Source organism: Polyangium sp. 15x6 (genome assembly GCF_029960785.1).
Lineage (GTDB): Bacteria > Myxococcota_A > Polyangia > Polyangiales > Polyangiaceae > Polyangium.
On the sequence record NZ_JASBQE010000080.1, the window covers coordinates 1 to 55203 of the forward strand.

A 55203-nucleotide genomic window follows, 5' to 3' on the forward strand; every position below is an offset into this window, starting at 1 on the left:
GATGAACTGCGCGATGCGCAGTTCATCGAACAGGCCGTGGCAAGACCACGAGCGACGTTGCCAGTTGAAACAGCAGCGCTGCCCTACCTGGTAGCAACGCTTTCCCTGTCGACAGCGCGCATCGCGCGCTGTCGCCCCGGGTCCAGCGCTTGCGCTGGTCCGGGTCCAGGGGTGGACAACCCCTGGTCGGGGTCCGGGGTGAAACCCCGGCGCCGCGCCGTGGCAGCCCGCGCTCAGGGCACCAGCATGTTGCCGGTGAAGTGTTCGACCGTGTCGGGTACGGATCGGGCGATCCATGCTCGCAACGCTTCGGGCTCGCGGGGTAGATCGTCTGGCCAGATGCGCACGGTGCCGTCGCGGCCTACGGAGACGGCCCAGCTCCCGTCGGGTGCGATGTCCACGTCTCGCACGACGCCTTCGTGTGTGCCGAGCACGCGTCCTTCGCCGATCGCGAGGTCCCAGAGCCGCACGGTCTTGTCGTCGCTCCCCGTCACCAGTGCTGCGCCGTTTGCCGCCAGCGCGAGTGTCCGGATTGGACCGTTGTGGCCGCGGAGCACGCTGCGGATCGTGCCTGTCGCGACGTCCCAGACGCGCACGGTCGCGTCCTCGCCCGAGCTGAGCAGCGTCTCGCCGTCTGGCGTGAACGACAAACCCACCACGCGATATCCGCTCGCGTCGTAGGTCCGCGGCGTGGCTGCGTCCTCGTCCCAGAGCCGCAGCTTGTGGTCCAGGCAGCCTGTGGCGAGCACCTTCCCGTCGGGCGAGAATGCGACCGACTCCACCGCCTCTTCATGACCCTCGAGCACGCGGCTCTTGCCCGTCGCGACGTTCCAGATGCGCGCCGTCTTGTCGTGGCTGCCTGTCGCCAGCCTCGATCCATCCGCGGAGAACCCGAGCGCGAGGACCGACGCTTCGTGCTGGCCGATCGTGCGCATCTCCCCGGAGTCGACGTCCCAGACCGCCACCTCGCCGGTCGTGTGACCGATCGCGATCGACGCTCCGTTCGGGGAAAACTCGATCACCGGCGCCCGCGCGCCCTCCGTGCGCGAGGCTCGGATCTCGTGCCCTTGCGTGTCCCAGAGCCGCACCGTTCCATCCTCGCCTGCTGTCGCGAAGACATCCCCGCTCGGCGAGATCTCCGCGTGGATCACCCGGCCCACGTGCCCTGCCAGCGTCACGGGCGGCCCGCCGCCGTCGCCTCGCGCCGGCCATAGCTGCGCCAGGCCGTCGGCCCCGGTGGACAGCACGCGCTCGCCGTCGGGTGAGATCTCCACCTCGAATGCGGACCCCTCGTGCTGACCGATCACGCGGCCTGGCGTCGTGTCGAGCGGGAAGACACGCGCCGTCCCGTCCACGCTCGCGACCACCAGGCGCGTCCCGTCGTCCGAGAACAGCACGTCCGACACGTTGTCGCGCATTCCGACGAACCGACGCCGCTCCCCGGTCGCGAAGTTGACGAGCCGCGCCGCGTGATCGTTTCCGCCGTACGCGAGCATGCGCCCGTCGAGGGAGAACGCCATCGCGAACACCGAGCCGTCGTACGTGGGCAGCGTCGTGGCCGCGCCTGTCACGAGATCCCAGATCCGGATCGTCCCGTCCAGCGCGGCGGTCGCGAGACGCTTGCTGTCGGGCGCGAAGGCGAGCCGCAGGATGGCCGAGGCTTGTCCTTCGAGCTTTCGCGGCACGTCCTTCTTCTGGGTGTCCCACAGCCACACCGTCCCGTCCGGACCGCCGGCCGCGAGCATTCGTGAATCCGGCGAGAACCCCATCGGGAACCGCGGCAGGAGCTGCGCCGTCGCGTCGTGCACGCGCATCTCGGGCAGCGTGAAGGACTCCCCCGTCGTCCGATCGAACAGCGTCAGGACCCCGCTGTCCCCTGCGGTCACGAAATGGCGCTCGTCCGGCGAAAAGGCACCTTTCCGCGTGATGTTCGGATTCGACGCGAGGACGCGGTGCGCGCCCGTCGCCACGTTCCAGACCCGCACGGTCCAGTCGTTTCCGTGGCTCACGACCTCCTTGCCGTCTCGCGACGGAAGGGCGAGCTCGATGGGGCGCGTGTGCCCGCGCAGCGTGGAGATTTCGGCGCCCGTGCTCGCGTCCCAGATACGAATCGTCCGGTCCTTGCCCGTCGTGAGCACCCGCTGCTCGTCCGGGAAAAACGCCACGACCCAGACCTCGTCCTCGTGCCCGCGGAGCTCGATCGACGTGCCCGTCGTGAGATCGTAAATGCGCGCCGTGTGATCGTCGCTCGCCACGGCGAGGCGCTTGCCGTCCTTCGAGATATCGACCCGATTGACCGCCCCTTTCTGATCCCGCAGCACCTGCGCTGGCCCGTGCACCCAGGCGTCCGCGGCCACGATGCGCGCCGAGCTCCACAGATCGAACGTCGGCGACAGCGTCTTCAGCCATGCGAGCGCCTCGTTCGGATCGCGCAGCACGGCCGCGCGGGCCTGCACCAGCGTGAGCACGTCGGCGTGCGCGACGGCCCTTTGCTCGGCCTCCACCGCTTTTTTGCGCGCCTCCTCCGCCATCGCGTGCTCCCGCGTGACGTGATCCCGCTCCTTCCAGACCTTCGTGAAAAAGAGCCCCGCGGCCGTGACGAGCACGCAAGCCGCCGCCGCCGCCACCGACAGGGCCGCGCGGTGCCTGCGCGCGAACCGCCACGCCTTCTCGCGGGTCGTGTACTCGTGCACGCCCACGAGCTGCCCCGCGAGAAACCGCCGCAGATCCTCCGCCAGCGCCTTCGCCGTCGGATACCGCGCGGCCGGATCCCGGGCCATCGCCTTGTCCACGATCGCCAGCAGATCCAGCGGGATCCCGCGCTGCATCCTGGGCAGCGGCGTCGGCGGACCTTCGAGCACCCGCTGCAGGATCTTCATCCCATTCACGCCGGCGTACGGCGCGCGCCCCGCGAGCAGGTGATACAGGATCGCCCCGAGCGCATACACGTCCGCGCGCTCGTCCACGGGCTCGGCGGCCGCTTGCTCGGGCGGCATGTACGCCGGGGTCCCCATCACCGAGCCCACCAGCGTGATCCCGTCGCCGAGCGTCGCCTCGGAGACGGGGCCCGCCTCGTCATCGCCCTCGGCGCCCGGGGTTTGCGTGACGTCCACCACGGGCTCCGAGAGATCTTTCCCGAGACCCCAGTCGATCACGAGCGTCTCGCCGTGCGCGCCGACGAGCACGTTCGCGGGCTTCAAATCACGGTGGATGATCCGTTTTTCGTGCGCGTACGCGACCGCGTCGGCCACCGCGAGCACGTGCGTGAGCAGCGGCAGACGCTCGTCGATCGTGCGGGCGCCGTCGATGATCTCGGACAGAGGGCGCCCGGAGACGAGCTTCATCGAATAAAATGGTTCGCCCGTCGGCCAGCGCCCGGCCTCGTAGACCGGAACGATCGACGGGTGCTGCAGCCGCGCCGTGAGCAACGCCTCGCGGACGAACCGGTCTTCGGCGGACGTGCCGGTGTCCATCAACTCTTTCAGCGCCACCCGCCGATCGAGCCTCTGATCACGCGCCGACAGCACCCGCCCGATCCCGCCCTGCGCGACCTCGCACTCCACCGTATAACTCGACCGGTCGACGAGCGGCAGCTGCGCCGCGCTCCACCGCCCCGACGACGGCACGTGCGTCGTGAGCCCCGACGGCGCCTGGCTCGTCGAGAGCGGGCCCGCCCCGGCGCCGAGCGTCCGGGGCGCGCTCGTCGCGGGCTGACCTCCCTCCGTCTCCCCCGCTCCTCGCGATGGCTCCCCGTTCATCGCCTGGTCCTCTCCGCGACGCACCCGCGAAATAGGGGCAACCATGCCACCATGCTAGCCCTCGCGCAGGGGGCTCACCATGACAATTGACGGCGCTCCGGACCCGCGTGAAGACACGAGGTGCCATGGGGGAGCAAAAAAGCCACGTCGTAGGAGAGCCACCCAACCGACGAGTTCCGCTCTACGTGCGCGTGCTCGCCGGTGTCGTCCTCGGCATCGTCCTCGGGCTCGTCTTCGGGGAGCGAAAGTACCTCTTCGGTCGCATCGGCAACGCCGAGCTCGGCCGCCTGGGGCTGCTCGTGGTCAAGCTCCTCAAGGCGCTCGCCGTCCCGCTCGTGTTTTTTGCGATCCTCGACGCATTCGTCAAGACGGACATTTCCCTCAAAAAGGGGGCGCGGCTCCTCGTCATTTGCGCGGTCAATGCGACGGTGGCGCTCGGCATCGGCCTCTCGATCATGAACGGCTTCACGCCGGGCCGGCACCTCTCGGGCACCGTCTCCGAGCTTTACCGGCTGGGCGCCGCGCCCTCGGACGCGGCCGCGCAGGAGCTCCTCGCGGCCTCGAAAAAGGGCAGCCTCGGCTTCCTCGACAACCTCTCGAGTTACGTCCCGCGGAGCCTCGTCGATCCATTCTCGGAAAACAGCGTCATCACCGTCGTCCTCCTCGGCCTGCTCGCGGGCCTCGCGCTCCGGCGCGCGCGGGCGCGGCGGACCGAGGGGACCGAGCAGGGCTTGACGGTGATCGAGCAGGGCATTGGCGGGGTGTATGCGATCCTCGTCGAGGCGCTCGATATCGTGGTGAGCATCGTGCCGATCGGGGTGCTCGGGGTCGTCGCGGACGTCGTGGGCAAGGCGGGGCTCCGGGTCTTCGAATCGATCTGGATCTTCCTCGTCACGGTGCTCGCGGCGATGGCGCTGCATTCCCTCGTGTATTACCCGCTCGTCGCCTGGCTCGTCGGAAAAAAGCCGCCGCGCGTGTACCTCGGGATCGGCGCGGACCCCATCTTGACGGGCCTCTCGACGAATTCGAGCCTGGCCACGGTGCCCGTCACGCTGAAGGCGCTCGATCGCATGGGCGTCTCGCCTGCGTCGGCGCGCCTCGCCGCGTGTATCGGGACGAACCTCAACAACGACGGCATTCTCCTCTACGAGGCGATGACGGCCGTCTTTTTGACGCAGGCGGTGGGGATGCCGCTCGGGCTCGGCGGCCAGGTCACGATCGGGCTCGCGTCGGTGATGGCGGCGGCCGGGATCGCGGGCATTCCGGAGGCGGGGCTCGTCGTGCTGCCGCTCGTGCTCGGCGCGGCGGGGCTGCCGGACGCCTTGATCGCCACGGCCATTCCGCTGGTCATGACGGTCGACTGGATCATCGCCCGCGTTCGCTCGGGCGTGAACGTGATGAGCGACATGCTCGTCGCCGTGCTGCTCGACGTGGGCGACGGTGAAAAAAAAAGCTCAGGCGCCGCGCCCGACGGCGGCGGGGAAGACGTCGCGGATCTCCTGGGGAATGCGGGTGGGTCTCTGGGTGGCGGTCGCGACGAAAGCCCATGAGGTGACGGCGCGGGCGACCTCGACGCCATCCGACGCGCGCACGAGGCGGGTCTTGCGCTCGCACGTGGCGGCGCCGAATTTCGCGATGTGGGTGCGGACCTCGATTCGATCGCCCTCGAACACGGACGCGAGGTAATCGATCTCGTGGCGCCGGACGACGAACACGGCGCCCGCGCGCAGATACGCCGCCCTGTCCCAGCCGACGGCCTCGGAATGGGCCTTGGCCGCGTCCTGCACCCAGCGCACGTAGACGACATTGGAGACGTGCCCGAGCTCGTCGATGTCGTCGGGAGCGGCGACGACGGGGAACACGTATTCTTCGGAGGAGGCGGCGCTCATGGAGAGCGAACCTTCCGCGAACGGCGACGAAAAGCAACCGCCATCGTCGGACACTCCGCTTTCCCCTGGATTTTCCGGCTCCCGTCTTTCACCTCGCGCCCGTGATGGCATTGCATCGACGGGTCCCGGGGTCATGATCGGATCGTGGACGCCCGAACGAGCCTACCCGAGCACGCCGAGAGACATCACGAAGGTTGCTGCGGAGGCCACCACCGAAAAGCGCGGGCCACGAAGCGCGGCCGCTCGTCGCTGCTCGGCGCGGCGCTCCCCGTGCTCGCGTGCGCCGTGTGCCCGACCTGCCTCGGCGCGTGGGCGCAGGCGCTCTCGGCGGTCGGCGTCGGATTCGTGGTGAGCGAGACGCAGCACCTCGTTTTGCTGGTCGCCGCGGTCGTGATCACGCTCGTGGTGAGTGTCCGTCGTTATGCCCGCTCGCGGCGCACGGGCCCGCTCGCGCTCTCGCTCGTCGGCTCGGCCGGGCTCGTCGCGAGCCACGCGCTCGGCGAGATTCAGGTCCTCGCGTGGACCTCGATTGCCGTGCTCGTGGCAGCGTCGATCTGGGCGGAGCGCGCGCGGCCGCGCACGTCGGACCATGGGAAGGAGCCCGAGGCGCGGGGCGCAATCCGAGGCGCCGAGGTCCCGGCCGGCGTGGACTGACACGCACGCTCGCGCGCCGCTGCCTCGACCCCCGAGGCACCGGCCTTCAACCTGCCCGACGCCGCCTCGGCCGCGAGGCGCGCCCCGCGCTCCCGCGCGCGAAGGCCTCTGCCGCCGAGCCCGTTCTCGCCGCGGCGTCCGTCCCTCCCTCAGGGAGCGAGCTCACATTTTCCGGGTTGCCGAGGTCGTCCTCGGCGGCCGAGGCGACGCTGATCCAAGTTGCACGGCGCTCCCTCGGCGCCGAGGGGGTCGTCGGCCATGCTGCGAGCATGGGACAGGGCCCGCGAGGGGCGTAATGTCCACGTGACGGCTGCTACCTGGGCGAACCAGGCTGCGCGCGCTCGTCCGACACGCCCTCGGCTCGATGCACCTCCGCGAGGTCATCGAAGATCTCAGGCATCATCACGACCTTGCCGAGCGGCTTCAGGATTCCTTCGACGATCGACTTCGTCGCCGAGTACCGCCGCAGCCATTTGACGCGAGCCGCCTCGGTCTCGGGCGTCGCCTCCCTGCGATCCACGCGCGCCTTGCGCACGCCTTCATTGAGGGCGCCGAGCGCGTCCCTCGTCGCCGCGACGTGCTGCGCCCAGTTCGCGTATTCCGGCAGGCTCGCCTTGTGCTTCTCGATCGCGGTGAACGCATGGTCGAGCGCCGCCGCGAGCTTGACGGGCCTGCGCCGGAGCACGGTGCTCATGTTCTCGTGCTGGAGGATGTCCGCCGCGATGGCCGCGCCATTCTCTCTCGACTCGGCGTACGCCACGAGCCGCCGGATCACGCCCTTGGCGTTGGCCACCACGTCCGGCTTCCCCTCGACCGGCTTGTACGTCACCGCGTCGAGCGCGCCGGCCTTCCTCAGCACGACTTCCATTGTGTCCGTCTCCACCGCGAGCCGGTCCGCGGTGAGCTTGACGAAGCTGTCCGCCTCGGTGTCGAGGCCGATGACGAGCGCGAGGATCTGCGCCACGGCAAACCGGCCATAAGCGAGGGTCTCATATTGATCAATATAGGGATCTGCCATGCGGGGGAGCATCGAGCGGGACGGGCTCGAAGGGCAAGGGTGTCGCGTAACAGTTCGGAAGGATACTGGAATGTGGAGGGCGGGAGTAGCGGGCGAGCGGATGGGGCCTTGTCAAGGGAAAAGAGAAGGCGTCCGTACGTGGCCGCTGCTCCCGCGCCCGCTTCAGGATGGAAGGGGCCTGCCCGCCGTCAGGGGTGGGCGCGGAGAGCACCGCGGGCGAGCAAGGGCGAGGTCACTCGCAGGTACCGTTCACGCACGAGTTGGAGCAGCAGTCGCTGTTGGTCCCGCAACCCATGTACTTGAGCGCGCAGCAGAAGCCGTCGCTGCGGCAGTCGTTCCCGCAGCAGTCCGCATCTTGCGTGCAATCCGCGCGTCCTGCTCCGACGCACTCATGGCACGCCCCGTTGATGCACGAGTTGGAGCAGCAATCGCTGTCCTGCGTGCAGGAGCCGCCCTCCTTGCACGTTGCGCAGAGGCCGTTGCGGATGCCCGTGGTGCAGCACCCCGATTCACCGATGGCCGGCATGCCCTCCGGGATGCAGCACTTGCCATTGGTGTTGCAAATGGTGCCGTCCACGTCCGCCGCGCAGCAGTCCGAGTCCTTGTCGCAGCCCCAGTCGCCAATGTAGATGCAATGGCAGGCACCCTGGTAGCAATAGCCAGTGGTTCCCACGCAGCAGTCATCGTCGGACCCACAGGCGCCACCGGGAGGCTGGCAGCATCCCCCCGAGCGGCAATCGCCTTGACAGCAGTCGTTGTCTCCGCCGCACGCGCTCTGCGTCAGCGCGCACGTCGCGCAGACACCGTCCCAGCACACGTGGCTGTTGCAGCTCTCGCTCTCGCCATCGCCATGGGTGCACGGCGCACCGTCCGGGAGGCGACACGTGCCAATGGTGGCCGGAGCGGTGATGTAACAGGCGCCACCGTTACAGCAATCCGCATCCTTGGTACACCCCCAGTCCGTCGTCGCCACGCACTGGCACGTGCCCCACCAGCACTGGTTCGTACAGCAGTCGGCGTCGATGCCGCACGAGTTCCCCACGTCGGTGCAGAGAAGCTGCTCGACGCTTGCCACGTTCTCATTGGCCTGCGGATCGGACACTGGCGCACTGTCGCAAGCGCTGATGATGGCAGCGCAAGACGCGAAGAGCGCCACGATTTTCAAAATAACGTTGCCTTTGGACACAAATTCCTCCATGCGACCTCGGTCGAGGACGCGGGGCCCCACATACACAAGTGAAACCCATTGGTCAAGATGTACTATGTGCTGAGTTACACGACCAAACTACACACCGGTGCACTGTCTCGAGAGGCGGAGGCCCGAACAGGCGCCGGAGTGGACGAGGATCCGCCGGTGAACGAGCGGGTCACGGGGCGGGCACGGGGCCGGGCGTATCGACGACGGGCTGCGGAGCCTGGAGCCCCGCGCTCTTGGCGCCGCAGCTTTCCGTAGGCGTCGGGCAGCCGCACTTGTTGTCGTGGCTGCCGTCGAAGGACCACGTATACCCCAGGGCATTCTCGCCGTTCAAGTCGAACGCGTGGCAGGCGAGCTCGCTCGAAACGAGCTGAATGGCGCTGCCGAAGTTTCCGACGCCGGCCCGGGCGTTGTGTTCGATGCGGCTCTTCGTGATCGCAACCGAGGACGGCAACGCTCCGAACTTCGAGACAGACGCCTCGTCCACGCTCGCCACGATGCCGTCACCGTATTCTTCGTACTGGTTGGGTTTGGTCCCGCGCACGAGAGCCGACGTGATGGTCACGTCCGAGTGCACCACGAAGATGCCCGCTTCGTGATTGCCCTCGATGACGGAATCGACGATGCCGACGTTCGAACGCGCCCCGGTATACGCGGCGGCCTGCACCTGGACGCCACGGCCATGTCCCCCCATGGCGTTCATCCGGGTGTCTCGCACGATCGTGCCCTCGATCTGGGCATCCGAGCCGATCACGAGCACACCTCCATTTTGGTTGTCGTGGAGCAAGGACGCGCGCACGACCCCCTTGGTTCGATTCGTCGGATCCACGCTGGATCCGAGGGAGATACCTGCGCCCTCCCCGGCGCCATTGTGACCGTTCTCGCGCACCACCGTCTGCTCGATCACGATGTCGGACTGCGTGGCGAAGACGCCGAACAGCTCATTCTGTTCAATCAGGGAGGCGCGCAAAGTCACGTTCGAACGGACGCCGGTAACGAGGTCGCTCTGCACCTGGATGCCATTGCCCAACCCCTCTCCGAGGGACTTGGTATCACGAAAGACCGACGTTTCGACGAGCGCGATCGCGTCCGCGATGAACAGGCCCATATCGGGGTTGCTCTCGATGCGCGAGGCGCGCATCGAGACGTTGGCGCCGTCCTGCACGACCATCCCCCAGCCTCGGTCTTTGCTGCCCGCGATCAGCGTCTCCCGTACCACCGTCGACTCCATCGTCAGGTCCGAATCGTTCACGAACGCGCTCACGTCTGCGTTTTGCTCGAGGAGCGACGCGCGCACCGTGACGTTCGACCGCTGCCCCGCTCCGGCGCTCTTCAGCACCTCGAATCCTCGGCGGTTGCCACGCATGACGACACCGTCGACGGTCGCATCGGATCCGACGATGTCGATACCGATGGCCTTGTTGCTGCTGACGACCGAGTCGCTCATCACGACGTTCGATCGATTCTCCGCGTCGCCGAGAACGACGACCCCGTGTCCGGGTGCGCCCAGGGTCTCCCGCACCCAGGTCCCCTGCATCGAGGCGTCCGAGCGTTGCACGAAGACGCCGTAGGTGTGGTTTTTTTGGACGATCGAACGGTTCACGTGTACGCTCGCGCGCTCGCCGTTGCTCGCGTCCAAGGCAAAGACGCCGAACCCGGCCTGCCCGTTCGCCAGAGGCTGCGTTCCTCGCACGGTCGTCGCGTCCACCGTGGCATCCGAGCCGATGACGACGATGCCGGCTTCGTGGTTGTCCTCCACGACCGAGCCGGTCAGCGTGGCGTGGGCCCGCGCCTGCGACGTGGAGCTCTGGGCCACGACTCCGACGCCCCGCGTCCCGCTCCCACTGGTCAGCGTCCCTCGGATCACCGTCCCCTCGACGAGCAAATCGGAGCTCCCGACGTAAACGCCGGCCTCACGATTGCCATCGAGGATCGACCGACGCAAGGTGACCTGGGACGGCGTCGCGCCGTCATCGTCGGCATTGACGCCCCGCCCGAAATTCCCACCGCCATTGGCCCTCGTCCCGCGCACCTCGGATTGCTCGACCGTCACGTTCGCCGCTTCCGCGGACACACCGATCATGGTGGCCCGCTCGACGAGCGATTGCACCAGACGAACCTCCGTCCCGGTCCGTGCTTCGACGCCGAAGTCGCCCGTATCGTGGATCCTGATCTGCTCCAGCACGACGTTGCGCGCGTCGTTGTACACCGCGACGCCTCGCAGCGGTCCCGTGAGCGAGACGCCGCGCACCCCGCTCGTATCGGCCGCGCTTCCGGAGATCACGACCGCCGCGGACTCGCCGAGGATCCCCTTGATCTCCACCAGCGCCGGGCACCGCCCCCAGACATTCACCGCTTTGCCCTGGATCGTCACGGGACCCGTATACGTCCCCGCCGCCACCGCCACGATCGCCCCCGTCGCGGCCGCCGTCACGCCCGCTTGAATCGTCTTCCACGGCTTCGCCTGCGTCCCGTCGCTATCGTTCCCCGGATAAGCCGCATTCACGAACTGCGTCGTCGCCTCGACCGGGATGTCTCCCCAATCCCCCGCGCCGCACGACGAAACCTCGCGGCACGCCGTATCCCCTGGCACGGCCATCATCCCATCGGGACAACCTTCGGGCGGCAAGATCGCCTCACACCCACGATTGCCATCCGGCACGAACCCCGGCGCGCACATCTCCGGCGGAATGCCCGCCGGCGCGCAGCCTCCCCCTTCCTTCTCCATCTCCCCCGGCGGACAGGCCCTATCGGGCGGCAACCCCGCCGGCGCGCATCCGCCTCCAGGCATCTCCCATTCTCCCGGCGGACACGCCATATCCAGGGGCGGCCCCGGCGACAGGCAGTGTCCGTCCTCGAGCAACGCCTCTCCCGCTGCGCAGCTCTTCGCCGGCGGCACGGGCGGAGCCTCCGGATCGTCCGAGCATCCCCCGAACGCGAGCAGCACGAACAAAACCGCGAGCACCAGGTGTCTCGAAGCAAGACGCGGCGAACAGAGCATCGCTTTTCTCCAGGAGCGCCTACGAGGAAACGGCCGCGACCGATCGTATCATGGCGCTCCTTTCGGAAGCATGACGGACGCACCCCTCGCCGCCGGGGAGCGCCATGGGTCGGTCGTCCCGCTCCACTCCCGCTTCCACCCCCTCGTGATCCCGATCTAGGATGCGCGCCCCACCCGATGACCCAGCCACGCCCCTCCGCGCCGAGCTCCTCGGCCCATCCGCTCAAGGTCGCGCTCTTGCTCTTCGGCTCGGGCCTCTCGGCGCTCGTCTACCAGACCGCCTGGCAGCGCGAGCTCCGCCTCGTGTTCGGGTCCTCGACGGCGGCGAGCGCCGCCGTGCTCGCCATTTTCATCGGCGGCGCGGGCGCGGGCAGCTTGCTCTTCGGCAAGCGCAGCGACGCCTCGCCGCGGCCGCTCCGCATGTATGGGCGGCTCGAGCTCGCCATTGCCGCGCTCGCGGCCGTGAGCCCGTTCGCGATCGATCTCGCGCGCGTCGTGTATCGCGCCGCCGGCGGCACCTTTTTGCTCGGAATGACGCTCGGCACGGCGCTGCGCCTCGCGCTCGCCGCCCTCGTGATCGGCGCGCCCACGGTCCTCATGGGCGGCACCTTGCCCGCCGCCGCGCGCTCGGCCGAGAGCCAGACCGATACACAAAGGCGCGCCGTCGGCTGGCTTTACGCGGCGAACACGCTCGGCGCGGTCGCGGGCGCCACGCTCTGCACGCTGCTCCTCCTGGAGACGCTCGGCACGCGCCGCGCGCTCTGGGTCGCCGCGCTGCTCAATGCGATCGTCGCGGGAATCGCGCTCCTCGTGGACAAGCGGCTCGCCCCCATGACCGAGGAGCCGGCCGTCACGACGAACGAAAAGGAGGGCGCGGCGGCCAGCCCCGCGAGCTTGCCGCCGCGGTTCGTGCTCGCATTCGCGGCGCTCTCGGGGTTCCTCTTCTTCTGGCTCGAGCTCGTCTGGTATCGCCTCCTCGGCCCGCTGCTCGGCGGCACGGTGTATACGTTCGGCGTCATCCTCGCCGTCGTGCTCCTCGGGATCGGGCTCGGGGGCCTCCTGTATCCGATTCTTTTCCGCAAGCGCGCTCCGTCGGCGCGGGGCCTCGCGCTCACGGCGGCGCTCGAAGCGCTCTTCGTGGCCATTCCTTTCGCGCTCGGCGACCGGCTCGCCGTGCTCGCGCTCGCGGTCCGGCCCGAAGTCGGCGCGGGCCTCTTCCATTACGTGCCCGGCTGGATCGCGCTCACGGCCATCATGGCGTTTCCCGCTGCGCTCGTGGCCGGCGTGCAATATCCGCTGCTCGTCGCGCTCCTCGGCGAGGGCCGCGCACGCGTGGGCTCGCACCTCGGCACCGTGGGCGCGCACAATACCCTCGGCGCCATGGTCGGCTCGCTCGCCGGCGGTTTTTTCCTGGTCCCCTGGCTCGGCGCCCTCGGATCCATGCGCGCCGTGGTCTTCGGGCTCCTCGCCATGGCCGCCGGCGCGGCCTTCTTCGCGTTCCGTGTCCCCGCATTGCGGCGCATGATCGCCGCCCCCGTCTCGGCCGTCCTCGCCTTCGCCGCCATTCTCTCGCCCGGCCCCTCGGCCGTCCTCCGGCACACGCCCATCGGCGCGGGTCGCGTCGATCGGGTCTTGCTCGACACCCCCGCCTTCACGCGCTCCTGGATCGAGGACGCCAAGCGCGCGATCCTCTGGCAAACCGAGGGCCGCGAGGGCAGCGTGGCCATCGACGGCACCGACGGCATCGCGATGGTCGTCAATGGCAAAATCGACGGCAACGCGCGCGGCGACGCCTCCACGCAGGTGATGGGTGGCCTGCTCGGCGCCTTGCTCCACCCCGATCCGAAGCACGCGATGGTGATCGGCTTCGGCACCGGGAGCTCCGCCGGATGGCTCGGCAAGGTGCCCGCGATCGAGCGCGTGGACGTCGCCGAGCTCGAGCCCTCCATGCTCGAAATCGGCCGCCGCTGCGCGCCGGTGAACGAGGACGTCCTTTCGAACCCCAAGGTTCGTGTCCTCCTCGGCGACGCGCGCGAGATCCTCCCGACCGTGCCGGCCCAGTACGACGTCGTCTTCTCCGAGCCCTCGAACCCCTACCGCGCGGGCGTCGCGAGCCTGTTCACGCAGGAGTATTACCGCGCCGTGCGCGGCCGACTGAAGCAGGGCGGGCTCTTCCTGCAATGGGTGCAGATCTACGAGATCGACGAAGGCACGCTGCGCACGATTTACGCGACGCTCGCCTCGGAATTTCCGGCGGTCGAGACGTGGTATCTCGGCTGGAGTGATCTCGTCCTCGTCGCATCCGAGGCGCCGCTCGTGCACGATCCGGATCTCCTCCGGACGAAGCTCGCCGCGGAGCCTTATCGGCGCGCGCTGTTGAATGCCTGGCGCACCGAGGGGATCGAGGGGCTCTTCGCGCATTACGTCGCCGGCCCTCCGTTCGCGCGGACCCTCGCCGACGTGCCCGGCGCGCTCTTCAACACGGACGACCGAAACCGCGTGGAGTTCGGCTTCGCGCGGGCCGTCGGCAATTTCGGCTCGGTGTCCACGTTCTTCGAGCCCGTCCGGCGCCGCAAGGAGGATCGCCCGACGCTGAAATCGGGCACGCTCGATTTCGTGCGGGTCGCGGAGGACCGCGCGGCCCAGGTCACGGGCGACGGCTCGGACCCGGCCATGCCCGAGCACCTCACGCCCGACGCCGAGGTGCGCGTGCAAGCGCTCGTCAATTACGCGGCCGGCAACCTCGAAGGCGCGCTCGCGAAATGGGCATTCCAGGAGCAAGCCCCGATCGGCCCGGTGGAGACGACGCTCGTCGCCGAGGGGCTCGCGTGGAAAGGCGACGACGCCGTCCTCCCGCTGCTCGATCGGCACGCCCGTGATTTCCCGATCGAGGCCGACGTGATCCGCGCCCGCTACGAATACGCGAAGGGCCGGCGCGCCGAGGCCGTGAAGCTGCTCGAAAGGGCATTCACGGCCTACCGGCACGATCCCTGGCCCTCGACGGTGGTCATGAACCGGGCCATGGACCTCGCGCGTGAGCTCGGCCAGAGCGCGCCAGCGGACGCGCGGCGCCTCTTCACGGCGCTCGATACGCCATTTTCGGTGCTGGTGCTCGAATCGACGCGGAGGAACGTGCGGGTCGATCTCTCCGAGGTGCTCCCCGAGGAAAACGCGTGCGTGGCGGCATTCGCGGCCCTCGAACCGCACCCGCCGTGGGACGAGCGAATGCTCGGTCTGCGGCGCGATTGTTATGCGCGCTTCATGCACCCGCTCGCAGCGGAGGCATCTCGCGCGACGGAGCGGCGTGCGGCGTGCGTGGGATGGCGCGGGTGGCTGACCTGTCTATGACCCGTTCGTCCGCGGAGGAAGCGCGGTTCGACGGGGTCGTGAAGATGCTCGGGCGCGCGATCGAAGGTCAGGCCAAGCCCTGAGTCCTTCCTCGCGCACAGCAGGGACATTCCGGCCCGTGTGACCCGCCGTGACATTGCTTTTTGTCTTGACGGGTCCACGCGGTTCCCGTCTACTCGGTTAGGACTACGCGCGCTGTCCCACGTTTCAGCGACTCATCCGCGGTGATGGAGAGTGTGCATGCCGGCGCGAAAGAAGATCCTGCTCATCGACGACTCGGAGATCACGCTCGGAGTCGAAGAAATCATCCTGCGGCGCAGCTACGACATCGTGATGGCCAAGGATGGCGAGGAAGGCGTCCGCAAAGCGCGCGCCGAGCGGCCGGACCTCATCCTCTGCGACGTCGTCATGCCATCGATCGATGGCTTCGAGACCTGCAGGCGGCTCCGTGCAGATCCCCTGACCGAAGCCGTGCCGATCATCCTGGTCACGAGCCAGTGCAGCGAGGGGATGATGGTGAACGGATTCGAAAGCGGCTGCTCCGATTACGTCACCAAGCCCATCCAGCCCGTCGAGCTCCTCGAGAAGGTCAAAAACTGCATCGGTGATTAGGATCCTGGAGCCCGGCATGTCAAAGCCGCCCCCCATACCCCCCGGAACCCCGCCGGGCTCCTCTCGTGCGCAAAAGTTCCTCCCTCCCGGCGATCTCTTCACATCCCCGGAGCCGACGATCGTGACGACCGTCGTCGGCTCCGGCGTGGCCATCTGCCTCTTTCACGCCGGCCGACGCACGGCAGGGCTTTGCCATTACACGCTGCCCCTCTGCCCCCAGAGAACCGCATCGTCCGCGCGATTCGGGAATTCGGCGTTTCGAGCGCTGATGGCGCAGCTCGAGGAGCTCGGATGCACGGCCGAAGGCATGGCCGCGCGGGTCTTCGGAGGCTCGAACATCAGCCTGCACGCCTCCCCCGTCCGATCCCTCGGCGATGAAAACGTCGCAGTCGCGCTGAAGCTGCTCGAGACCACCGGGATCGTCATCGTGGAGCAGAGCGTCGGCGGGAACAAGGGGCGGCACATTGCCTATTGCACCGACGACGGCACCGCCGCCATTCGAACGCTTTGAGCCTCCATCAGCCGCCTGAGCATTGGTCTCATCTCGAAGCGCTGCGCTGGGGCGTTGCCCCAGGCCCCACCAGGGGCTATCCGCCCCTGGACCCGGACCAGCGCAAGCGCTGGACCCGGGGTCGATGAACTGCGCTTCGCGCAGTTCATCGAACAGGCCGAGGAACGACCTCTGCCAAGCAAGACGGCCGCGCTGACCTTTTCATGGGCAACGCTGTCTCTGGTCTTGCCACCGGCCGTTGGAGGAACTGCGCGGAGCGCAGTTCTTCCACCCCGAGTCCAGGGCTTGCCCTGGTTCGGGTCGAGGGGCGAACAGCCCCCGCGGGGTCCGGGGCGGCGCCCCGGCGAAGCGCCTCCCGGATGAGACCAATGCTCAGCTCAGCCGCCGGGCTGCGCCCGTTCGCCCAGGGCCAATGCATGGCGGCAAATGTCCGGAATGCTCAAGACCAGGGCGACCCTTCCATCCCCCAGAATCGTCGAGCCGGAGACGCAAGGGACGTGGCCGAGGAAGGGCCCGAGAGGCTTGATGACCGCCTGCCGCTCGCCGAGGACGGCGTCCACGACGAGGCCGAGTGTCGTCTCCTCGTGCTGGACCACGACGACGTGCTCGCGCGCGGGCGCCGCGCCGGAAACCTCGAAGAGCGACCGCAATCGCAGGTAGGGCAATACGGTGCCGCGCACGTCGAGGAGGCCCACGGCGTCCGATTTGCTTCGTTCGGCCGCTGGGAAATCGAGGCACTCGCTGACGGCCTCGATCGGAAGGACGTACGTCGTCCCCTCGAGCGCGACACCGAACCCGTCGATGATCGCGACCGTGAGCGGGATGCGCAGGGTGACGGTGCAGCCGTCGCCCGCGCGGCTCTCGATCCGCAGCGTTCCCCGAACGGCCTCCACGTCCCGACGCACGACGTCCATTCCCACGCCCCGCCCCGAGGTCTGGGTGACGGCGCGCGCGGTGGAGAACCCGGGCGTCAAGACGAGACGAACCATCTCCTCGTCCGAGAGCTCGGGCCGCTGCGTGACGTGGCCCGAAGCGATCGCTCGTTCGAGGATCTTCGTACGGTCGAGACCGGCGCCGTCGTCGACGATCTGGACGACGACCGCGCCCATGTCGTGACGCGCGCGCATCACGATGCGCCCGCACGCGTCCTTCCCCTTGGCCACGCGCACGCGCGGGTGCTCGATGCCGTGATCGACGGCATTCGAGACGAGGTGAATGAGGGCGTCGCGAATATGATCGACGATCCGGGTATCGACCTCCGCTCCCTCGGCCTCGACGACGAGGTTCACGAGCTTGCCGCTCGCCCGCGCGAGGTCCCGAGCGATGCGCGCATACCGCCGGAACACCTCGTCGAGACGCACCATCCGGGCCCGCATGATGAGGCCCTGGAGCTCGCGATAAGGACGATCGGCCTGCTCGTGCGCCTCGCGCAGCTCGTACCCCGTGGCGGGCGTCTCGCCGTCGAGCAGCTCCGTGAGCCGGTTTCGTGCGACGGCGATCTCCCCGAGGAGCGTGAGCATCGTATCGAGTTTGTCGAGATCGATTCGGAGTGTACGTGGCCCCGATTCCGCGCCGCGGGCCGGCCCGACGACCCCGGAGCTCGAGCTCGGCCCCGTCGAAAGCCCCTCTTCGCCGCCTGGAGGCGGCGGCGCCGCGCCCTCGACGGCACGGCCGAGCCGCGCGCGCACGGAGAGAGATTGGACCGCGAGCGCTTCGCTGCGCGACGTCGGCGCCTCGACCATCTTCCGCAGGACGTCGACGCTCTCCAGAAGCAGCGTAATCGGTTCGTCCTTGGGCGAGAACGAGCGCGCGCGCATGCGCTCGAGCGCGGTCTCCATGGCGTGCGCGAGCTCGGCGACGTGAACGAAGCCGAGCGTCCCGGCGTCTCCCTTCAACGAGTGCACGGCCCGGAAGACCCTGTCGAGCACCGCGCCGTCGTCGGTGCTCACCTCGCGGCCGAGCAGATCGTCCTCGATTGCGTCGAGGCTCTCCTTCGACTGACCGAGGAATCGTTCCACGAGCGCTTCGAGTTCAGCGTCCATGCCGCGTCCAAGCCCGCGGGAGCATGCCTCGGGCGCGAATGTCTGTCAACGGACCGACGCCGATCGCGCGCACGTGGAACTTGACGGACGTGGCTATTTTCGCTTTGCTGACGGGATACGGAGGTCTCTCATGGGAGACGTCGAGCAGGCGGGCACCTCCCAGTACATCTCGTTCCACGTGGCGGGGGGCGAGTACGCGGTGAGTATCCTGGGGGCCCGGGAAATCATCGAATATACGGACATCACCCGCGTGCCCATGATGCCTCCGGCGATCCTGGGCGTCCTGAACCTGCGCGGGCACGTCGTGCCCGTGGTCGATCTCGCGGAGCGGTTTGGCATGCCAGCTTCGACCATCACCCGCCGGACGTGCATCCTCGTCGTGGAGACGCACATCGACGGGGCCCTCACGAGGGTGGGGATCTTGATCGACGCGGTCGGAGACGTCCTCGAGCTGCACGCGAGCGCAATCGAGAAGGCCCCGCCCTTCGGGACGAAAATGAGCCTGGATCATCTCCTCGGGCTGGGGAAGGTGGACGGGAAGCTGGTTCTCTTGCTCGACATCGATCACGTCCTCTCCCCGGACGAGCTCCTCGCCGCCCGTTCCCTCGAGCCAGCCGCCGCGAGCACGTGACGTGAATTCGTCACACGATGCGCCGCCGACGGGGCTGTTCCTTTCGATCCACGACGACGAATTCAAGCTGTTCCAGGAGCTCGTCCGCCGGCACTCCGGGATATCCCTCGGCCCCCACAAACGCCCGCTCTTGCTCTCCCGGCTCGCCCCCCGGCTGCGGGCGCTCGGGCTCCATTCCTTCGCCGAATACCACCGTCGTGTGACCGGCCCCGGGGGACAGGAGGAGCTCGAGCGAATGCTCGATTGCATCTGCACGAACGAGACCCGCTTTTTCCGGGAGCCCCGGCAGTTCGAGCTGATTCGCCGCACCCTGCTGCCGGAATGGACCTCACGCCTCGGGCAAGGACGGGCCGCAGGCACGGCGGCGACGGTCCCCGCGACCTACCGGCGGCTCCGGGTCTGGAGCGCGGCATGCTCGACCGGCGAAGAACCCTATTCCCTGGCCATGACGCTCCTCCATGGCCTCGCGCCGCTCCCTCCAGATCCACGACTCGCGATCGAAATCCTCGCCACGGATCTCTCGACCCGAGCGCTCGATCGAGCGCAGCGGGCGATCTATCCCATCGAGCGAGCCCCCGAGATCCCGCACGACTATTTGCTCGCCTACATGCTCCGCGGCCAGCGCTCGCACGCCGGGGAAATGAAGGCAGGCCCAGAGCTCCGAGCACTCGTCACATTCCGCCGGGAAAACCTCATCCAGGTCACGTCCCAGAAGCTCGGGCGTTTCGATCTCGTCCTCTGCCGCAACGTGCTCATCTATTTCGACGCGGCAACCAAGGCCCTGGTCCTCGACCGCATCGTCGATTGCCTCAACCCCGGCGGCCATCTCTTCCTGGGTTATGCCGAGAGCCTGAATGGCCAGGTGCGCGGAATGGTGAACGTCGCGCCCTCGGTCTACCGACGCGAAGCTCCCAGAGGGTGCTCTGTAGCGTAGCGCTGGGGCTTTGCCCCAGACCCCACCGGGGCTATCCGCCCCTGGACCCGGACCAGCGCAAGCGCTGGACCCGGGGTCGATGAACTGCGCAATGCGCAGTTCATCGAACAGGCCGAGGCAAGACTGGCAACGCCGCTCGTGGTCTTGCCACGGGCCCGTCGGATGAACCGCGCATCGCGCGGTTCATCCGCCTTCGGTCCAGGCCGTGCCTGGTCCGGGGTGCAGGGGGCGGACAGCCCCCTGCTGGGGTGCGGGGCAAAGCCCCGCGCACGCGCCCACTTTCTCAGAACCGCGTGAAGTCATCGTCGGAGCCTGACGCCGACCGAACGCTTCCGTTTCCTCTCGTGCCCGAGACGACCGGCCGCTTTTGCAATCGAGCTGCGGGCCCGCCACGGGGGGCGCTCCACTTCGCGTCGTACGCGCGCGGCGACTTGGGGAGGCGGACGTCCTCCAGACCCACGACGGTGAAGAATGCCACGAGCTCCGTCAGCATCTCGGCCTGCGTCGCCAGCTCCTCGGCGGTCGAGGCCAGCTCTTCCGACGATGAGGCATTTTGCTGGGTGATCTGGTCGACCTGGAACATTGCCTGGCTGACTTGCCCCACGCCGTCCGATTGTTCGCTCGACGCGTTGGCCACGGATTGCACGAGGTCCGCCGTCCTCCGGATCGCTGGCACGAGATCCGTGAGGAGCTGCCCGGAGCGCTCGGCAGCGCGTACGCTCGTGAGTGCGAGGCTGCTGATCTCCTTGGCCGAGGTCTGGCTTCGCTCGGCGAGCTTTCGGACTTCCATGGCGACCACAGCGAATCCCTTGCCGTGCTCCCCTGCCCTCGCGGCCTCGATCGCCGCATTGAGCGCGAGCAGGTTCGTCTGGTAGGAAATGTCCTCGATGATCGAGATCTTGTCCGCGATGACCTTCATCGCGTGAACCGTATCCGCGACGGCTCTCCCGCTCTCCTCCGCGTCCTGCACGCCCTTCAGCGCCATCTGCTCCATTTGCCGGCTGTTGTCGGCGTTTTGCTTGATCGACGCGCGAATCTGCTCGAGACGCGCCGTGGTCTCCTCCACGGCGACCGCCTGCTCGCTCGTCCCTTGGGAGAGCGTCTGCGACGTCGCGGAGACCTGCACGGCCGCGCCTGACGTCGCGGCCGCGCTCTCGCGGATTTCACCGATGATCCGCGAGAGCTTGTCGACCATCTTCCGGAAGGAGCTCCCGAGCACGTCCTTGTCCGACCAGGCTTTCACCTCCACGGTGAGATCACCGGACGCGATTCGCTCGGCGGACGTCGCCGTGTCCTTGAGCGAATCGACCATCGTCTTCATGGCGGAGATCATTCGCCCCGTCTCGTCCTGGCTCGTCGCTTGCTCGACCTCGGGGAGCTCGCCCTTGGCGATCTGGGATGCGGCGGCGACGGCGGACTCGATGGGCTTCGTGATGGCGCGGGTGAGCATGATACCGAGCGTCAGGGCGACGAGGAACGCGGCGACCACGATGCCGAGGACGAAGGACCTCGACTTTTCGTACACGCCCATGGCGTCTGCCGCTGCGCGGTCCATCTTCGCGAACGCTTCATTCGAGAGATTCTCGACGTGCTCGTCCACGTTCCCGGCGAGGGTGCGCGCCTCGTCGAGACGCTGGCTGGCCTCCTTCGCTTTGCCTTGCTGCGCGAGCTCGATGACCTGCGCTTCCACGCGCCGCAGATCCTCGACTTGCGTCTTGATGTCGGCGGCGCGGCTCTTGCCGTCGCTCGAGGCGTGATCCTGGTAGCTGTCGAATTCTCTGTCGAATGCGGCGCTGTACTTGGAGTAGCCGGAGGTCCACTTCGGGATGGCCCCCATGTTGCCGGTGGCGCTCTCGATGACGACGTTCCGGACCATTCGCGCTTCCTGCACGAGCTGGGTGTTCGCGCCTCGAAGGTGCGCCAGGCTCACCGCGTGCCGGTCGTGGAGATCGGTCAAGAGCTCGGCCATCGTGGCCATTCCGCGCAAGCCCTGGTAGCCGACCGCCGCGGCGAGGCCGGCGATCAACACGAAGCCGAACATCAGCTTTTTCGTGAGCGAAGCATCCCGAAACGCTGCGAGCATGGTTCACCCTCGCGCCGGGAGTGCGAGCCAGTGACGCACGGCCCCCTCCCCCCGGAGATTCCAATCATGGCAGATTACAAGCTTTCGATTCGGAGGGCAAGATCTCGCGAGGTCGAGGGTTGTTACACCCCCTTCCCGACGCCCGCGTCATGTCCTGGATCGCCGAACCCTGACGCTCACCCCCGCCCCCTTTCCTTCGCGATACGCCTTCCGATGCCACGCGAATGCGATACGCAAGTAATGGCGGGCAGCGCGTGGGCCACCACGCGCATCGGCCTCCGAGCGCTCGAAGCGCACCACACCAAACCCGCGCGGAGTCGAGCACGGTTCGTCCGCCGGAATTGCATTGACCTGGACACTCCCGCGGAGTATGCGACGTTTTGGGGGCGTGAAAAGGTGGAATACGCATGCTTCTCAGGGATAAGGTGATCATCGTTACCGGGGCGACGTCGGGCATTGGCGAGGCGACGGCGCTGGAGGTCGCGCGTCAGGGCGCGAAGGTGGTCGTCGCCGGCCGCCGCGAGGAGAAGGGCGAAGCGCTCGCGGCGCGCATCCGCGACGAGGGCGGCAAAGCGCTCTTCGTGCGCACGGACGTCTCGGTGCCCGCGGACATCGAGGCGCTCGTGGCGCGCACGCTGCAGGTCTTCGAGCGTCTGGACGGCGCGTTCAACAACGCGGGGATCCCCGGGCCGCTCGGGCCGCTCGCGGAGCTGCCCATGGACGAATACCGAAAGCTCATGGCCGTCAACCTCGATTCCGTGCTGCTCTGCATGCAGCACGAAATCCGCGCCATGCAGAAGACCGGCGGCGGAGCCATCGTCAATTGCGCTTCCATCCTGGGCCTGGTCGGGGCGCAGACCTTCGGCGCGTATTCGACGGCCAAGCACGGGCTCATCGGCATGACCAAAGCCGCGGCCGTGGATTACGCCGCCGCGGGGATCCGCGTGAACGCGGTGCTGCCCGGGCCGGTGGAGACGGAGATCTGGAACCACGTGAACCAGGGCGACCAGATCTTCGCGGCATTCACGCAGGGCGTGCCGATGCAGCGTTATGCGCGTTCGGAAGAGATTGCGCGGCCGGTGGTGTTCTTGCTGTCGGATTGGTCGTCGTACGTGACGGGCACGTATCTGGCCATCGACGGCGGGTACATGATCCGCTGAGAAGGCCCACGCCTCCTCGGCCCTCTCCGCGGCCGTAGCCCCCGCGCTTCAGCGCGACGTTTTTCCGAGCCCCGCGAGCGCCTTCGTCGCCGGCGCTGCCACATCACCTTTCATCTCGGCGAGCGCGAAGAGCACGCCGCGCTCTTTCATGAACGCGAGCGCCGCGATGATCCCGCGACGGTTCGCCGCATCGGTTTGCGCCGCGCGGAAGAGACGGTAGCGGAGCACGGGGCGCGTCACGGAGTGCGGTCTCCAACCGAAACTGACGCCCTCGAGCCCCGCGGCGACGGCATCACGCACCCACGTCTGACGTTCGCCGCGCACCACCACGTCCGCGGCCTCTTCGGCGCGCGTCGCCCAGCGGAGGACGTTCGCAAACGTTGGATCCTCGTCCGTGACGTGGGCCGTGCCGTTCGTGAGGGCCATCTTGATTTGCTCTTTTTCCGGCGCGTCGAAGCCGTCGATGGTCGAGAGCAGCCGCGTCATGGGGCCGGAGCCGCCGAGCAGGAGCGCGATCGCCGCATCGACGCGCAGCCCCTTGTCGCCGAGCTTCGCTGCGAGCCTCGCCTGCGCCGCGCTCTCCAGCGCGATCAAGCCGAGCCCGTAGGCCATGGAGCGCCGCACACCGCCGAGCATCGCGCTTTCGAACAGATCGACCATATCCATGGCGTTGCCCGCCGCGGAGCGCTCGGTGAAGACGGACGCATAACAACCGGCGATGAAGTCGGACTTGGGCCCGCCCGTCGCCATCTGCGCCTTGATCTTCGGGATCAGGCTCGCTTTTGCCGCGTCGTCCGTGCACCACGCGAGCGCGTCACAAGCCGCGAAGCGCGCCTCTTCGTGCCAGGTCGTGTCCTCGATGAGCTTCATGAGGGGTTGCGCCGCGCGCGGATCCGCGAAATGGGAGAGCCCCTGGGACGCGCCGACAGCGAGCGCTCGCAACGACAGACCGAGCATTGCGATGTCGTTCGTGGTCAGCGCGTCCTGGGTGATGTCGAGCGCGGGGTCCTTCTTGCGTTCGAGCTGGGCCAGGAGCTTCGGGAACGACGGCTCGTCGTGGAACATCCCGATGTATCGAAGGCCGGATTGTGCCAGCCCGATTGCGGCGGGAATGGGTGGCTCCGCCCCTCTCGCCGGGAGCGGCGTCCTCGGGAAGGCCCATCCGCGAAGGAGACCGAGCCCCTTGGTGGATCGAATCGCGGCGAGGAGCTGCACGCCATCATGAGGCGGCTCCGGCGTCTCACGGACCCACGCGATCACGGAGTCCTCGACCGCCGCCCGGATCTCGTCGACTTTGTCCGGGTGTATCGCCGCGAGGTCGCCGAGGAGGCGCGCCGCTCGGATGCGCTGAAACTCGGTGCGGGAAAGGTGGCCACTGCTATCCGCCTCCCACCAGCGCTCCGGGTTGTGAATTTTGGTCGGCTTGTACTTCATCCGCTCGCCGAGCAAACGCACGGCTCGGAGGTCGCCTATCTCCGCGAGCCGAGCGCCGACCACGCCTTGCCAGTGTATCGATGGCTTTTTCGCCTCGACCCAGGCGAGGAGCGGATCGGCGCTGCGCGGGTCCGCGAGCTCGCCGAGCGTATCCATGACGAACATCGTCCCATAATGCGTTGCCTCCGGGGGCGTGGACTCGACGGCATCGAGCGCGCGGACGACGCCCGGTCCGCCGAATCGGTCGCCGATCGCGACGACCTGTTCCCCCCATTCAGGATGCTTGGCGCCCCGCAAAGCCTCGAGCAGAGGCTCGATCCGCTCCACAGGCGGCGGCGCTTCCGCCGCAGGGCTCGCCGTCTCCGGCGGCGCAGGCGCGACGACCACGGGCGACGGGGGCGTGGTCCTCGGCGGCGGAGGGGGAGGTGCTGCGGAGCAGCCGAGGAGAAAGGAGAAAAGGCCGATGGCGCGGCGCTGAAACACGGCTCCACATAACCGTGTTGCGCGGAGGATGCAATCCGAAAGGCTCGTCTCCCGCTGCTCGGAAACGGGGCGGCCTGCGGTCACTGCTCGCGAATCACGTCGGCAATGAGCAGCAGGAGGACCAGGGAACCTGCTGCGACATGGATCAGGCTCGTGGCGCTCGGGAGGAACAGGCCGAGGAGCGCCCCTGCCATTGCGATCGCCGCGGGCAGCGCGATCCTTCGCCGGTCCGTCGAGGCGAGCGTCCCGAGGACCGTCGCGAGAAGGACGAGATCGTTCACGAGGACGTGATCGAGCGGCGTCCCGAGGCGCATCGCGATGAGCCGGTGGACGAGCATCACGCCTTCCACCCCGGCGACGATCGCCGCGGCCCGCCGCCCCATCCGGTTCTGGGAGAGCCTTCGCCATCGCAGCGCGATGATGGAGAGGACCATCAGGAGAGCCGCGCCATTGATCAGGATGACGAGCTCGAGGGTCACCGAGGCGTGGAGGACCCGGCGAAACGCGAGGGCCGAGGCCACGACCACGACGGCGAGGAGCGCCACGCGCAAGGCCACGAGCTCGCGCCGGATCACGCGGCGATCGAGCTCCGGATCCCGCGGCAGGTGCGCCTCGATCGCCGCGACGAGCGCGTGCATCGAGGGGAATCGCGCCGCGGGATCCTTCGCCAGGCCCGAGAGGAGGATCGGCCCGAGCCATGCGGGCGTCTTCCCGCGCTGCGCCGGGATCGTCGGCGCGCCTGCGAGGACACGGCGCGAGAGCGCGACGAAATCACCGTCGAGGGAATACGGGGGGACGCCATAGGCCGCGTGATAAAGCGCCGCGCAGAAGCTCCATTGATCACTCGCCGTCGTGGCGCGCTCCCCGCGGAGCTGCTCCGGCGCCATGAACGCAGGCGTCCCGGCAATCGCGCCCCTCGGCACGATCGATACGTCGAGCGCCCCGGGCCGCCCGCTCGGGGGCTCGGCGTCGCGCTCGCCCTCCCCGTTCGTCCCTCCGCCACGCCGGGCGAGAGCCGCCATTCCGAAATCGACGATCCGCGGGCGCCCGTCCTTGCCGACGAGCACGTTCTCGGGCTTGAAATCGCGGTGCACGAGGCCCGCGTCGTGCACCGCGGCGAGGCCCCGCGCGGCGCCGAGGAAGAGGCTCAGCACCTCGGAAAAGGGGCGAGGGCGCTCGGCGAGGAATGCGCGCAGCGTGAGGCCTTCGATGAATTCCATGCAGAGGTACACGCGGCCCTCGTTCTCACCGGCCTCGTGAATCGCGACCACGTTCGGGTGCGCGAGGCGGCCGAGGGCCTGGCCTTCACGCAAGAGCCAGCCCACGCCGGCCACGCTCGGGCGCAAGAGCTTGATCGCCACGCGCCGATCGAGCATCTCGTCGTACCCCATGTAAACGACGCCCATCGTCCCCTCGCCGAGCTTGCGCACCACGGCGAACCGTCCGATGCGCGCCGCGACCGGGGGCGCATCGGGGAAGGCAGGAAGGGGGTGCTCGCGCAGCGCCTCGGACAGCAGCGCGGGGCGCGGCGCGAGGAAATCTCCGTCGGCCCTCCGATCGTGCTCGAGCAGCCTCTCCACGGCCGCGCGGAGGGCCGCGTCGCCCTCGCATTCGGCGTCCAGCCGAAGCCGCGCCTCCTCGGGCCCCAGATCGACGGCGGCGTCGAAGACCGCCTCGACGCGCCGCGGATCCGGCCTCTCCGTCGTCACGTCTCCGCTCCGCGGGAGAGCAGGTCGTGCAGATAGGCGCGGGCGAAGCGCCACTCCCGCTCGACGGTGCGGGTCGTGACGCCGAGCGCCTCCGCGATCTCCTGGTCCGGTAAGCCCCCGAAAAACCGCATCACCACGACCTGCGCTTTGCGGGGATGCTCCGCTTCGAGGCGCGCGATCGCCTCGTTGAGGGAAAGCACGTCCTCGATACCGAGGAGCTCCGCCTCGACGGCGATTTCCACGTCGAGGGGCTCGGCCCGCTGTCCGCCGCCGCGCTTCGCCGCGACCTTTCTGCGCACGTGATCCACGATGATCTCGCGCATCGCCTGCGCCGCCGCGGCGAAGAAATGCCCCCGCCCGTTCCAGCCGGGCTCCGGTGATCCCACGAGCTTCAGATACGCCTCGTGCACGAGCGCCGTCGGCTGCAGCGTATCGCCCGGCCCGAGGCGCGCCATCTGCGCCGCCGCGATGCGGCGCAGCTCTTGATAGACGAGGGGCAAGAGCTCCTGGGTCGCCTGGTCTCGCCCCGCAGCAATCTCGGCAATGATCCGCGTGACCTCGTGGTGCATGGCAAGAGGCCATCATCACGGGATTCGCGCGCGCGTGTAAAGAGCCGAGCAGCGGCACGCCCCTCGCCATTCGATCCCCGAAGCGGCGCGCCCGTCACGGCGGAGCCATGTGGGCGAGCGCCGCGCGGATCGCTTCGAGGACCCGCGTGTCTTTTTCCTTTGCGAGCGCGGCCTCGAGCCAGGGCAACCATACGTTCGCGTCCCGGAAGAATGCCGCGCGATACGTGGCCCGCCGCACCTCGGGGTCCGGCGACATCGTCCCGAGGGTATGCAGCAGCGTGTCGGCCTCGGGCATCGCGAGGAATCGTAATGCATAGGCCGCCGTCTTCGCGAGCCGGGCGGACCCGAGCGCCCCCTGGATCACCTCGAAGGCCCGCGCATCCCCGCTGTTTCCGAGCGCGGCGAGGAGCATGTCTCGCTCGGCGTCGTCCGTCGCGCTCGCATAACGAGCGAGCAGATCGGCCACCGGATCGAGCCCTTCGCCGACGTCCCCGTTCGTGGCGAGCGTGCGCCCCGCGGCGCCGAGCGCCATCGTGCTCAGGTTGCCGAGGGCCGGATCGTCGCTCGCGGCGCCCTTCGACAGCGCGGAGACCGTGCCTTCGTCGGCGACGGGCATCATCGCGAGGCTCACGGCGGCGTGCCTTTGCGCCTCGATCGTCGCCTCCGAGCTCGTGAGCGTGTTCGCGAGCGCGTGCGCCGCCTCCTCGGTGCCCGCCGCGGCGAGCCCGCCGGCGAGGAAGTTCGCCTCGGCGTCCGTCACGCCGCGCGTCGCGAGCGCTCGGCCCGCGGCGAGCACTTCCGCGGGGTCCACCCGGAAGAGCGCGCCGGCCGTATGAAGGAGCGCCGCGCGCCGCTTGCCGACCTCGTCCCTCGGCTGCCCGTCGGTCTCCGCGAATGCGGCGCGGAGCTCGGCGAGGTCGTGCCCCGCCGCGCGTCGCTCGTCCATTTCGCGCTTGCTCGCGCTGCGATCCCGCCTCGGCATGGCCATCCGCGGGGCTTCGTAGTCCTCTACGAGAGCGCGCGCGGCGGCGAGCTCGCGGCTCGTGGCCTCCGCGCGATCGACGAGGCGCAGCGAGACCCGGAGCTCCCCCGCGACGTCCCCGATCGCGGTTTTTCGCGACGTGCGGGACCGCTCGTGGGCGGTCGCCGATTCGATCACGTCCTTTCCATCCACGAGGATCCTGAGCTCTCCCTCGGCCGCGAGCGGCGTGAGGCCCTCGTGCATGCGCACGAATCCTCGCTTGCGCCGGACGATCGTACGCTCGCCATTTCGCTCGTAATCGGCACGGTACACACCGGAGCCGTCCGTCTCGTCCGCGGACCAGGCCGCGCCCTTGCCGCGGGTGTATTGCGTCGCCGTCACGAGGCTCGTCAAGAGCAGGCGGCTCGCCTCGTCGGTTCGTGCATCGAACCGCACGCCTTCGAGGCGGCCGTCTTCATCGTGAGCGAGCAGGACCGGGCGGCGGAGATCGGCCATCGAGGGGGATTCTCCGCCCTTCACGTCGAGCGACGGATCGACGAGGCGCGCTTCGCAGAGGGACGTGCCCGGGATGGGCAGGAAGGAAATGCGTCCTTCGAGGCGCGTCTCGACGAACGTCTCCCCGCCGATCGTGACGTGCCGCGAGAGCGTCACGGCATACACGCGTCGCTCGGTGGCCTCGGCGCGCGCCGAGGGCGTGATCGATACCTCGGCCGGCGCGGGCGCGGCCGTCGCCGCAGCGACGGGGGAAAGGGCGGCGGGAGCGCACGCGCGCTGGAGGAGGGCACATCCTCCGAGCAGGGCGGCGGCGAGCAGGGGAAGGGCAACGAGCCGGGACGAACGGCGCTTCATGGGGCTCCTCCAGCGTGCGTGTCGGGTTCGTCAGGGCGGGAGGATCACCAGGAGATCGTGCCCCACTTCGAGAAGAGCTGCCCTCCGGCGGTGAACCCGTCGAAATTCACGAGCGTCTTGCTGTCGGTGTCCAGGCAGTATTCGAGCTCGACCTTGAGCTTGCCGTCGAGGGAATGCAGGCTGTAATCGAGAGACATGAGCACGGACATCGAATCGTCCTCGGGGTACGTGACCGTGATGGCGGCCGGCACGTGGAGATCGAGCGCCGTCAGCGAGCCCTTCACGGAGACGCTGGCGCAGGCCGCGCCCACGTCCGCGTCGACGTCCGCATAAGCCCTCGCGTAGGGCTCGGCCATCAGGCTCAGGTACGAGCTCGTGATGCTGGGGATCACGTCGACGCCGAGCTCGCCGCCCACCTTGCCGTCGAGGTCGATGTGGACGCCGAGCAGGCTGATGTCCTCGTCGGCCTTGAAGAAGGTCCGGCTCACGCCGAAGGGGATGGCGTTCGTGATGGAGGCCGAATACAGGACGACGCCGACGGCGGCGACATGGACGCCGCCCCAGCTCTCGCCGTTGTTGTTGTAGATCAGGGCGTACGCGTCGACGATCGGCTTGCTCACGCCGAAGGCCTTGGCCGTGGCTTGGATCTCGGCGCCCAGCTTGAGGTAATCGGCGCCGTAGCTCGGGTCCGTCTGGAAGTTCTTCTTCGACTGCAGGCCGGTCCAGAACGTGTACGAGGCGCCGAAGCCGCTGTCGCTCCAGCCCGCGGCGTCCTGGCAAACGGGGCCGCTACAGGAGGGCGCTGCGGCGGCGGGCGAAGAAGCGACGAGGAGGGCGGCGAGGGGCGTGAGAAGGGCGAGGGCCGGAAGGAGCTTGGGCTGCATGGGTATCTCCGGGGCGTGAAGGCCCTCGGGAGCGCTCACCCTGAGCGCGCCGGAGAGCCGTTTCCCCTACGTCCGCAAACCGAGGCCCCGACCCGACATGCCTCCCGCGTTTTTTTTCGATGCCTCGTTGCGCCCGGGACGCGCTTGCCCTTCCATTGCCTCGATGGGGCACGCGCACCACTTCCTCTCCCGGCTCGATCGCGTCTCGCTCCCGCATGTCGAGCTCGCGCTCTCGCTCTACCGCGACGAGAGCCTCCTCCGGTACATCTTCGACCGGGCCCGCGTGCCCGAGAACGCCGAGCGGGTCGCGCTCTCGCTCGATCACCCCGAAGAGGGGCCATTCCTGATCGTCACGCGCGGCGGACGCTTCGTCACTTGCCTCGGCGAGGGCATGAAGGTCTCGAACCTGCCTGTCGTGACGCGCGGGCAGATCGACGGCATCTCCGCCAAAGCCGAGGAGCTACGCGAACGCCTGGAGTCTGCGAAGGCGCTCGCGGGGGGCAAGGGCGTCCAGAGCTTGCTCCGGCGGATCTACGACGCCGCCGACGAGCTCTCGCGCGAGGAGTTCATCGCGATCTCCGCGCTCCAGCCGCTCTACTCCTTCGAGTTCTTGCGCCTCTACCTCCATGCCGGGTGCGAGCTCGACGACGCGCGCAAGACCCTCCTGCCGCTCTTGCGCAAGACCGACAAGCTGAAGCCCATCTATGACGACGCGCTTTTCGCGTACTGGAAGACCCTCTGGGCGATGAGCCATTTCGCCGTCCTCGCGACCCTCGACGGCCGCGAGACCTTTCCCACGGGTTTCCTCGAGCTGCTCGGCGAGAGCACCACGTTCTCCTGGCCCGCCACGCGTCAAGGGTTCTTGCCCTTCGCGCTCCGCGGCGCCTGGGCCACGGCCCGCGTCGGCAAACCCCTGCTCGGCATGTACAAACGGTTTTACCAGGACGCGGAGAGCGAACTGCAGAACATCGACGGCGCGCTCGGGATCCTCGCGCTCGGCATGCGCCACGCGCGGCTCCGCGCCGAGGCGGAGAAGGCGCTCGGCGCGGACATCCCGGAGAAGTGGCGAGACACCGACCATGGCAAGGTCACGCGCGCGATACGAAGCCTCGCTCGCACCATCGCGGAGATGGAGCGCGACGCGCCGACGGGGCGGCAGGAGTGCGTGCGTGCCTTCGGCGCGCACCTCTGGGTGGAGGTCATGAAATCGAGGCCCCCGAACCCCCTCCGGTACGAGCGGGCGCAGGACGTCCCCGAGGATCTCGCCTGCGCGGTCGCGGCGAACACGCTCCAGTGTTATCTGCGCGGCTCGAAGGGACTCGCGAATGCATTGACGTGGCTCTACACGCTCGTCCCGTGGGTGGCGCGCGCCGCGCCGGAGGCGCTCTACCTGCCGCGCGCCGCCGTCGCGGCGCTCCACGAGCCCTTCCGGCCGGAGCTCACGCTGGGCGTGCTGCGCGCGATGCGCGATCACCTGGCACCTGGCAGGAGGCAAGTGCTCCCCGAGGGCCCCGCCCGCAAAGGCCCGTGCCCGTGCGGGAGCGGCAAGAAGTACAAGCGTTGCTGCGAGGAGAAGGAAGCGGCGGAGTGAAACGGAGGCGGCCCGGCGCCCCTCTGCATGTCACGGGCTGAAGAAGACCGAGCCCAAAGACCCTGCCCCAGGCACCGAAGGCTCGAGCGCCTTCGCCGGAGGAACCTCGACCGGCGCCTGATCGGTCTGATCACACGCCCCCGAGGCCCTCGCTGGGCCCTGCCGCGTGCTCATCGAGGGCCCAACCCACCCAGGGGCAGGCTCCCCGCTCTCTATCGAAAGCAGAATGCCACCCATGGGGTGCCTCGGTTCACGCGATTGGATGCGGGGAGGCACCCACAGGCAGGCTGGAGGCACTCCATGCACAGAGCCCAGGCACCCTGGGGAAGGGTCCTCGTCCTGAAGAGACTTCGGAGCGGCACCCTCGGCCTGGCTCGGAGAACCATGTCGAAAGAGCCGAGGCACCCCGAGGGTGGCTGCGGAGGCGAAGGAGGAAGCGGCCGGAGGACCCAGGCTCAGTGGCTCTTGCCCTCATCACTCAGGGCGGGGACCCCGGGCAAGGCTCGCTCGTCCAATCGGAAAAGCTTGGCCACCCACCGGCGGGCCTCCTGCGGGGCAAGGTCGGCCTGAAGAAGCGCCTCGTAGAGGCTCCGCACCCGCTCCGGTAGCGGCCCGCAGGGGGTGAGGTCGCCGGCGCACGCCTCGACGCCGGTGCCGTACTCGGCGAACCCCACGAGGGTCTCCATCGCGGCGTGCTTGCGCTCGACGGCCGCGCACGGCCCGGTCGTCGGGGCGCTCTTGTCGGCCGCCGGCTTCCAGGGGACGAACCGGCCTTCCCGAACCGTGAAGGTCGGCTCTTCCGCTTGCGGCGGACCGTCCCCGAGGCGGATGAGCGTCGCGTCGCCCTCGCGGAAGAGCTTGAAGTTGCCGTCCCATCGCTCCCCTCGGATGGCCTCGGGCAGCGGCAGGGGCGCCCCGCTCCACGCGATTTTGAGGGTCTGGGACGTGGCATGCGAACGCGGCTCGGCGGAACGACCTTGGAACCAGACGATCTCGGCAGCGCCGTCGCCATCCAGATCGACCGTGCCGAGAGGGAAGATCGACCAGGCGTCCTTCGCGCGTCCGCCGGGATCGAGCACCTTCACCTTGTCGCCGTCGACGAGGTACAGCCGCTCGAGGTCGTTCCGCACGAACGGGAAGGTCTCCCCGACGACTTCATTGAAGTGAGGCCGATAAGGCCCCTCGATCATCCAGTGCCAGCGGATCGCGACGCCTCGGGGCGTCTGGCAACTGAACTCCCACAGGTCGATCGGCTCGGGCACCGTGGCGTGGTGCTTCGGCCCCTCCACCTTCGCGTCGCGGTGCGCGCGCTCGAAGCGGGACACGGTCCGGTGCTCGTGTTTCTTCACGACCTTGCGCAGGCGCTCGCGCTCGTCCGCGGACGGGTAGGTGCAAGGCTCGTAGCTGGAGATACCCTCGGGGATGTAGTAGCCGGGGAGCTTCAGCCCCTCGGGCACGAAAATGCCGTCGCATTCGAGCTTCGCGCGCGAGTGCTCCTGATCGAGGCGGCCGCGCAGCTCGGAGAGGAAGCGCTTCGCCTCGGCGGCGTCTTCGGCCGACGGAAGCACGACCGCGGGGCTTTGGGTCACGGGTTCGCCCGCGTCGCGGGGCGGAGGCGTGGGCGAGGGCGAGGGCGAAGCTCGGCAAGCGGAGAGTACGCCCGATACCAGGGCGGCGAGCAGGGCGGATCGGGGGGCGTGGGGCATGGTCCTCGGAGGGGCAAGCGACGATGAGGCAGCTCAGACGCCAAGGCCTTTAGCGCGATTCCCGGGCGCATCGTGAGCCACCTGGCTGGTTTCCCGTTGCCGCCGAGCCGATGAACGTGGGACTCGATACACCATGCAGGCAATGACGAGACTCCGCTCGGCCATGCTGGGCGTGCTGGTGTGGGGCTTGGGTGGGGCATGGATGACGGGGGCGTGTGGTTCGAATGAGCCGGGGCCTCTCAATTCGTGCCCTACTCCACCCGATACCCCGACCGAGACGCCGACCGAATGTGCGGCGACGATGCCCGATCCGTGCATGCGTTATCGTATTCCGCTCCTCGGCAATCCGAGCATGGACCTCGCGCTGCGCGAGAAGTACATCGCCGCGTTCGGGAGCGCTTGTTACATGTCCGAAGGCCCCACCCCCACGTTCAACTGCTTCTACAAGGAGGAGGAGATGACGCCGAGGGGGAAGGCGTGCACGGATGCCCAAAGGATCGCCGAGGTCTTTGGAGCTGCGCCGTCCGACAAGGGCTACGAGTGCGAGGCCGTCGGCAACGGTGACTACACGCTGCAAGTCGGTCCGGATCCCGCGAACAAGATCACGATCGCCCTCGTGGACGCACCGAGGCAGACGCCGCTCGTCGAGGTCGACGGTGTGCCGACGGAGGTGAGCGGGCCGTACCGCAACTTGATGGAGCCGAAGACCCTCGGACCCGGGCAGCCGTTCAACAACTGCGACAGTGGCATGGTCGGCGCCGACGGCACGCCCCTCACGCAGACAGAGTGGATCCTCCAGGTCAACCGCGACGCGCACAAGGGCGACGCGGGCGTGGGCGAAATCCACTCCGATCTCGCGGGCTTCAAGTGGCCTTGCACGGTGATGAACGAGAACTGCGAGGAAGTGGCCACAGAGTGCGAGGAGCCGCTCGTCCTCGGAGATCCGAAGAAAAAACCGCTTGAATATCCCGACACGGAAGCACAAGTGCACCACGTCGTGCCCATGAAGGACAAGCGCAATTGCCCGTGGGGCACGAACTCGAACAGGAACGCGGCGGTCATATCGCGGGCGCTCAACAGGCATTTTTCAAATAAAAACCCGCCGGAGGAGGAGGTGAAGAGGCTCAACAACGCGTCGGTGTACACGCCCTGACGTGGCAGCCGGGCGCATGCTTCGAGCACGTTGACGCCGAGACCAACGTGGCCTAGTCGAGGCCTCATGGTCGTGCGTACCCATCGCCGCGGACGCCTCGTATTCAACCGAGATGCCATCGTGCGCGCCGCGCTGCGCGCCTACGTCGAATCCATCGTCGCAAAGCTCCCGAATGGCCCGCGGCACCCGGTCTGCCCGTACTCAGACTGGACGGGCGACGTCCAGCGTGGCGCCTTCAACGAAGACGACCTGGAGGGGAACAACGAGGTCATCGCGTGGAACGAGGCGGGCGTCGTCGGTCTCGCGTACGAGCTCGGGTTTGGCCCGATCGAGCAGCTCGGCCTGTCCGTCGACGCGGTGACCGGTGGCCCAGACGATGTGCGCGGGGCCGTGCCAGGGCTTCCCGCTGAGCTCGAGCCCGCGCTCGTGATAGCGGTCGGCATGCTCGGCGTGGGACCCGAGCATGGACAGAGGGATGCAGGCGTCGGCTTCTGGCTGCACGGCGATCGTGTCGCCGGCTCACTCTTCGACGCCCCGACGGCCGCCGGCGCCGACCGACTGGTCCCATGGGGCCAGCTCCAAAACGGTCAACTGCCGCTCTGGTGGAGTCCGGATTTCGCCGCGTATCGGGAGGAGCGCGTCCGAACGACGGACGCACCCATCCACGCGATCATCGACGCGGTGGTCGATCGGCGGATGCAGGGCCCCACGGAATTCACGACCGACGAGCTCGCGACGCTCCTCGCCAAGCCGCCCGACCCAGAGCGACAGCTCAGCGTCCAACGCGGGCTTCAGAAAGTCGGCATCACCTGGCCCGGCTCGCCCGAGCTTCCCCCCGAGCCGCCGCGGCCGGAGCCACGTATCAACCCCTTCACGGGCAAACCCATGCCGAAACCGACCCGTCCCGACAAGTGACGGCTCGAGCTCCGCGGATCAGGCTGTTCCGGCGGGGCCTGCGCCAGACGGACGGTCACGGCTCCGCGTGCCGTGGCTCCGCGGAATCGGTCATCAGAATCGATAGACCATGATGTTCTTCGTCCCGGACCCGAGGAAGACCATCGCGTGGAGCTTCGGCATCCAGAGCATGCGGCGGCGCACTTGGGTATGGCCGTCGAGCTCGGGGGTCGTGCCGTCCTGCACCAGCGGGCGGAGCGTCCACGGCTCCGTCGTGGGATTGAGCTCGAACCAGCCGAGCTTGCCTTCCTTGTTCTTGGTCGCCACCCAATAACGGTCGAGCGGCGGGATGTACACCATGCCGGCGCTGTCGCCCACCGGGAAGTCGACCGCCGAGAGGCCGTCCGCGTACTGCACGGTGCCGCTCTGCACGACCTTGCGTTCCTTCACGTCGAAGAGCTGGTACAGGCCCTTGGCCGCGTACTGGCCGGTCGCGGGATCTTCCGGCACCTTGAAGATGGCGACGCGGTCGCCGAAGCGCGCATCGGCGGCGCCGTTCCAGTCCCAGCCATTCCAGGACGTGCCCTCGCCGGTCCAGTTCGACGTGTTCATGTCGAAGGTATTGCTCCACGGCCCGTTGGAGCCGCACGACGCGACGAGGAGCTGGTCCTTGTACTCGTCGTAAATGGCGAGGCTCTCCTCGCCCAGCTTGTTCTGCCACTCCATGGCAGGCAGCCGCTTGTAAACCCACTTGCCCTCGTCGCGCGAGTAGCGCCAGAGGCGCCGCACCGCCATCACGAGCTCGTTGGTCTTCGGGACGTACACCACGCCCGAGTACGTGTGGCGCGCCGTCGGCTGCCGATCCCAGTAGAGCTCGTCGTAGAACCAGTCGTTCTCCTCCTTCAAGGTGCCCGCGGCGAGGGCGGCGTCGAACTCCGCGGAGGACTCCGGGCAACTCGTGTACGTGCTCGCCGCCTTGTAGGCGTCGCTCCACTGCGTGGTGTCCGAGGGGAGATGCTCGATGGCATAGGCCATCCGGAATGCGTCGAAACGGTAGATGCCATTGTTGCTCGAATCGGCGTGCCCGCCGGAGGAGACCCACCACGCGCGGCTGCCCTCCGGGTCGTGCGCGGGGGAGTTCCACGCGACCGTGACGGAGTTCCAGTCCCCCGAGCCGTAATCATTCCAGCCCGGGACCTTTTCCTTCACCTCGGCGTCGAGGGCATCGAGCCTCGTACCGTTCACCTCGATCCATTGCCCGCCGGGCACGAGATCCCACGAGTCGGCATTGACGAGGCCGTTCTCGTCGCGGCCCGGCGTCCACACGCCGCCTTCGAGAGAGCCGACGTCGCTCCCGGTCCCCCATTCCGCGTCGGGGCCCGGCGCCGTCACCCCGGCACCCTGGCCGCCGATACCACCGCCGCCCGCGCCGCCGCTGCCGCCCGATCCACCCGTTCCGGAGGGATCGCCGGGCGGATTGTTCTGCTCGGTGGACGGTTCGGTGCAAGCCGCGAACAACACCGTGAGCCCGACGAGCGGGAGCCAAAGCCGCGGGGAAAGCAAGCTTGATTTCAGCATATACGAAACTCTTTCTCCCGACGGCAATCATCCATCGTCGGGGATGCGGAGCCGATACCTCTCTTGATATCGGCTGTGTCGCTTCGATGACCGGACGCTAGCACGTCGAAAACGTCTTTGGGAAGCGAAGCCGCATCTCGCCATGTGACGATTTCACGAAGCACATCCATGCTCGAATAATGTGGCATCACACGAACGCAAAATTCAGAACAAACGATACCATTGCATTTTACAATCGGACGTGGTTGTGCTGTCGACGGTCCGGACGTCAACGCCTTCTTTTGCAAGCACACGGCAGGCTGCGGCCAGAGGCCGATGTGCTCGGAGATTGCTGATGAGGAACCTTGCTTTTTCGCTGTTCACGACCTTCACCGCGCTCGCCTTGGCGGCCTGCGGCGGGAACGATCCTGGCGGCAGCGGCGGGAGCGGCGGCGACGGCGGCTCGGCGGGCGCCGGCGGTCACAATCCGCTCGGGGAGACGTTCACCAGGGTCGTCGTCGTCGATCGGAGCGGCGGCGCGTCCGAGCGGCAGGACGTGCTCGTCACGTTCGCGCATCCATTCGCGGTCGGCGACGTGCCTTCCGGCGCCACCGTGGGGGCGCGTATCGAGGGCGTGGATGTTCCTCTCCAGGTCGACGCCAAGGCGACACACGCCGATGGCTCGCTCCGCCACGCCGTGCTGACGGCGCGCATTCCCAAGTTGCCCGGCAGCGGGAGCACGACGCTCGAGCTGTATCCCGCGGAGGCCGGTGAAGATGATGCCTCCGTCTCGGCGTCGGATCTGCTCGCGACGACGTTCGACGCCAAAGTATCGGTGGACCTCGCGGGCGCGCATTACGAGGCGTCCGCGCGCTCGCTGCTCGAAGCCAAGGTAGGACCGGCTTGGCTCGATGGGCCGCTCGTCTCCGAGTGGTCCGTGGTGGCGCCGGTGGCCGGCACAGGCGGCGAACACCCGCACCTCACGGCGCGGTTCGACGTGCGCGCATACGCGGGCAAACCCAGCGTGCTCGTGAGCGTGACCGTCGAGAACGACTGGACGTACGAGCCGAACCCGCAGAACTTCACCTACGATCTCGCGATCGATACCGACAAGGAGTCCGTCTACACGAAGAGCGGGCTCGTGCATCTTCGGAAGGCGCGCTGGCGCAAGGCGTTCTGGTGGGGCGAGGATCCGCAGGTCCACGTCGAGCACGACGTTCCTTATCTGCTCTCCACCGGCGCCGTCCCGCACTTCGATCCCACGCTGGTGCCGGCCGAAGCGGCGCTCGCGAACCTCGATACGGCATACGGCGCAAAGGCGTACGAGCCCATGGGGATCGGCCTGGCAGAGGAATACATGCCCCAGACCGGAGGAAGGACCGATATCGGACCCATGCCGGGCTGGAGCGCCATGTGGCTCCTGTCCATGGATGAACGCGCGAAGCGGGCCACGCTCGGCACCGCGGACGGCGCGGGGAGCTGGCCCATCCATTACCGCGACAAGGTGACCGATCGTATCGTGTCGCTCGAAGACCACGCGTACATGACCTTGCTCGGCAACCCCGGCGACGCCGTCAATCCCGAGACCGGCGTCTCCGACGCGTTCCCCCCCTGCGGGGGCGATTGCTCGAGCCCCTACGAGCCCGATTCGGCGCACCAGCCAGCGCTCGTCTACCTGCCTTATCTGCTCACGGGGGATCGTTACTACCTGGAGGAGCTGCAGTTCTGGGCGAACTTCAACATGCTCCAGTCGAATCCGGGCTACCGCGAGAACAGGAAGGGCCTCGTGCAATTCGATCAGACGCGCGGCCAGGCCTGGTCGCTGCGGACGCTGGGGCAGGCGGCGTACATCACGCCGGACGACGATCCGATGAAGAAGTATTTCACCGATCGGGTCGGCTACAACATCGAGTGGTACAAGAAGAACTACATCGACAACCCGGATGCGAACCTGCTCGGTATCCTCACGAATGGATATTCGCTCTACGACGATGGCACGATGGCGCCGTGGATGGATGACTTCTTCACGTGGAGCGTCGGCCACCTGGTCTCGCTCGGCTTCGAGGACGCGCGGCCGCTGCTCGAGTACAAATCGAAATTCCCGGTCGGGCGCATGATCGGTCCCGATTTCTGCTGGATCTTCGGGAGCGTCTATCACCTGCCCGTGAAGGACACGGCGCAGAACAAGTTCTTCACGACGTTCGCCGAGGCCTATCAAGCATCGGTGGTGCACGAGGGGCACCCGGAGGTGGCGTCGATGGCCTGCGGGGGTCCGGAGATGGGGGCCGCGCTCATGCTCCAGGCAGGCGAGATGGTCGGCTACTCGCCGAGCACGCAAGGGTATCCGTCGAACATGCAGCCGGCGCTCGCGGCGGCGGTGGAATCGAAGATCCCGGGCGCCCAGGAGGCCTGGGACGTGTTCATGGCACGAAGCGTGAAGCCGGACTACAGCACGGAGCCGCAATTCGCGGTGGTGCCCCGGCCGTGATCACCCCCGGTCTTCCATCTCCTTCGTGACCCGCGCCTCCGGGTACCTCGCGAATGCGAGGGCCGCGAGCAGCAGAATCACGGTGGCGAGTGGCCCCGTGACCTGCACGCCGAGCGGTTTCTCCGCGGAGCTGCCGAGCGCGTCCTTCACCCACTGAAACACACCCGTCGAGACGCCGAGCGAAATCTTCTGCAGAAATCCCTGCGCGCCGAAGAACATGGCCTCGCGGCGCTCCCCCGTGCGCCGCGTGGACGCCTCGCAGACGTCCGCGAGAATGGCGTTCGGGATGGCCATGAAGATCGCGACCGGGACGCCCGCGAGCGCGAAGATGACCATGCCGATCCGGACGTCGTGGACGACCGGAACGAGGGCCATCAATCCGCCGAAGACGAGCGCCGAGGCGATCATCGCCCCCTTTTTGGAGATCCGCCGCGTGAGGCCGCCGAGCAGCGGAAACGCGAGGGCGGCCACGCCGAACATGGGGCCGAGGAGCTTGCCCACCTCGGCGAGCGGCCGGCCCATGAGCACCTCGACGTAAAAGGGCACGCCCGTCGAGATCATGTTGAAGGCGAAGAAATACAGCGTGTAGCCGAAGACATACGGCAAGAATGCGCGGTCCGCGAACGTCGCGCGCAGCGAATCCACGAGGCCGAGGTGGCTCGGCGCGGTTTCCGACGCCGTCGCGCGGACGGAGAGGCGCCGCTCGTCGACGAAAACGACGGGCAGGAGCATCAAGACGAACGAGAGCACGGCGAGCGCGCCGGCCATGGTCTGGAGCTCGACACGATCGTCACCACCTTTGCCGAGGAAAAGGGCCGGGGCGACGACCATGACGAAGAGCGCGCCGAGGAGGGCCGCGGCCGCGAGCAGGGTCGAGAGCGAGGTGTTTTCCTGCTTGTCGGGCGCGATCTCGGGCAGGAGCGCGAGGTAGGGCGCGACGTAGACCGAGAACATCGCGTAATAGGCCGTGAGCGTGGCGCCGAGCCAGGCGACGTTGAGCAACGACGATGCGGCCGTGGGCGGGAAAAAGACGAGGCCCCCCGTGAGCGCGAGGGGAAAGACGCCCGCGAGCATGAAGGCGCGGCGGCGGCCGAAGCGGTGCTTGCTGCGATCGGACCAGTTCGCGACGATCGGGTCCCAGAAGGTATCGAAGCCCCGCGCGATGAGGTTCAGGAGGAGGTAGGTGGGGATCGCGCCGGCCAGGAACGCGGGGATGAGCGCGGTGCCCTTGTCGTCGGGCGGCGCGTAGAGCCGCAGGACGTAGGTCGTGACGAGCTGGTAGCCGAGGACGTTCCCGGTGTTCCCCGCGGCGTAGACGAGCTTGTCGAAAAGCGAGAGCCTGGCCCGAGGAACGGCGGCGAGGGCGGTCATGGGTTCGGGACGATACCGCAAATCGCTTCGGGCTTGACAAGCGGGGCGAAAACGCGACGTGTTTTCTCATCATGAGCGTGCTTCGCAACACCCTGGGCTCTTGCTTCGTCTCCCTCGCCGCGCTCGCGGCCCTCGGATGCGGAGGTGACGAATTGGGCGGTACGACCTCGGGAACGACCCTCGGAACAGGCTCGGGAAGCTCGAGCGGGAGCGGGAGCGGAGGCAGTGGCGCAGGCGGCGGCGGAAGCGGCGGCGGCAGCGCGAGTAGCAGCGGCAGCGGCGGCAGCGGCGTCGGCGGCAGCGGCGGCGGCAGCAGCGCCGAATGTGTGCCGCCCACGGGGACGCCCGCGTCCGGGACGGGCACGTGGTACGACGCGCCGAATCAGGCCACGGTCGTCGTGCAAAACGCGGCGAGCTGCGCGCGGACGTACGTGCTCTCGACCACGGGGCCGCTGCGCGACAACAACCCGTCGAACCCGCGGACGATCACGGAGGTACCCGGACAACCCGTGCTGCGGACGGGGCACGACATGCTGGACGCGCTGTATGCGCTGGCCGTCGAGGAGTCACGCGAGTGCTCGGTCGCGGCGATCAGCGATTACGCGTTCAATGGCGGCAATCCCCTGCCCTGCCCGCAAGGCGGCTGCTTCGAGACGGGGCGGCTCTGGAAATACGTCTGGACGCGGGATACGTCGTATTCGGTGGCGCTCGGGCTGTCGCTGCTCGATCCGACGCGGGCGCGAAACTCGATGGAGTTCAAGACGAGCCTCCGCCGCGACGGGACGAAGCGCGAGATCGTGCAGGATACGGGGACGGGCGGGAGTTATCCGATCTCGTCGGACCGCGTGGTGTGGGCGATGGGCGCGTTCGAGCTCTTGAAGCACCTCGATGGCGCGGAGCGGTCGGCGTTCCGGGACCTCGCATACGAGGCGATCGTGAACACGGCGGAGCACGATCGGCTCGTCGTGTGGGACAAGGCCGACGGGCTTTATCGCGGCGAGCAGTCGTTCCTCGACTGGCGCGAGCAGACGTATCCGGCGTGGGTGGCGACGGATACGGTGCAGATCGGGATGAGCAAGGCGCTCGGGACGAACATCGCGCACCTCGTGATGCTCGACGTCGCCGCGAAGCTCGCCGAGGAGAAGGGGGATACGGCGGCGAGCCAGAAATACGCAGGATGGGCGACGGCGCTCCGGGACGCGATCCGGGCGCGGCTGTTCTTGCCCGAGCGGCAGATGTATTCGACGTTCGTCACGACGTATCTGGATCCGGCGCCGACGCTGCAATACGATCTTCTGGGGTCGGCGTTCGCGGTGCTGTTCGATGTCGCGACGAAGGCCGAGGCGGAGGAGATCGTGGCGCGGTACCCGCATTTGCCGAAGGGCGCGCCCGTGATCTGGCCGCAGCAGCAGAATACGCGGATCTATCACAATCGCGCGATCTGGCCGTTCGTGACGGCGTTCTGGGCGAAGGCCGCGGCGAAGGCGGGCAACGCGGACGCGATCGACAACGCGGTGCGCGCGCTCGTGCGCGGCGCGGCGCTGAACCTCTCCAACATGGAGAACTTCGAGGCCGTGACCGGAGCGAACTGGAAGGAAGAAGGGGCGACGAGCGGGCCGGTCGTCAATTCGCAAAGGCAACTCTGGAGCGTGGCGGGGTTCGTCGGGGTCGTGCACGACGTGATCTTCGGGCTGGAAGCGACGCAGGCGGGAATCCGGTTCGCGCCGAAGATCACGCGGGAGCTGCGCAATACGCTGTTCTCGGGGATGGACGAGATCACGCTGTCGGGCGTGCGGTACAAGGGGAAGCGGATCTCGGTCCGGGTGAAGCTCCCGGCGGTGTCGGGCGACAATGGGCTGCTCGACGTGACGGCGGCGCGGCTCGACGGGCAGGACGTGGGGACGGGCTTCGTGGACGCGGCGGCGCTCGGGCAAGACAGCGTGTTCGAGATCGAGCTCGGCGCCGGCGCGCCGTCGACGAAGGGGATCACCGCGCTCGGAGACGCGGAGATCGCCGATTACAAGAACGTGTTCGGCCCGCACACGCCCTCGATTTCGGGTCTCGTGATCACGAACGATCGGGTCCAGGTCAATTTCTCCGTGGGGGAGAACCCGAACGACGTGACGCTCAACCTGTATCGCGACGGGACGCGAATCGCGCAGGATCTGCCCGGAGGCACGACGTCGTACGTGGACCCGGGGAGCACGGAGTACATGACGAAGACGTATTGCTACACGGTGGAGGCCGTCTTCAAGGCGTCGGGCAACGCCTCGCAGCGAGCGCGGCCCTGGTGTTACTGGGGGCCGAACAACACGCGGATCCAGTCGTTCGGCGCGCAGCAGAGCTTCCAGGCGACGGGCGGGACGCTCGTCCTGAACCACGGCCGCTGGCATTACGAGAACTGGGGCGATCCCGGGCACACGATCACGGTGGCGAACGTGACCGCGAAGCAGTCGGGGCGGCATCTGCTGCAGGTGACGGCGGGCAACGGCGCGGGCGATTACACGACGGGGATCACCTGCGGGGTCAAGGCGATCGAGGTGTGGGACGGCGCGACGCTCGTGGGCAGCGGGCAGCTCACGATGCCGCACCTCGCGACGTGGGACGACTGGCGTGATTCGAACTTCGTGCCGGTCGACCTCGTGGCCGGAAAGACCTATTCGATCGTGATCCGGGAGGACGCCGGATCCGGCAACATGAGCGACTTCGCCCATTTCGGCTCGTACAACGGCATGGGCGGGCAGAGCGGGCGCTTCAACAAGGTGAACATCTCGGAGCTGAAGGTGCTCGCGATCGGCACGCCTTGAGCGCGGAGCGGGGCTTTGCCCCGCACCCCAGCAGGGGGCTGTCCGCCCCCTGCACCCCGGACCAGGCACGGCCTGGACCGAAGGCCGAGAAACCGCGCGATGCGCGGTTTCTCGGACGGGCCCGTGGCAAACCACGGACCACCTTGCCAGCCAAGTACGTCGACCCCGCCGTCTTGGCTGGCCAGCCCGTCGCCGGTCTTGCCAGCGGCCGTTCGATGAACTGCGCATCGCGCAGTTCATCGACCCCGGGTCCAGCCCCTGGCTGGTCCGGGTCCAGGGGCGGATAGCCCCTGGTGGGGCCTGGGGCAACGCCCCAGCGCTACGCCATCAGAGCACGATCGTCCGCCGTCCCTCGACGATGACCCTTCGCTCCAGATGGGCGCGGACGGCGCGGGAGAGCACGACGCGCTCGACGTCTCGGCCGGTGCGGGCCATTTCTTCGGGGCCCATTGCGTGCGTGACGCGGGCGACGTCTTGCTCGATGATGGGGCCCTGATCGAGGTCCTTCGTTGCGTAATGGGCTGTCGCGCCGATCATTTTCACGCCGCGCGCGTGGGCCTGGTGATACGGTTTGGCGCCCTGGAATGCGGGTAGGAAGCCGTGGTGGATGTTGATGACCGGCGGCGCCTCGTTCAGGAAGTCCTCGGTGAGGACTTGCATGTATCGGGCGAGCACGACGAGATCCACGTGGTGACGACGGCAGAGCTCCAGGATTCGCTTTTCCTGCTCGCGCTTCGTGTCGGGCGTGACGGGCAGGCAAAAGAATGGGATGCGGAAGCTCTCGGCGACGGGCTCGAGGGTCGGGTGGTTCGAAAGGACCAGCGGGATCTCGCACGGCAATTCGCCCGAGCGCTGCCGCAGGACGAGATCGTAGAGACAGGCGGGGTCTTTCGTGACGAGCACGGCGACGCGCTGGATCTGGTCGCCGTAGCGGACGGACCAGGTGGCCGAGAGGGTCTGGGCGAGATCGCCGAAGGCGCGCTCGAGGGCTGCGCGGGTCGAGGAGCCTCCGAGGGCTGCGCTTGCTGCGGGGGCGGAGAGGCCCGAGACGTCGACGACCATGCGCATGTAGAATCGCGCTCCGCCCTCGACATGGACGTCGGTGTGGTTGCCGGCGTCGATGATGTTGAGACCGGCGTTGTAGAAAAAGCCGGCGAGACGCGCGACGAGGCCCGGCTGATCGGGCGCGGCGACGAGGAACGTGGCGTGGACGGGGGAGCTCATCGGATCGCCTCCGATACCTGAAGAGCGACTCGAAGGCGAGCGGGATCGACGCGGCGCGGCGACGCGTTGGCCTCGGGACGAGACGCTTGACGCCGGAGAGGGGCCGCGTCATGGCCCCCGGGCGGCCTCGTTGTGAGGTCGGATGAAGCTCTCTGAAGGGAAGAACACGATGCACAAGCTCGTCCTCCTCCGCCATGGCGAGAGCCAGTGGAACAAGGAAAACCGCTTCACCGGCTGGGTCGACGTGCCGCTCAGCGAAAAAGGCGTCGAGGAGGCGCGCGCCGCCGCGCAGATGATTGCGGCCGAGGGGCTGACGTTCGACGTGGCGTACTCGTCGGTGCTGAAGCGCGCCATCAAGACGCTGTGGATCGTGCTGGAGGAGCTCGATCGGATGTGGATCCCCGTCACCGAGAGCTGGCGGGTGAACGAGCGGATGTACGGGTCGCTGCAAGGGCTCGACAAGGCCGAGACCGTGGCGAAGCACGGCGAGGCGCAGGTGAAGGTCTGGCGCCGGAGCTACGACACGCCGCCGCCCGCGATGACCGAGGACGATCCGCGCTGGCCCGGCAAGGATCCGCGCTATGCCTCGCTCCGCAAGGAAGAGATTCCGGCGAGCGAATCGCTCAAGGACACGGTGGCGCGGTTCCTCCCGTTCTGGGAGTCCGATATCGCGCCGGCGATCCGGAGCGGCAAGCGCGTGATCATCGCAGCGCACGGAAATAGCCTGCGCGCGCTGGTGAAGCACCTCGACGGGATCTCGGATTCGGAGATCGTGGAGCTGAACATCCCGACGGGGGTGCCGCTGCTCTACGAGCTCGACGCGAATCTGAAGCCGATCTCGCGCCGGTACCTCGGCGACGAGGCGGCGGCGAAGGCGAAGGCCGAGGCCGTCGCGAATCAGATCAAGGCGCGCTGAGGGACGAGGTCTCTTCTCGGGGCCGCTGCGCTGGGGCGTTGCCCCAGACCCCACCCGGGGCTATCCGCCCCGGGACCCGGACCAGCGCAAGCGCTGGACCCAGGGTCGATGAACTGCGCGATGCGCAGTTCATCGAACGACCCCCCTGCCCACCAAGACAGCCGCGCTGCCATTTCAACCGGCAACGCCGTCCCTGGTCTTGCCACCGGCCCGTCGGAAGAACTGCGCGGAGCGCAGTTCTTCCGCCCCGAGTCCAGCGCTTGCGCTGGTTCGGGTCGAGGGGCGAACAGCCCCCGCGGGGCCCGGGGCAGCGCCCCGGCGAGGCGGCGCGATTAACGCGCAGACGGTTTGCGTCGCAATGCGAGCGCCCGGGACAACCCCTGTTTCAGGGTGGCGCACGTCGTCATTCCACCGAGATCCAGGCCTCCCTCGACGAACGTGCGGGCTGACTCCGCGCTGATTCCGACGAGGATCGTGCGGCAGCCGAGCAAGGCGAGGGCGCGCACCGCGCGGGCGATGATCTCCGCCCCGGAGGCGTCGGGCAAACCTGCGCCCGTGACGTCGATGAGGACCGTCTCCGTGCCGCGCTCGCTGACGGCGGCGAGCACACTCTCGATGGCATGGGCCGCCCGGCTCTGCGAGAGCGCGCCGACGAGCGGCAATAACAGGATGCCCTCCCATATCTCGAGCACCGGCACGACGAGGCCGTCGATGACCCGCTCCTGCGCCTCGATGATTGCCTGCTGCCGCGCCGCCTCGGCTTCGAGGACCTCGGTCTTGCGGGCGTGCTCCATCTGGTCGGTGATATCCATGATGAGCCCATAGAGGCCCACCACGGACCGCGACGCGTCGCGAATCGGCACCTTGCGCGTCCAGAGGATCCGGAGCCCGCCGTCGGCGAGCGTGATCTTCTCCTCGTTGAGGTCGGGCCGACCCGTCTCGAAGACCAGGTCGTCGTGCTGCCAGAAGACGGTGACCTGATCGGGCGGGAAAAAGTCGGGATCACTCCGGCCGCGGATCTCCTCGGCCGGCCGGCCGAGGAGGTCGCAGAAGGCGCGATTGAATGCAATCCAGCGATGCTGCCGGTCCTTGAAAAACATCGGATCCGGCATTCCGTCGGCGAGCTCCTGGAGCAGTCCGGCTTCGGTGTTCATCCTTCAAGCCCTCCTTCGCTCGAAAATCGCGGCGCTACGATCTTCCAGCGTACACCACGTCGTCCCCCCATTGCGAGGGTCATGCGTGGCATCGGAGGGTGTATCGGATTACTCGGTCCGCAGGAATCGTGCTTTGATGCGCTTCACGCCCCAGCCCGAGAATTTCACGGTGGCGATCGGGTCGTCACCGGGATCGACGTCGACGATGGCGCCGACGCCGAACTTCTCGTGCATGACGCGCGCCCCGCGCGCGAGGCCGCCCTCGCCCGAGGCCTCGCCCGGCTCACGCTCGATGTAGCGCTCGCCTGGCGCGCGCGCGGGCAGGGTCGGCGAAGGCGCGGCGAACGAGCGCGCGGGCGCGTCGCCCCCGCGATCCATGGGATGCGTCCATGGCCCGCGCGGGCGCGCGGGTTCGTCGCGGTAGCCGTCGCGGAAGGAGCGCTCGCTCGACGCCGCGGCCGTCATGAGGGGTTTTACGCCCGCGACGGGGAAATCGGCGATGAAGCGGCTCGGCACGCCGAAGCGCGTGTTGCCGAAGATCATGCGCCGCGCCGCGTGCGTGACGAAGAGGCGCTCTCGGGCGCGCGTGACCGCGACGTAGGCGAGGCGGCGCTCCTCCTCGATGTCCTCGTTGCGCTTGGGATCCGGGCCCTTGAAGGGGAAGATCTCGTCCTCCATGCCCGTGATGAAGACCGTGTCGAACTCGAGGCCCTTGGCCGCGTGCACGGTCATCATGGAGACGCGCGGCGCGTCCTCGAGCGCGTCGATGTCGCTCGAGAGCGTGATGCGCTCGAGGTAGCCGGAGAGCGCGCCGACCTGGCCCGCCGCCGCGGCCTCGGCCTCGTAATCGAGGATGGAGCCGATGAGCTCCTGGAGGTTTTGCTTGCGCGCGTCGCTCTCGGCGCTGTCGTCCTCGTCGAGCATGCGGGCGTAACCCGTGCGTTCGAGGACCTCGCGCGCAAGGTCGCTCGGCGGCGCGGAGGCGGCCTTTTCGCGCAGGCTTTCGATGAGATCACGGAAAGCGAGCAAGCTCTTCTTCGCGGCCGTGCCGAGGCCGCCGCGATCCGTGAGCGGCAGGATCGCCTCGTAGAGCGGGACGTTCAGCGCGTTCGCGACCTGCGTGAGCCGATCGAGCGTGGCCCCGCCGATCTTGCGCGCGGGGACGTTGATGATGCGCTCGAGGTCGACGTCGCTCTTCGGGTTGTCGAGGATGCGCAGGTACGAGAGACAGTCCTTCACCTCGGCGCGCTCGAAGAAGCGCATGCCGCCGACGATCTGGTAGGGGATGCGCTCGGCGCGCAGGACTTCTTCGAGCACGCGCGACTGGGCGTGGACGCGGTAGAAGATCGCGACCTCGCCGAGCGGGACGCCTCGCGCCTGGGCCTCGCGCACACGCTCGGCCACCCACGCGGCCTCGTCGTGCTCGTTCTGCGCGGCGACGACGACGACGGGCTCGCCGCCGTCGCGCGCGGTCCAGAGCTCCTTCGGCTCGCGATCCTTCGCCGGCTTGATGACGCCGAGCGCGGACCGGACGATGTTGCCCGTGGACCGGTAGTTCTGCTCGAGCTTGATCACGGCGGCGTCGGGGAAGTCGCGCCGGAAGTTCCTGACGATGCGCACGTCGGCGCCGCGCCAGCGGTAGATGCTCTGATCGTCGTCGCCGACGACGCAGAGGTTGCGGCTCGCGGCGAGCGCGCGCACGAGGCGGTACTGGACCTGGTTCACGTCCTGGAACTCGTCGACGAGGACGTGCCGGAAGCGCGCGCGGAGGTCCTCGCCGGCGAGGCTCTTCGGATCCTCGGCGATGCGCAGGACCGAGAGGATGAGGTCGTCGAAGTCGACGGCGTTCGCCTTGCGGAGGTAACGCTCGTAGCCCTCGTAGACCTTGAGGATCGCGTCGTCGAAGAAGCCCTGCGGCTCGAAGTCGGCCGGGGCCCGGCCCTCCTGCTTCTCCTTGTGGATGCGCGAGAGGACCTGCCGCGGCGGGTAGCGCTTGTCGTCGAGCGAGAGCTCCTTCAAGACACGCGCGACGACCGCGCGCTGGTCGGAGTCGTCGTAGATGACGAAGTTTCGCTCGAGGCCGGCGGCCTCGTGGAAGCGGCGGAGCAGGCGCGCGCACGTCGCGTGGAACGTGCCGATCCAGAGCTCCTTGGCGATCTCGTCGCCCGCGAGGCTCGCGATGCGGCGGCGCATCTCGCCGGCCGCCTTGTTCGTGAAGGTCACGGCGAGCACGCGGTACGGAGGCACGCGGTGCCCGGCGAGCAGGTTCGCGATGCGGTACGTGATGACACGCGTCTTGCCGCTGCCCGCGCCCGCGAACACGACGAGCGGGCCCTCGGCGTGGGCCACGGCCCGCGCCTGGGGCTCGTTGAGCTCGTCCGCCGGCTCGGGGAACGTGGGCGGAGGAAAGGCCACCAGATCCGTCACGCACGGGGCCGTAGCACGTGGTCCCGCAGGAGGGGAGCCCTAGACGCTTGACGCAGCGTCCGTCCGCCCGCAAGACACGCTCGCCCAGCTACATTTTCCCTCGAAAAACTCGCGACATCCTCCCCCTCCTTCGGCACCCTCCATTCCAACGATGCGCCTCGCGCTCACCTACAATTTGAAGATCACGGGCTCCCCCGAAGAGGCGGAGTTCGACAGTCCAGCAACCATCGACGCGATCGAAGGGGCCCTCGTGCGCGCAGGTCACGAGGTCGAGCGCGTCGAGGTCTCCGGCCCCGCATCCCGCGTCATCGCGCGGCTCGAATCGATCTCGCCCGATCTCGTGTTCAACATGGCCGAGGGGCACAAGGGCAAGATGCGCGAGGCGTTCTACGCCGCGCTCTTCGACGAGCTCGGCTTCCCGTACACGGGCTCGGACGCGCACACGCTCTGCCTCACGCTCGACAAGGCGCTCACGAAGCGCACGCTCGCGGGCTTCGGCGTGCCGACGCCGCGCGCGCGGCTCGTGACGCGCGTGGCGATCGAGGGCGGCGTACTCGACGACGTGACGTTCCCGGTCATCGTGAAGCCGAACTTCGAGGGCTCCTCGAAGGGCATCTCCGGCGATTTCAGCGTCTGCGAGGACGGCCACGAGCTCGCCGAGATCGTCGACCGACAGCTCTCGCGGTACCCCGCGGGCCTGCTCGTCGAGCGCTTCCTGCGCGGGATCGACGTGTCGTGCTCGTTCGTCGAGGGACTCGGCAGCGACGGGATCCTCGATCCGGTCGAGTACGTGATCGATCCTCGGTACCAGAACCTTTACAACGTCTACGATTTCCACCTGAAGAATGTGCGGCCCGAGCACGTGACGACGCGCCCGGCGGAGCTGCCGGCGGCGGTGCTCGATCGCATCCAGGCGCTGACGCGCAGGATCGTGCGGGCGCTCGATCTCAAGGACCTCGGGCGCTGCGAGTTCCGCGTGGCGCCGGGGTCGCCGCAGACGGGCTACGACATCCACTTCCTCGAGGTCGACGCGCTTCCCTCGCTCGATCCGAGCGCGGCGATGTTCGTCGCGGCGAAGAAGGGCGGCTTCGATTACGACGGCGTGATCCGATCGATCGTGCGCAGCGCCTGCAAGCGGAGGGGCATGTCGCACTTCGTCGACAACACGCCCAGCCGCCGCTCGAAGAAGGCCGCGCTGCGCGTGGGCTTCACGTTCAACATGAAGCGCGACGGCGGCGACGCGGAGGCGGAGTTCGACTCGCCGCAGACGATCGAGGCGATCACGAACGCGATCGAGAGCTTCGGCCACACGGTGATCCCGCTCGAAGCGAAGCCGGATCTGCCGCACCGGCTGCTCGCGTCGCAGCCCGACGTGGTCTTCAACATCGCCGAGGGCGTACGCGGACGCGGACGCGAGGCGCAGGTGCCCGCGATGCTGGAGCTGCTCGGCATCCCCTACTCCGGCAGCGATCCGACGACGCTCTCGCTCTGCCTCGACAAGGGCCTCACGAAGCAGATCCTGCGCGCCTCGCGGATCGAGACGCCCGAGTGGCAGGTGCTCACGACGGGACGCGAGAAGCTCAAGGCCTTCCGGTACCCGGTGATCGTGAAGCCAAACGCGGAGGGCACGTCGAAGGGGATCAGCAGCGCGTCCGTGGTGCCGGACGAGGCGAGCGCACGCGCCGCGGCGAAGGTCCTGCTCGAGCGATACGGGCAACCGGCGCTCGTCGAGGAGTACGTCGACGGCCGCGAGCTCACCGTGGGCCTGCTCGGCGATCGAAGGCCGCGGGTCTTGCCGCCGATGGAGGTGGTCTTCGTCGATCCGCCCGAGCACCCGGTCTACGGCTTCGAGGAGAAACAAATGGGCACGACGCGCGTGCGCTTCGAATGCCCGGCGAACCTCGGATCGGCGGAGCTCAAACGGATCGAGAGGATCGCGCGCGACACGTTCCTCGCGCTGCATTGCCGCGACGTCGCGCGGATCGATCTGCGCATGGCGAAGGACGGCACGGTGTACGTGATCGAGTGCAACCCGCTGCCGGGGCTCACCCCGGATTTCAGCGATCTCTGCGTCATCGGGAAGGTCGCGAGCATGGATTTCCGGACGCTCATCGGCGAGATCCTCGCGGGCTGCATCAAGCGGTACCGCGGCGAGCGCGCCGCAGCCGCGCCGCCTCTGGTGCAGGTCGCCGCCCCGGCGCAGCCGCACGGGCTGCTCCCGCTCCTCCCGGCCCCCACGCCCCCCACGGGCCCCGCGAAGGCCAACGGATCCTGATCGAGACATCCGTCCTGATTGGCCGGATTCCCGTCGCGCACGTCCTGCACACCGCCCCGGCCCGCGCCTTGCGTGAGGCCGGGGCATGGGATCTTCGGCCCCGTGTCGGTTCTCCCTGCTCGCGTTCGTGTGTGGCCTCTCGGTGCTCGGCGTGGCCTGCGGGCGCGGCGCGACGGAGCGTGCTGCCGAGGTGCCGCTCGCGCCGGAGCCGCCCACGTACGCGGTGGTGATCCCGCCGGGGACCTACTTTCCCGACTGGCCTTCGCTGTCGGTCGGAGGCGAGCCGGAGTACGACGAGACGCGCTCGATCGAAGTGCGCGAAACGCTCCCGCCCCAGGGGCCCGCGGCCCAGGTCCCGATGCGGATGAGCCGGGGCCCGCGCTAGATCGGACGGACCCACGCACGGGGTGTTTCCCGTTTCGGCGGGTCGTGGTTTAGACTTTGGTCTCCGCCGTGAGACCCCCCGAACCCGAGCTGCAGAGCGTGAGGCCGAGCCCCTGGGCGCCGGGCTCGATCATCGGGGGAAAATATCGCCTCACCACACCCATCGGGGCCGGCGGCATGGGGCAAGTCTGGCGCGCCGAGCACACGTCGCTCGGCACGACCGTGGCGGTGAAGCTCGTCGATCTCGCGTCGTCGCAGAACCCGCAAGAGACGATGGCGCGCTTCCTCCACGAGGCGCGCGCCGCGGCGAGGCTCAAGAACGAGAACGTGGTCCAGACGATGGATCACGGCGCGCAAGGGCACGTCGCGTACATCGTGATGGAGCTGCTCGAAGGCGAGAGCCTGGCAAAGCGGCTCACGCGCACGCGCGTGCTGCCCGCGTCGGACGCGGTGCGGATCTTCCGCGAGATGGCGCGCGCGCTGGAGAAGGCGCACAAGCAGGGGATCGTGCATCGCGACCTCAAGCCGGAGAACGTCTTCCTCTCGGTCGAGGAGGGGCGCGAGGTCGTGAAGATCCTCGACTTCGGCATCGCGAAGACGGCCGACGGCGGCCACGATCCGCACCTGAAGACGCACGCGGGCACGGTGCTCGGGACGCCCGCGTACATGAGCCCGGAGCAGGTGCTCGGCAAGGAGATCGATTCCCGCTCGGATCTCTGGCAGCTCGCGATGATCGCGTTCGAGTGCGTGACAGGCGTGCGAGCTTTCTCGGGCAGCACGCTCGGCGAGCTCTTCATGCGCATCTGCTCGGCGCCGCTGCCCGTGCCCTCGCAGGTCGTACGGAACGTGCCGCCGGGCTTCGACGCGTGGTTCGCGCGCGCGGCGCAACGCGAGCCGAAGGACCGGTTCCAGTCCGCGCGCGAGCTCGCCGAGGGGCTCTCGCTCGTGCTCCTGCGCAGCCAAGGCGGAGGCGCGGCCACGGTGCCACTCGGCTCGATGGTGCAGTCGGGTCGGCCCGAGCCGACGGGGCGGAACACGGCCTGGTCGAGCGGCGCGGCGAACCCGAGCTCGCGGCGCGCGCTCACGATCGCGCTCGCGGTGCTCCCGGTGTTCCTCCTGGGCGCGGTCGGCGCCGTGTGGATCGTGAAGGGGCGTGACGAAGGCACGACAGCTCCGACGCCCTCGGCGCTCCGCCCCGCCGCGAGCGCGCTGCCTCCCGCGAGCCCGCCGAGCGCCGCGCCGAGCCCCGCGCCGAACGTGCCCGTCACGACGACCCCCGCGGACGACGCGGGCGCGCCCCCTGTGCCGAGCGCGCCCGACGCGGGCGCAGCCCCGAAGATCCACACCGGGACCAAGAAGACCACGAAGGAAGACGTCCTCGGCTTCTGAGACGAACACGAGCCCCGACGAACCGATGAACCGCCCTCCCTCGAAGCCCACGCGAGCGCCCCTCCGGACGTGCCTGCCGCTCGCCTTCGCCGCGCTCACCTGGCTCTCGCCGGCCGTGAGCACGGGGCAGGACTTCGCGACCCGCAGCGCCGCGCGCAAGCTCGGCGAGGAGGGCATCGCGCTCTTCGACAAGGGCCAGTACGCCGAGGCGCTCGAGAAGTTCAACCTCGCCGATCAGCTCGTCCCCGCGCCGACGCTCGGCCTGCGCGCGGCGCGTAGCCTCGTCAAGCTCGGCCGCCTCGTCGAGGCGACGGAGCGTTACCTCGCGGTGACGCGCATGGATCTCTCGCGCACGCAGGTCACGCCGGCGTTCCGCAAGGCGCAGGCCGACGCGCTCAAGGAGCGCGAGGAGCTCTTGCCGCTCATCCCGAGCTTGACGATCGAAGTCACGGGGCCGTTGGGCGACGGCATCACGGTGTACGTCGACGGCACGCAGATCCCGCTCGCGCTGCTCGGGCAGAAGCGCCCGATCGATCCAGGGCAGCACGAGGTCGAGGTTCGTCGCGGCGAGACGAAGGTGAAGAAGAAGGTCGACCTCGTCGTGAAGCAGACGGAGAAAGTCGTGCTCATGCTCCCGCCGCTGCCGAAGCCGAAGCCGCCGGAGCCGGATCCGTTCTGGAGGACGATCGCCTGGGTGGGGATCGGCGTCGGCGCGGGCGGCATGGTGGCGTTCGGGGTGACGGGCGGGCTCGCGCTTTCGAAGGAGCAGGAGCTCACCACGAAGTGCCCGAACCGGACGTGTCAGCCGGAGTTCCACGCGGACGCGGACTTCTTCGATGCGCTGCGCTACGCGACGACGGCAGGCCTCGTGGTCGGCGTGGTGGGCCTCGGCGTGGGCGTGCCGCTGCTCATCGCGGGTCCGACCGAGAAGCCCAAAAAAGACGAGAAGAAGGCCTCCGGGATCACGTGGACGCCGGTGCTCGGGATCGGCACGGCGGGCGTGCGCGGGACGTTCTGAGCGGGCTCTGCACGCGAAGATCGCAGAAGTGCAAAGCTGGCTCGCACCGGCCGTTTAGCCCTGCAAGACGTCCTGGACGTGCGAGCCGAAGAAGCCCTTTCTTTTCGGGCATTTCCAGCGTTTCCTGATCGTGGTCCGGTCCTTGCATCAGGGTCGGACATGGCCCGCGTTTTGATCATCGACGACGACCCGACCTTCGGCCAGCGTGCCGTGCGTTGCCTGGAAAAGGCAGGCATGCGGGCACGCTTCCACGAGGGTCCCTTCGGCAGCCTGCACGCGGTCCGCGAGACGGGCTGCGAGATCGTGCTCGTCGATGTGGACATGCCGCGGCTCGACGGCGGTCTGCTCGTGAAGATGATCCGGGACGCCTACGGGCTCGGACAAACCCGGATCATGCTGGTCGGGGACAAGTCCGACATGGAGCTCGCGGATCTCGCAGTGAGCGTGGGAGCCCACGGGTACGCATCGAAGAGCGTGTCCGACGCAGAGCTCGCCGGGCGCGTCGCCGGGCTCGCCCTGCGAAGGCCGTCGCGGCGCCCGACGCCAGCGATGGGCTGAAAGGTGAGCGCGGGGCTTCGCCCCGCACCCCAGCAGGGGGCTGTCCGCCCCCTGCACCCCGGACCAGGCACGGCCTGGACCGAAGGCCGAGAAACCGCGCAATGCGCGGTTTCTCGGACGGGACCGGGGCAAGACCCTCCACGAGCTTGCCAGCCAAAACAGTAGCGCTGCCGTACCTGGTCGCGACGTTTTCCCTGTCGACAGCGCGCATCGCGCGCTGTCGCCCCGCGTCCAGGGCTTGCCCTGGTCCGGGTCCAGGGGCGGACAGCCCCTGGTCGGGTCCGGGGTGAAACCCCGGCGCTACGCCCCTCCCCCGCGCGGGAGAGGGGCCTGCGTTTTTCGATCTAGAACCCGGCGCGCCGCGAGCGCAGGCGCCGCGCGAAGGCCGCGAGGCCAAGCGCGAGGCCGAGGACGCCCGCCGAGCCTGTGTTGCCCCGCGTGGTGCCCGCCGCGCGGCAATCGCAGCCGCTGTCGTCCGCGGGAAGGCTGCCGCCCGCGCCGGCCGAGCCACCCGCGCCGGCGCCGCCCGCGCCGCCGGCACCACC

General features: G+C 68.4%; 37 protein-coding genes and 1 pseudogene. 19 read left to right on the forward strand and 19 right to left on the reverse strand.

Annotated elements, in window-relative coordinates:
• Positions 1–233: 233 nt before the first annotated feature.
• Positions 234–3758: a protein kinase gene (locus tag QHF83_RS38895; RefSeq protein ID WP_282423130.1), complete on the reverse strand. Its 3525-nt coding sequence runs from the start codon at positions 3756–3758 to the stop codon at positions 234–236.
• A gap of 185 nt (positions 3759–3943) precedes the next feature.
• On the opposite strand from QHF83_RS38895, the gene QHF83_RS38900 reads away from it, so the two are divergent.
• Positions 3944–5308, forward strand: a complete 1365-nt coding sequence (locus QHF83_RS38900; protein WP_282423131.1) for a cation:dicarboxylase symporter family transporter — start codon at positions 3944–3946, stop codon at positions 5306–5308.
• On the opposite strand, the gene QHF83_RS38905 is transcribed toward QHF83_RS38900, so the two are convergent.
• A complete protein-coding gene (locus QHF83_RS38905; protein WP_282423132.1) occupies positions 5213–5647 on the reverse strand; it encodes an acyl-CoA thioesterase in 435 nt (144 codons plus the stop codon). The two genes, QHF83_RS38900 and QHF83_RS38905, sit on opposite strands and share 96 nt — an antisense overlap.
• Positions 5648–5791: 144 nt before the next feature.
• Between QHF83_RS38905 and QHF83_RS38910 the strand changes: the two genes are divergently transcribed.
• A complete protein-coding gene (locus QHF83_RS38910) occupies positions 5792–6301 on the forward strand; it encodes a MerC family mercury resistance protein (RefSeq protein WP_282423133.1) in 510 nt (169 codons plus the stop codon).
• A gap of 313 nt (positions 6302–6614) precedes the next feature.
• Here the strand turns inward: QHF83_RS38910 and QHF83_RS38915 are convergent, their stop codons facing one another.
• From QHF83_RS38915 to QHF83_RS38925, 3 genes are all read right to left on the reverse strand, one after another.
• Entirely contained in the window at positions 6615–7319 is a 705-nt protein-coding gene (locus QHF83_RS38915) for a hypothetical protein (protein WP_282423134.1), read from the reverse strand.
• Between the two features lie 232 nt (positions 7320–7551).
• Positions 7552–8394, reverse strand: a complete 843-nt coding sequence (locus tag QHF83_RS38920) for a hypothetical protein (protein ID WP_282423135.1) — start codon at positions 8392–8394, stop codon at positions 7552–7554.
• Positions 8395–8686: 292 nt separating this feature from the next.
• Positions 8687–11479: a right-handed parallel beta-helix repeat-containing protein gene (locus tag QHF83_RS38925; protein ID WP_282423136.1), complete on the reverse strand. Its 2793-nt coding sequence runs from the start codon at positions 11477–11479 to the stop codon at positions 8687–8689.
• Positions 11480–11692: 213 nt separating this feature from the next.
• On the opposite strand from QHF83_RS38925, the gene QHF83_RS38930 reads away from it, so the two are divergent.
• The 3 genes from QHF83_RS38930 to QHF83_RS38940 all read left to right on the forward strand — a co-directional run bounded on the left by QHF83_RS38930 (position 11693) and on the right by QHF83_RS38940 (position 15986).
• The gene (locus QHF83_RS38930; protein WP_282423137.1) at positions 11693–14863 is read left to right on the forward strand and encodes a fused MFS/spermidine synthase; all 3171 of its coding nucleotides are present in this window, start codon (positions 11693–11695) and stop codon (positions 14861–14863) included.
• A gap of 240 nt (positions 14864–15103) precedes the next feature.
• A complete protein-coding gene (locus QHF83_RS38935; RefSeq protein WP_282423138.1) occupies positions 15104–15475 on the forward strand; it encodes a response regulator in 372 nt (123 codons plus the stop codon).
• A gap of 121 nt (positions 15476–15596) precedes the next feature.
• The gene (locus QHF83_RS38940) at positions 15597–15986 is read left to right on the forward strand and encodes a chemotaxis protein CheD (RefSeq protein ID WP_282423139.1); all 390 of its coding nucleotides are present in this window, start codon (positions 15597–15599) and stop codon (positions 15984–15986) included.
• A gap of 377 nt (positions 15987–16363) precedes the next feature.
• Here the strand turns inward: QHF83_RS38940 and QHF83_RS38945 are convergent, their stop codons facing one another.
• On the reverse strand, positions 16364–18028 hold the full coding sequence (locus QHF83_RS38945) for a chemotaxis protein CheA (RefSeq protein WP_282423140.1): 1665 nt from the start codon (positions 18026–18028) through the stop codon (positions 16364–16366).
• A 130-nt stretch (positions 18029–18158) separates the two neighbouring features.
• Here QHF83_RS38945 and QHF83_RS38950 point away from each other — a divergent pair, with 130 nt between their 5' ends.
• Together QHF83_RS38950 and QHF83_RS38955 are read left to right on the forward strand one after the other, a co-directional pair.
• On the forward strand, positions 18159–18659 hold the full coding sequence (locus QHF83_RS38950; protein ID WP_282423141.1) for a chemotaxis protein CheW: 501 nt from the start codon (positions 18159–18161) through the stop codon (positions 18657–18659).
• 1 nt (position 18660) lies between these two features.
• Complete coding sequence (locus QHF83_RS38955) at positions 18661–19593, forward strand: protein-glutamate O-methyltransferase CheR (RefSeq protein WP_282423142.1); 933 nt, start codon at positions 18661–18663, stop codon at positions 19591–19593.
• Positions 19594–19876: 283 nt separating this feature from the next.
• Here QHF83_RS38955 and QHF83_RS38960 read toward each other — a convergent pair whose 3' ends face one another.
• On the reverse strand, positions 19877–21676 hold the full coding sequence (locus QHF83_RS38960; protein WP_282423143.1) for a methyl-accepting chemotaxis protein: 1800 nt from the start codon (positions 21674–21676) through the stop codon (positions 19877–19879).
• A 407-nt stretch (positions 21677–22083) separates the two neighbouring features.
• On the opposite strand from QHF83_RS38960, the gene QHF83_RS38965 reads away from it, so the two are divergent.
• Positions 22084–22836: a glucose 1-dehydrogenase gene (locus QHF83_RS38965; RefSeq protein WP_282423144.1), complete on the forward strand. Its 753-nt coding sequence runs from the start codon at positions 22084–22086 to the stop codon at positions 22834–22836.
• A gap of 48 nt (positions 22837–22884) precedes the next feature.
• Here QHF83_RS38965 and QHF83_RS38970 read toward each other — a convergent pair whose 3' ends face one another.
• The 5 genes from QHF83_RS38970 to QHF83_RS38990 form a co-directional block, all read right to left on the reverse strand.
• Positions 22885–24753 (reverse strand): hypothetical protein, encoded by a 1869-nt coding sequence (locus QHF83_RS38970; protein WP_282423145.1) that lies wholly within the window; start codon positions 24751–24753, stop codon positions 22885–22887.
• An 80-nt stretch (positions 24754–24833) separates the two neighbouring features.
• Positions 24834–26462 (reverse strand): serine/threonine-protein kinase, encoded by a 1629-nt coding sequence (locus tag QHF83_RS38975; RefSeq protein WP_282423146.1) that lies wholly within the window; start codon positions 26460–26462, stop codon positions 24834–24836.
• Positions 26459–27031, reverse strand: coding sequence for a sigma-70 family RNA polymerase sigma factor (locus tag QHF83_RS38980; RefSeq protein ID WP_282423147.1), 573 nt, complete (start codon positions 27029–27031; stop codon positions 26459–26461). Before QHF83_RS38980 ends, QHF83_RS38975 begins: the two co-directional genes overlap by 4 nt.
• Before the next feature lie 94 nt (positions 27032–27125).
• Complete coding sequence (locus tag QHF83_RS38985; protein WP_282423148.1) at positions 27126–28862, reverse strand: hypothetical protein; 1737 nt, start codon at positions 28860–28862, stop codon at positions 27126–27128.
• Positions 28863–28906: 44 nt separating this feature from the next.
• Positions 28907–29746: a hypothetical protein gene (locus QHF83_RS38990; protein WP_282423149.1), complete on the reverse strand. Its 840-nt coding sequence runs from the start codon at positions 29744–29746 to the stop codon at positions 28907–28909.
• Between the two features lie 163 nt (positions 29747–29909).
• Between QHF83_RS38990 and QHF83_RS38995 the strand changes: the two genes are divergently transcribed.
• The gene (locus QHF83_RS38995) at positions 29910–31337 is read left to right on the forward strand and encodes an SEC-C metal-binding domain-containing protein (protein WP_282423150.1); all 1428 of its coding nucleotides are present in this window, start codon (positions 29910–29912) and stop codon (positions 31335–31337) included.
• A gap of 455 nt (positions 31338–31792) precedes the next feature.
• Here the strand turns inward: QHF83_RS38995 and QHF83_RS39000 are convergent, their stop codons facing one another.
• Positions 31793–32926 (reverse strand): hypothetical protein, encoded by a 1134-nt coding sequence (locus QHF83_RS39000; protein ID WP_282423151.1) that lies wholly within the window; start codon positions 32924–32926, stop codon positions 31793–31795.
• 433 nt (positions 32927–33359) lie between these two features.
• Between QHF83_RS39000 and QHF83_RS39005 the strand changes: the two genes are divergently transcribed.
• Positions 33360–34196 (forward strand): hypothetical protein, encoded by an 837-nt coding sequence (locus tag QHF83_RS39005; protein WP_282423152.1) that lies wholly within the window; start codon positions 33360–33362, stop codon positions 34194–34196.
• Between the two features lie 66 nt (positions 34197–34262).
• Positions 34263–35111, forward strand: a complete 849-nt coding sequence (locus QHF83_RS39010) for a hypothetical protein (protein ID WP_282423153.1) — start codon at positions 34263–34265, stop codon at positions 35109–35111.
• 93 nt (positions 35112–35204) lie between these two features.
• Here QHF83_RS39010 and QHF83_RS39015 read toward each other — a convergent pair whose 3' ends face one another.
• On the reverse strand, positions 35205–36668 hold the full coding sequence (locus QHF83_RS39015) for a hypothetical protein (protein ID WP_282423154.1): 1464 nt from the start codon (positions 36666–36668) through the stop codon (positions 35205–35207).
• 334 nt (positions 36669–37002) lie between these two features.
• Here QHF83_RS39015 and QHF83_RS39020 point away from each other — a divergent pair, with 334 nt between their 5' ends.
• Positions 37003–39135, forward strand: coding sequence for a hypothetical protein (locus QHF83_RS39020; protein WP_282423155.1), 2133 nt, complete (start codon positions 37003–37005; stop codon positions 39133–39135).
• On the opposite strand, the gene QHF83_RS39025 is transcribed toward QHF83_RS39020, so the two are convergent.
• A complete protein-coding gene (locus QHF83_RS39025; protein WP_282423156.1) occupies positions 39136–40506 on the reverse strand; it encodes an MFS transporter in 1371 nt (456 codons plus the stop codon). It abuts the gene before it with no gap.
• Between the two features lie 71 nt (positions 40507–40577).
• Between QHF83_RS39025 and QHF83_RS39030 the strand changes: the two genes are divergently transcribed.
• On the forward strand, positions 40578–43313 hold the full coding sequence (locus QHF83_RS39030) for a hypothetical protein (RefSeq protein WP_282423157.1): 2736 nt from the start codon (positions 40578–40580) through the stop codon (positions 43311–43313).
• Positions 43314–43640: 327 nt separating this feature from the next.
• Here QHF83_RS39030 and purU read toward each other — a convergent pair whose 3' ends face one another.
• The gene (gene purU, locus QHF83_RS39035; protein ID WP_282423158.1) at positions 43641–44537 is read right to left on the reverse strand and encodes a formyltetrahydrofolate deformylase; all 897 of its coding nucleotides are present in this window, start codon (positions 44535–44537) and stop codon (positions 43641–43643) included.
• Between the two features lie 169 nt (positions 44538–44706).
• Here purU and gpmA point away from each other — a divergent pair, with 169 nt between their 5' ends.
• Positions 44707–45453 carry a 2,3-diphosphoglycerate-dependent phosphoglycerate mutase gene (gene gpmA / locus QHF83_RS39040; RefSeq protein WP_282423166.1) on the forward strand — a complete coding sequence of 249 codons (747 nt, stop codon included), beginning with the start codon at positions 44707–44709 and terminating at the stop codon, positions 45451–45453.
• Positions 45454–45785: 332 nt separating this feature from the next.
• On the opposite strand, the gene QHF83_RS39045 is transcribed toward gpmA, so the two are convergent.
• The gene (locus QHF83_RS39045) at positions 45786–46607 is read right to left on the reverse strand and encodes a PAS domain-containing protein (protein WP_282423159.1); all 822 of its coding nucleotides are present in this window, start codon (positions 46605–46607) and stop codon (positions 45786–45788) included.
• Positions 46608–46715: 108 nt separating this feature from the next.
• Positions 46716–49034, reverse strand: coding sequence for a UvrD-helicase domain-containing protein (locus QHF83_RS39050; protein ID WP_282423160.1), 2319 nt, complete (start codon positions 49032–49034; stop codon positions 46716–46718).
• Positions 49035–49185: 151 nt separating this feature from the next.
• Between QHF83_RS39050 and QHF83_RS39055 the strand changes: the two genes are divergently transcribed.
• From QHF83_RS39055 to QHF83_RS39075, 5 genes are all read left to right on the forward strand, one after another.
• A complete protein-coding gene (locus tag QHF83_RS39055; protein WP_282423161.1) occupies positions 49186–51309 on the forward strand; it encodes an ATP-grasp domain-containing protein in 2124 nt (707 codons plus the stop codon).
• 85 nt (positions 51310–51394) lie between these two features.
• A complete protein-coding gene (locus tag QHF83_RS39060; RefSeq protein WP_282423162.1) occupies positions 51395–51694 on the forward strand; it encodes a hypothetical protein in 300 nt (99 codons plus the stop codon).
• A gap of 68 nt (positions 51695–51762) precedes the next feature.
• On the forward strand, positions 51763–53082 hold the full coding sequence (locus QHF83_RS39065) for a serine/threonine-protein kinase (protein WP_282423163.1): 1320 nt from the start codon (positions 51763–51765) through the stop codon (positions 53080–53082).
• Positions 53083–53107: 25 nt separating this feature from the next.
• The gene (locus QHF83_RS39070) at positions 53108–54100 is read left to right on the forward strand and encodes a hypothetical protein (protein WP_282423164.1); all 993 of its coding nucleotides are present in this window, start codon (positions 53108–53110) and stop codon (positions 54098–54100) included.
• A gap of 159 nt (positions 54101–54259) precedes the next feature.
• On the forward strand, positions 54260–54658 hold the full coding sequence (locus QHF83_RS39075; RefSeq protein WP_282423165.1) for a response regulator: 399 nt from the start codon (positions 54260–54262) through the stop codon (positions 54656–54658).
• A gap of 344 nt (positions 54659–55002) precedes the next feature.
• Here the strand turns inward: QHF83_RS39075 and QHF83_RS39080 are convergent.
• Positions 55003–55203 (reverse strand): annotated as a pseudogene (locus tag QHF83_RS39080) (hypothetical protein); the annotation flags it as partial.

Coding starts and splice junctions, on each gene's coding strand:
- QHF83_RS38895 (WP_282423130.1), bottom strand. CDS start 3,758: ATGAACGGGGAGCCATCGCGAGGAGCGGGGGAGACGGAGGGAGGTCAG.
- QHF83_RS39055 (WP_282423161.1), top strand. CDS start 49,186: ATGCGCCTCGCGCTCACCTACAATTTGAAGATCACGGGCTCCCCCGAA.
- QHF83_RS39025 (WP_282423156.1), bottom strand. CDS start 40,506: ATGACCGCCCTCGCCGCCGTTCCTCGGGCCAGGCTCTCGCTTTTCGAC.
- gpmA (WP_282423166.1), top strand. CDS start 44,707: ATGCACAAGCTCGTCCTCCTCCGCCATGGCGAGAGCCAGTGGAACAAG.
- QHF83_RS39075 (WP_282423165.1), top strand. CDS start 54,260: ATGGCCCGCGTTTTGATCATCGACGACGACCCGACCTTCGGCCAGCGT.
- QHF83_RS39020 (WP_282423155.1), top strand. CDS start 37,003: ATGAGGAACCTTGCTTTTTCGCTGTTCACGACCTTCACCGCGCTCGCC.
- QHF83_RS38935 (WP_282423138.1), top strand. CDS start 15,104: ATGCCGGCGCGAAAGAAGATCCTGCTCATCGACGACTCGGAGATCACG.
- QHF83_RS38945 (WP_282423140.1), bottom strand. CDS start 18,028: ATGGACGCTGAACTCGAAGCGCTCGTGGAACGATTCCTCGGTCAGTCG.
- QHF83_RS39045 (WP_282423159.1), bottom strand. CDS start 46,607: ATGAACACCGAAGCCGGACTGCTCCAGGAGCTCGCCGACGGAATGCCG.
- QHF83_RS39070 (WP_282423164.1), top strand. CDS start 53,108: ATGAACCGCCCTCCCTCGAAGCCCACGCGAGCGCCCCTCCGGACGTGC.
- QHF83_RS39030 (WP_282423157.1), top strand. CDS start 40,578: ATGAGCGTGCTTCGCAACACCCTGGGCTCTTGCTTCGTCTCCCTCGCC.
- QHF83_RS39015 (WP_282423154.1), bottom strand. CDS start 36,668: ATGCTGAAATCAAGCTTGCTTTCCCCGCGGCTTTGGCTCCCGCTCGTC.
- QHF83_RS38960 (WP_282423143.1), bottom strand. CDS start 21,676: ATGCTCGCAGCGTTTCGGGATGCTTCGCTCACGAAAAAGCTGATGTTC.
- QHF83_RS38915 (WP_282423134.1), bottom strand. CDS start 7,319: ATGGCAGATCCCTATATTGATCAATATGAGACCCTCGCTTATGGCCGG.
- QHF83_RS38990 (WP_282423149.1), bottom strand. CDS start 29,746: ATGCAGCCCAAGCTCCTTCCGGCCCTCGCCCTTCTCACGCCCCTCGCC.
- QHF83_RS38985 (WP_282423148.1), bottom strand. CDS start 28,862: ATGAAGCGCCGTTCGTCCCGGCTCGTTGCCCTTCCCCTGCTCGCCGCC.
- QHF83_RS38905 (WP_282423132.1), bottom strand. CDS start 5,647: ATGAGCGCCGCCTCCTCCGAAGAATACGTGTTCCCCGTCGTCGCCGCT.
- QHF83_RS38980 (WP_282423147.1), bottom strand. CDS start 27,031: ATGCACCACGAGGTCACGCGGATCATTGCCGAGATTGCTGCGGGGCGA.
- QHF83_RS38930 (WP_282423137.1), top strand. CDS start 11,693: ATGACCCAGCCACGCCCCTCCGCGCCGAGCTCCTCGGCCCATCCGCTC.
- QHF83_RS38965 (WP_282423144.1), top strand. CDS start 22,084: ATGCTTCTCAGGGATAAGGTGATCATCGTTACCGGGGCGACGTCGGGC.
- QHF83_RS39010 (WP_282423153.1), top strand. CDS start 34,263: ATGGTCGTGCGTACCCATCGCCGCGGACGCCTCGTATTCAACCGAGAT.
- QHF83_RS39005 (WP_282423152.1), top strand. CDS start 33,360: ATGCGTTATCGTATTCCGCTCCTCGGCAATCCGAGCATGGACCTCGCG.
- QHF83_RS38950 (WP_282423141.1), top strand. CDS start 18,159: ATGGGAGACGTCGAGCAGGCGGGCACCTCCCAGTACATCTCGTTCCAC.
- QHF83_RS39060 (WP_282423162.1), top strand. CDS start 51,395: ATGGGATCTTCGGCCCCGTGTCGGTTCTCCCTGCTCGCGTTCGTGTGT.
- purU (WP_282423158.1), bottom strand. CDS start 44,537: ATGAGCTCCCCCGTCCACGCCACGTTCCTCGTCGCCGCGCCCGATCAG.
- QHF83_RS38995 (WP_282423150.1), top strand. CDS start 29,910: ATGGGGCACGCGCACCACTTCCTCTCCCGGCTCGATCGCGTCTCGCTC.